The sequence below is a fragment of the Algibacter agarivorans genome (genome assembly GCF_039543245.1).
In the GTDB taxonomy this organism is placed as follows: Bacteria; Bacteroidota; Bacteroidia; order Flavobacteriales; family Flavobacteriaceae; genus Algibacter_G; species Algibacter_G agarivorans.
Genome location: NZ_BAABJJ010000030.1, coordinates 57672 through 115342 on the forward strand (window position 1 = coordinate 57672; position 57671 = coordinate 115342).

Here is a 57671-nt window from a genome sequence, read left to right on the forward strand (position 1 = left end):
AGCCAATAGTTTTGTACAAGTCATGCAAAAAATGGATGTAGAATTCGTGATTACGAATCCTGAAGGCTATGATTTAAACTCTGAAATTACTGGAAATACACCAATTTTTCACGATCAAAAGGAAGCCTTTAAGGATGCCGATTTTGTATATACCAAAAATTGGAGTTCTTATGAAGACTATGGGAAAGTAATAAACACGGATCCAAATTGGATGATTACCAAAGACAAAATAGGAGATGCTAAATTCATGCACTGCTTACCTGTTAGAAGAAATGTAGTTGTTGAAGATGCGGTTTTAGATACAGATAGTTCGTTAGTTATAGAACAAGCTAATAACAGAACGTATGCAGCACAATTGGTGCTTAAAAAGATATTAGAAGATTTAAACTAATCTAAAAAGTTCCCTCTCCTTCGGAGAGGGCGGAGGGAGAGGGAAATGAAAGAAAAACTATCCATAGTAAAAATAGGCGGAAACATCATTGAGGATGAAGCGTCTTTAAGTGCGTTTCTAAAATTATTTTCTAATTTAGAAGGCAAGAAAATTTTGGTGCATGGCGGTGGAAAACGTGCAACTCATATCGCTTCCAAATTGGGTGTAGAATCTAAAATGATAAATGGCAGACGTATTACAGATGCTGAAACCTTAGAAGTCATTACTATGGTTTATGGTGGATTGGTTAATAAAAATGTAGTTGCAAAATTACAGGCTTTAAACACAAATGCTATTGGATTAACAGGTGCAGATATTAATAGTATTAAATCTGATAAACGGCCAGTTAAAGACATTGATTTCGGTTTTGTTGGTGATGTAAAAGAAGTGGCTCATAACTCAATTGATAAATTAATTCAAGCCGATTTTACACCTGTTTTTTGTGCCATAACTCATGATGGTAATGGGCAATTGTTAAACACGAATGCAGATACTATAACCTCTCAAGTAGCTGTTGGGATGAGCAAATTATACGAAACCTCTATCTATTATTGTTTCGAATTAAATGGTGTTTTAAGAGATATAAATGATAAGAATTCAGTGGTGAAACATATAGATTCAAAACTTTATAATGAACTACTGGAGCAAGGCATCATTGCAGATGGCATGCTTCCTAAATTAGAAAATTGTTTTGATGCATTGCGCCATGGCGTTAACAATATAAATATGGGAAACACGTCCATGTTGACCCAAGCTAACGATAATTTCACAACTATAACTTTATAATATGGTGATTCAAGATTTAACGAATGATGCGATATCGCTTTTAAAGAAGCTGATAGAAACACAATCTTTTTCTTCGGAAGAAGATGGTACGGCATCACATATTGAAGATTGGTTTACCCGATATAATATTGATTTTAAGAGAACAAAAAATAACGTTTGGGCAGTCAATAAATATTTTGATGATAGCAAACCAACGCTATTATTAAACTCACATCACGATACCGTAAAACCAAATTCAGCATATACCAAAGACCCTTTTAAAGCCATTGTGGAAGACGGGAAATTATTTGGTTTAGGGAGTAATGATGCTGGTGGTTGTTTGGTATCGCTAATAGCTACATTTACGTATTTTTATAATCAGGAAAACTTAAAATATAATTTAGTTGTTGTCGCTTCCGCGGAAGAAGAAAGCAGCGGACCAGATGGATTAAACAGTATGTTGTCTATCATTCCAAAAGTAGATGTTGCCATAGTTGGCGAGCCAACTTTGATGAATTTAGCAGTAGCCGAAAAAGGTTTGGTAGTGTTTGATGCCGTGATAGAAGGCACACCTAGTCATGCAGCACATCCAAACGATAATAACGCTATTTATAATAGTATTGAAGCCTTGCAATGGTTTCAAGATTTTAAGTTTAAAAAAGGCTCTAAGGCTTTGGGTGATGTTAAATTAACGGTAACTCAAATTAACGGGGGGTCACAGCATAATGTGGTGCCAGGTCATGTAGATTTGGTTATTGATGTTCGGGTAAATGATGCCTACAGTAATGCTGAAATTGCAAAAATTTTACAAAAAAAAGCACCAGTTACAAGTATTACACCACGTAGTTTACGTTTAAATTCATCATCAATTCCTGTGGAACATGATTTGGTAAAAGCCGGAATCGCTATGGGAAGAAGTACTTATGGGTCGCCAACATTATCAGACCAAGCGGTGTTGTCTTGTCCGAGTTTAAAATTAGGACCTGGAGATAGCACGCGTTCGCATTCAGCAAATGAATTTATTTATGTGAATGAAATTGAAGAAGGCATAAAAATTTATGTTGAATTGTTAAACAAAGTGATTGTGCAATAGTTTGTCATTCCTGCGAAGGCAGGAATCCACTAATAATAAATAGTAATAACTAAAAAATGAAAGTCGAGATTTCTGCTTTTGCAGAAATTTAATAAGATTCCCGCCAAAGTTTATCTTGAGCGATAGACGAATAGCGGAAACGAAAAAAAGTATAAAGCATGAAACTCTGGGACAAAGGCATATCAATCGATAAAAAAATAGAACAATTTACTGTTGGAAACGACCGAGAAATTGATATTCACATAGCAAAGTATGATGTTATAGCATCAAAAGCGCATGCTAAAATGCTACAAAAAATCGGGATTATTTCTGTTGAAGAATTAGTCGATTTGCTAAGAGGTTTAAAAACATTGGAAACGCAAATTGAAAACGGTACGTTTGTAATAGACGAACAGTTTGAAGATGTGCATTCTAAAATAGAGTTTGAACTGACTAAATCTTTGGGCGAGGTTGGAAAAAAAATCCATACGGCACGTTCTAGAAATGACCAAGTTTTGGTGGCTTGCCATTTATATTACAAAGACCATTTAGGGATTGTAAAAGACAAAACACAAACACTTTTTAATACACTTTTAGATTTAGCTGATAGATATAAAGATAAAGTATTGCCCGGTTATACGCACTTGCAAGTGGCGATGCCATCTTCTTTTGGGTTGTGGTTTTCTGCCTATGCAGAACTCATGATTGATGATGTATTTCTAATAGATGCTGCAATAAAAACCGTTGACCAAAATCCGTTAGGTTCTGCCGCAGGTTACGGAAGTTCGTTTCCTATTGATAGAGAATTAACAACTAAAGAAATGGACTTTGCTACGCTTAAATATAACGTTGTTGCCGCTCAAATGGGGCGTGGTAAAAACGAACGTACCATTGCTGCTGCTCTAGGTGGATTGAGTAATACTTTGGCTCGTTTTGCTATGGATGTCTGTTTATACATGAGTCAGAATTTTGGGTTTATTTCGTTTCCAGATGAATTGACAACAGGAAGTAGTATCATGCCTCATAAAAAGAACCCAGATGTGTTTGAACTCATTCGAGGGAAATGTAATAAAATACAGGCTTTACAAACAGAGATGATTTTAATAACCAATAATTTACCAAGTGGTTACCACAGAGATTTTCAATTGATAAAAGAAAATATGATTGCTGCTTTTGAAGAGATAAAAGATATTCTAGATATTTTCAATTACTCCATTCAGCAAATTATCGTTAAGGATGTCGATGTGAATAGCGATTTGTATAAATATTTATTTACCGTAGATAATATTAATACCCTTGTTGTAGAAGGGCTGAGTTTTAGAGAAGCGTATCAAAAAATTGGAGGACAAGTGCAAGATGGCACCTATGTTCCTGATACATCAAAACAGCATACACATGCTGGGAGTATTCATAATTTGTGTTTAGATAAGATTCGAGCTAAGTTTCCTGAGTAAGAATTTGTTTAAAACTTAATATGGATTCATTATGATAAGTTCTTAAATTATTTATTCTTGCACATATTATAACTAGAGGTACAAGTTATAGTTGCTTCATTGTTGAGTTTTAGTACAGTTGTTTTGAATAGTTTTAGTAAACTAAAACTATATCTTTATTGGCTAAATAGAATGCTGTTATTGGTATTTAAAAATAAAGCTTAAAAATTTTATGAAAAGAGAATGTTTATTATTGATGACTTGCATATTCGTGAGTCTCTTGTCGTGTGGGGGGAGTGATGATTCACCAAGTGAAGAAACTCCAATGCCTACTACTATTATTACTATATCTCCAGTGAAAACTACTGTTTTTTCAGAAATTACTACAGGGGGTAAAATTACCAAAGGAACAGACAACGCAACAATATCCGAAAAAGGTGTTTGTTGGAGCACAAGTTTAAATCCAAGTATTAATGATAATAAGTTGGTGTCAAATTCAAGTTCAAACGATTTTTTAATTACAATAGATGGATTGGTTGCAGACACTAGATATTATATAAGAGCTTATTTTATAGCTAGTAGTAAAACGGTATATGGTGATGAGCAAGAAATTACTACAGACAAACCTACAAGTCCTGTAGCTTTTCTGCCAAGTGCCGGAGCTAACAAAACTTGGACTATTCAAGCAAAATTTACAAATGAGTTTAATTACGAAGGAAAATCGACTTCTGAGTTTACTAATAATTGGGAAGACAAATTTTTTAATGGTTGGACTGGAGCTCGACCTACTTACTATTCAGCTAGTCAGTCAACCGTAACAGGTGGAGAAATGGTTTATAAAGCTACAATTGATAAAGTAAATGGAGAAGATGTGATAAGAACTGGCGTTGTTTCAAGTAAAGAAGCTGTGGGTTATCCAATGTATATGGAGGCTAGAGTTAAAATAAGTGAGTCTGTATTGGCCTCAGCTGTTTGGATGTTAAGTAGCGACTCAGCTCAAGAAATTGATAATTTAGAAGCTTACGGCGATAAAACGAATAATTATTTTTCACAACGCTTACATTTAAGTCATCATACATTCAAAAGAAGTGGAGGTAATATAATCGATGATTATCAGCCTTCTGGACAAGAAACTTATTATGCTGATGGTAAAGGTACAAAATGGGCAGACGATTATCATGATTATGGTGTACTTTGGTTAGACCCTTGGACATTAAAATATTATGTTGATGGAGAATTAGTACGTGAAACACCAACAAATCAAATAGATCCTCGAAATAATACTGATGGTACTGGTCTAAATAAAGATATGTATTTAATAATTAGTGCCGCTTCACAGCCTTGGAGAGAAAAAACGAATCCACCTCAAGTGGATGATTATTTCACAAATCCGTCGGTTTTAAGTGATTCTAGATCAACTATGCGCATAGATTATATACGTACATATAAACCTCAGTGAGTTTCGCGTTAGGTATTTCAATGAAAACTCGCTCCGTAAAGTCTCCTCTTTTCTTGAAAAGCCCCAAAAACTACGATAAAAGACAGGGGTTTAAGGCTTTGTCCTACATGTTAGATGGTTGAATGTTTATTTTATTTTTATTTCATCATTTTAGTTGTTTTAAAACTTTATATTTAGTCTTTAATTTTTAAAATATTTGAAACATGTTTTGGTTTCATGAGGATTTAGAGCGACTTGAAAATGAAATAAATGCATTGGAATTTAATCCAAAGTTAGTTTTTTATGGTAGTTCTACATTTACTTTGTGGAGTGAATTAACTACCGTTTATAAGGAGTTTAACTCTGTTAATTTAGGTTTTGGAGGCTCTACTTTAGCAGCATGTACCTGGTTTTTTGATCGTGTTTTTGAAAATATAAAAGAGGTAGATGCTATTGTTATTTATGCAGGCGATAATGACTTAGGAGAGGGGAGGCACCCAGAAGAAGTTGTTTTGTACTTAGAAAGCTTATTAGCTAAGATTAGATCAAAATATGGAAATGTAAAGTGTACATGTATTTCTATAAAACCAAGTATTTCTCGTAGGCACTTGTTGGAAAGTATTCATTATGCTAACAGCAAGATAAAAGAATTAATGTCTAAAGCCCCTAATTTTTATTATGTCAATATCTATGATGTGTTATTGGATGAAAAAGGAGAGCCTATTGCAAAATATTTTGAAGAAGATGGTTTGCATTTTAATGTTGAGGGTTACCGGTTATTGTTAGATATACTGAAAGTGCATCCTGAAATATTTCCTCAAAAAATAATTGAGAAAGTATAGTTGAAGAAAGCTGTTAAGACTAAATTGGGGTTTGATGAAAAGGGAGTATCATAAATGGTATAGCCATAATCTTGAAAGAGATATGGAACTTCTTATATTTGGCTACTCTGGTGCTAAAGTTCTGTTTTTTCCTCCACGAATGGGGCGGTTTTATGATTATGAAAACTGGAAAGTTATTGCTGCGCTTGAGCCAAAAATATCAAATGGCGATTTGCAGTTGTTTTGTGTGGATAGCATAGATTTAGAATCTTTTTATAATAGTTTTAAGCATCCAGGGTATCGTATTTATAGACATATTCAGTATGAAAAATATGTTCTTGAAGAAGTACTTCCGTTAGCTAATTTAATTAATCGAAACAAGAATATTATTTCGGCAGGGTGTAGTTTAGGTGCATATCATGCCGTAAATGTTGCTATGCGGCATCCACATTTATTTTGTAAGGTTGTTGGGATGAGTGGACGGTATGATCTTACAGAATCTAAAGGTTACTTTAATGATTTGTTAAGTGGTTTTCATAATGATTTTGTTTACTTTAATATGCCTAATCAGTTTTTAAAAAACATTGAAGACCCTGATTTGATTCAGAAATTAAATAAAATGGATATTATTTTAGCTATTGGAAAAGAAGATTCGTTTTTACAAAGTAATTATACTCTATCTAATATTTTAAATGAAAAAGGAATATCTCATCAGTTTTATGAATGGGATAAAGAAGCACATAAAGCTAGATATTGGAGGAAAATGGTAGGTCTATATTTTTAAATTAAAATAAAAAGGCCATTATTCACTAGAGCATAGACGCCCACTCCGTTAAGTCCTCCCGACTTTGAGGAACACAAGCTTTTTCAATTAAAAAAGCGCATCGGTTAAAATGCGCTTTTAAGAATCCCAATATTTTAATTTTGGTGACTAACTCAAATAATTAAATAATTGTGGACTGTCCTAAATGTATGTTTGTAAAGTTTAAGTTTGTTTCTTCTGGATTTTGTATAAAATCTTCTATAAAATCGCCCACTTTTGTCGTGCTAATGTTATCGTATTTAGTATTTAAATCGGGCGTTGTTATATGAAGTTTTAATGATTTATCAACACCTTCTCTAACAAGAGCGGCTTCATCATATAACCCAAAATAATCTAATAACATGCCTGCCGATAAAATAGATGCAATAGGGTTTGCAATGCCTTTGTTTGCTGCTTTGGTGTAAGCACCATGGATAGGTTCAAACATGGCATGCTTATCGCCAATTGATGCCGATGCTAATACCCCAATGGAGCCCACAATAACGCTAGCTTCTTCTGAAAGGATGTCACCAAACATGTTTTCGGTTAAAATAACATCAAACTGTCTTGGGTTAATAATAAGTTCCATGGCAGCATTGTCAATATACATATAGTTTAACCTAACATTTGGATATTGCGGTGCTATTTCTTGCACGACACGCCGCCAAAGACGAGAGCTTTCTAAAACATTAGCTTTGTCTACTAAAGTCAGCTTGCGCTTTCTAGATTGCGCTGCTTTAAACGCTAGATGAGCAATGCGTTCTATTTCAAACCGACTATATCTACAGGTGTCTGTGGCAGTATTGCCATCTTCGCTAAGATGTCTTTCTCCAAAATAAATACCACCTGTTAATTCTCTGTAAATAAGAATATTGGTGTCTTTAATTTGCTTTACTTTTAATGAAGATTTATTTAATAAATCTTCATAGGCAATTACGGGCCGTATGTTGGTGTATAATCCGAGTTCTTTGCGAATGCCTAAAAGCCCTTGTTCTGGACGTATTTTAGCATTAGGGTCGTTATCGTATTTTGTGTCTCCAATGGCTCCAAATAAAACGGCATCTGCTTTTTTACAGATGTTGATAGTTTCTTCCGGTAATGGGTTCCCCGTTTTATTAATGGCACTGGCACCAACTAATGCTTTCTTAAAAGTAAATATATGATTGAATTCCATAGCTATAGCTTTCAAAACCTTAACGGCTTGAGCGGTAACTTCTGGTCCTATGCCATCGCCAGGTAAAACGGCAATATTTAATTTCATTCAAATTGGTTTAATTTTCCTTAAAAGGAAAAAGGAATTATAAATTAAACGGATTAGGCTTAATTAATGAAATTTATTCGATTAAGAGGAAACAATTTCTTTGTATACCTTACTGTTCTCAATTATTTGGTGGATATCGTTATCATCAACTTCTTTTTTCTTATCGGCAAAATCTAAAAAGTTAGTATAAATTTCGTCTAATTGAAGTTTGGTTAATTCGTATCCCACATTTTTTGCTCTATATGCCAATGCGGCTCTACCGCTTCTTGCCGTTAATACAATAGCAGATTCTGTTACACCAACATCTTTTGGGTCTATAATTTCGTAAGTTTCACGATTTTTAATCACGCCATCTTGATGAATCCCAGAACTGTGTGCAAAGGCATTAGCTCCAACAATGGCTTTATTTGGTTGGGTGTAAATACCCATACTGTCAGAAACTAATTGGCTAATACCATAAAGCATTTCTGTTTGAATTCTAGTATCAAGATTTAAGTAAGGATGTTGTTTTAAAATCATAACCACTTCCTCTAAAGCCGTATTTCCTGCACGTTCTCCAATACCATTTATCGTACATTCTATTTGACGGGCGCCATTAATGACACCTTCAATAGAGTTTGCTGTAGCAAGCCCTAAATCGTTATGGCAGTGACAAGATAAAATAGCTTTGTCAATACCTTTTACGTTTTCTTTCAAGTACTTGATTTTTGCACCATATTCATGCGGAAGGCAGTAACCAGTTGTATCTGGAATGTTTAAAACAGTAGCTCCTGCTTTAATTACAGCTTCGCAGACTCGCGCTAAATATTCGTTATCGGTTCTGCCGGCATCCTCGGCATAAAACTCCACATCTTCAACAAAAGATTTTGCATAACTTACCGCTTTAACAGCACGTTCTATAATGGCTTCTTGAGTCGATTTGAATTTGAATTTTATATGAGAATCAGACGTTCCAATACCTGTATGGATTCTTGGTGTCTTAGCATATTTTAATGCTTCGGCAGCTACTTTTATATCATTTTCTACAGAACGGGTTAACCCGCAAACTGTTGCATGTTTTACAATTTTAGAAATGGCTTCAACCGATTTAAAATCACCGGGGCTTGATACTGGGAAGCCAGCTTCAATAATATCCACGCCTAAATTATCAAGCTGTTCAGCAATAATTAATTTCTGTTCAGTATTTAGCTTACAGCCAGGGACTTGCTCGCCATCTCTTAGCGTGGTATCAAAAATTTGGACTTTATTATCAGACATTTATTGAAATATATTTTCGTATTGTTACACGAATGTATATTTTGGTTTCTTAAATAGAGAATTCAACATATTGTTTTTACGATGTTTAACTTCGTAATTACTTAATTAAATAACTGACAATAAGATAGTTAATGCTATTTTTACACCTATGACAAGAGAGCAAAAAGATAATTTGTTTGTTTTGATAAAGTCGTTGTCTAAATCTGAAAAAAGACAATTTAAGCTTTATGTAGGAAGATTGGGGGTAAATGAAGACTCAAAATTCTTGATGCTTTTTAATATTCTTGATAAACTTTCAGTTTATGACGAAGCTATTATTCTGAAGAAAGGTATAGTAAAAAAACAGCAATTATCTAACCTGAAAGCACATTTATATAAGCAGATATTAATTAGTTTACGATTAAACCCTTCGCACCAAGATATCAGAATTCAGATACGTGAGCAGTTAGATTTTGCAACCATTCTATATCATAAAGGGCTTTATAAACAAAGTTTAAAAATTTTAGATAAAGCAAAAAATTTAGCTATTTCGCATGAAGAAAAAAATGTGGCTTACGAGATTGTTGAACTTGAGAAAGTAATTGAATCTCAGTATATTACACGAAGTCTTAGTAACAGGGCCGACGAACTTTCTATTCAAGCTAAAGAGTTAAGTCAGCATAATGTATTGGCTAGTAAACTTTCCAATTTGTCGCTTCAATTATATGGGCAGTTTTTAAAAACGGGTTATGTGAAAAATAAATCTGAAACAAAACGTATTACCCAGTATTTCAATGATAGACTTCCTAAATATGATATTAATGATTTAGGATTCAGAGAAAAATTATGGCTTTATAAAGCACATTTGTGGTATAGCTTTTTAACACAAGATTTTTTGGCTTGCTACAAATATGCTTCTAAGTGGGTAGATTTGTTTTATAAAAACAAAGACATGATTGTTTTAAATCCAGTCTTTTTTTTAAGAGGAAATCATTATTTGTTAGAAGCGTTATTTTATTTAAAGCAGTATGAAAAGTTTAAGGAAGCCTTATTTAAATTTGAAGAAATAACCAAAGAAAAATGGTTCCCTTTTGATGATAATATTGATGGATTAGCCTTCTTGTATATTTACAATAACAAGTTTAATTTACATTTTATTGAAGGTAGTTTTGATGAAGGTTTACCTTTGATTGATGAGGTCTTAGAGCGTTTAAAGAATTATAAAGACCGTATAGACGAGCATCATATTATGGTGTTTTACTACAAGATAGCCAGTATGTATTTTGGTGCAGGCGAAAACAAAAAATGTATTTATTTTTTAGAAAAAATAATCAGCAACAAATCATTACAAATGCGCGAAGATTTGTTGTGTTTTTCTAGAATATTGAACCTTGTAGCGCATTATGAGGCTGGGTTAGATTATAACTTGGATGTTTTAATTAGAAGTACCTATAAGTTTTTGATTAAAATGGAGGACTTATATGAAGTGCAAAAGGAATTCATTAAATTTTTAAGAGGGTTGGGTGATATTTATCCTCACGAAGTAAAAGGTGAATTTATAAAACTTCATAAGAAATTGAAGGAGTTTGAAGATGACCCTTACCAAAGTCGTGCTTTCTTATATTTAGATATTATTTCTTGGTTAGAGTCCAAAATCCAGAATAAACCTATTGGATTGATTATTAGAAAAAAGTTTCAAGATAATATAGCGCGAAAATAAGTTTTTCTGAAATTTTCATCAAAAAATTTGGATATTAACTTTTTCTGAACGAATATTTGCATCACAAAGTTCAAACACGTATTGAAATGTTATCAAGAAAGGCGGAGGGATTAGACCCGTTGAAGCCTTAGCAACCCTTTACTTGTAAAGAAGGTGCTAAATTCTACTTAAACTACTAAATGTATTTAGTGTTTTAGATAGATAACCCAACGAAATTGCTGTATGTAGTTTCTAAAATCTTTTTAACATTTTTCTATAAAGTACGCTTCGAAAGGAGTGATTTATTATTAACCAACAGCCTTTTTTATCTCTCCTTTGGTGAGGTCGGAAATATTGAATATATTTCCAAATAAGGTCTAAAAAATTAGAAAAATGAGTGATCAAAAATTAGCAACAAACGCATTACATGCAGGGCATGACGTAACAGCAAATGGTGGAGCAAGGGCAGTGCCTATTTATCAAACAACATCTTATGTGTTTAATAACTCAGACCATGCAGCAAACCTGTTTTCTTTACAAGAATTAGGGTTTATTTATACAAGATTAAATAATCCAACCAATCAAATTTTACAAGATCGTCTTGCGGCCGTAGAAGGTGGTATAGGAGCCGTGGTATTTGCTTCAGGAACGGCAGCAATATCAACTGGATTACTAACTTTATTAAAATCGGGAGATCACATTGTCGCTTCAAGTAGTTTGTACGGAGGTACTTATAATTTGTTGAGTGTAACTTTACCAAGATTTGGCATTACAACAACATTTGTAGATGCTTCAAACCCTGATAATTTCAAGGATGCGGTGCAAGATAATACTAGAGCGTTCTTTGTAGAATCTTTAGGGAATCCTAAACTAGACGTTTTAGATTTAGAAGCGATTGCTGAACATTCCAAAGCAGCAGAAGTGCCTTTTATTGTTGATAATACAGTAGCAACTCCAGTATTATTAAACCCAATTAAGCATGGCGCAAACATTGTAATACACTCATTAACCAAATATATTGGCGGACAAGGAACATCTCTTGGTGGTGCTATTATAGACGCAGGAACGTTTAACTGGGCAAACGGAAAATTTCCTGAATTTACTGAGCCATCAGCAGGGTATCACGGATTAAAATATCATGAAGTTTTAGGAGCGGCATCTTATACTTTTAAATTGATTTTAGAAGGATTAAGAGATTTTGGTGGCGCTATAAGTCCAACAAACGCATTTAATATCATTCAAGGTTTAGAAACGTTGCCAGTTAGAATCAAGCAACATAGTGAAAATGCATTAGAAATAGCTAAATGGTTAGAAGCGCAAGACGAAATAGCTTGGGTAAACTATCCTGGTTTAGAAAGTAGTAAATACAAAGCTTTAGCGGATAAGTATTTACCTAAAGGACAAAGTGGTATCGTAACTTTTGGTCATAAAGGTGGTTTTGATGCGGCTAAAAAAATAGCTGATAATACCAAGTTGTTTTCGTTGTTGGCAAATATTGGTGATACAAAATCTCTAATTATCCACCCCGGAAGTACAACGCATCAGCAGTTGGACGAAGCAGAACAAGAATCGGCAGGTGTATCTGGTGATTTAATTCGTTTGTCTGTTGGTATTGAAGATATTGACGATTTAAAAGCAGATTTAAAAGCGGCTTTTGAAACGATATAATTAAATATAAACAAAAACAACAATTGAAGCATCCATTGCAACATATTAACATTGAATATTTTACTACACAAAGTAAAGTGTCTGTCCCTGAAATTAAGTTAAGCTATCAGGTTTTTGGTAAATCGCTAGGAAGTGCGCCTATTGTTTTGGTAAACCATGCTCTTACAGGTAATAGTAATGTTGCAGGAAAAGATGGTTGGTGGGAAGATTTGGTAGGCAACAACAAAGTAATTGATACTAAGCTTTATACTGTTTTAGCTTTCAATATCCCAGGTAATGGTTTTGATGGATTTGTAATTGATAACTACAAAGATTTTGTTGCTAGAGATATTGCCAATTTGTTTTTAATTGGTTTAAAAGCCTTAAAAATAGAAAAGTTATTTGCTGCTATTGGAGGCTCATTAGGTGGAGGCATTGCATGGGAAATGGCCGTTTTAAAACCAGATTTTACAGCCCATTTAATAGTGGTTGCAACCGACTGGAAATCTACCGATTGGTTGATTGCCAATTGTCAAATTCAAGAGCAGTTTTTATTAAATTCTAAGCATCCAGTACATGATGCCAGAATGCACGCTATGTTATGTTACAGAACACCAGAATCTTTTAAAGAGCGTTTTCAGCGTTCTAAAAATGAGGATTTAGAGATTTTTAATGTGGAAAGTTGGTTGCTGCATCACGGTAAAAAGTTGCAAGAACGTTTTCAGTTGTCGGCTTACAAATTGATGAATCAGCTTTTAAAAACCATTGATGTAACAAAAAATCGAAAAGCAGATTTAAATGTTCTAGAAAATATTGAAGCTAATATTCATATTGTAGGTGTCGATTCTGATTTGTTTTTTACTGCGGAAGAAAACAGGCAGACACATAAACAATTAGCGGTAACACATGCGAATGTAACTTACAACGAAATTAATTCGGTACATGGGCATGACGCATTTTTAATGGAGTACGAGCAGTTGGAAAAAATTATAGAAGGCATTTTTGTGCCAGATTCTAAAAAGAGAAAAATGAAAGTATTAAAGTTTGGAGGGAAGTCTTTAGCCAATGGAGAAGGGTTGAATAAAGTGATTTCAATCATTGAAAATAAAGTGCAGGCAGGCGAGAAAATTACAGTAGTAGTTTCAGCACGCGGTAATGCAACTGATGAACTTGATGCTATTTTAAACATGTCTCATAAAGGGGTGGATTATAAGGCGCAGTTAGAAGCCTTTAAAGATTATCAAAGAGAGCCGCTTAAAACGATTGATTTTTCAGAAGAATTTTCAATTTTAGATAAGCTGTTTGAAGGGGTTAGTTTATTACGTGATTACAGTAAGAAAACCAAAGATGAAATTTTGGCGCAAGGCGAATTATTGTCTGTTAAAATGGTTTCAGAATTACTGAATCAAAAGCAAATTAAAGCGCAAGCTACGGATGCTAGGCAACTCATTAAAACCGATGGCGTATTTGGTAATGCACAACCTATTTCGCAAGTTTCTAAAGACAATATCAAACAATATTTCAAACAGAATAATAGTGATACCATAAATGTCGTTACAGGTTTTATTGCATCAAATTCTAATAATGAAACAACAACGTTAGGTAGAAATGGAAGCAATTATACGGCTGCATTGTTGGCTAATTATTTAGATGCGGAAGAGTTGCAAAATTATACGCATGTTAGCGGTATTTATACCGCAAACCCAGATTTGGTTGAGGATGCGCAAAAAATTAGAGAATTATCATTTAGCGAAGCTAATGAATTAGCCAATTTTGGAACCACCGTTTTACACGCAAAAACCATTATCCCTTTAGTAGAAAAAAACATTAACCTTCGTATTTTAAATACCTTTAATTCAGATGATGAAGGCACATTAATTACGGCAAAACCAAGTTCAAAAGAAGTGACCTCGTTATCCGTTTTAGATAATGTAGCGTTATTGAATTTAGAAGGGCGAGGGTTATTAGGAAAAATAGGTGTAGACGCAAGAATTTTTAGAGCACTAAGCGACCATGGAATAAGTGTAAGCATTATTTCCCAAGGCTCATCAGAGCGAGGTATAGGATTAATTATTGATGCCGATCAAGCAACTCAAGCGGTTATTGCTTTAGAGCGTGAGTTTGAAAGTGATTTTTACTCGCAGGACGTTAATAAAATTGCAGTGGTTGATGATGTTGCAGTCATATCGATTATTGGTATTGAATTGAGTTCATTTCATAAACCATTTAATGCGCTTATAAAAAATCAAATAACGCCGTTGTTGTTCAATAATACAGTAACAGGTAGAAACGTGAGTTTAGTAGTTAAAAAGAGTCAGCTTCATAAAGCAATGAATGTGATTCATGGCGAGGTTTTTGGAATTTCCAAAAAAATAAACATCGCTATTTTTGGTCACGGCGGTGTTGGTAGCGCTTTGATTAATCAAATTTTAAAATCGAAAAACGATATTGAAAAACGAAAAGGGGTTAATCTTAATGTATTCGCCATAGCCAATTCTAAACAATTGCTTTTAAGCAAAAAAGGAGCGGGTACAAATTGGGAAGATGCTATAAAAACAGCTTCAAAGGAAAGTTCAATTGAAGATGTTATTGCTTTCGCGAAAGCGCATCATTTAGAAAATTTAATTGCCGTTGATAATACAGCGAGTTCAAGTTTCTATCAAAACTATGTGCCGTTAGTTGAAGCAGGATTTGATTTAGTGTCGTCAAACAAAGTAGCCAATACCGTGTCGCATGATTTTTATAAAGAGTTGCGCGTTCAATTAAAAGAAAATAATAAGCAATATTTGTATGAAACAACGGTTGGTGCAGGGTTACCATTAATCGATACCATTAAATTATTGCACGAGTCTGGTGAGAATATCACAAGAATCCGTGGGGTGTTTTCAGGTACGTTGAGTTATTTGTTCAATAGTTTTTCAATTGAAAATAAACCGTTTAGCGACATTATTCAAGAAACTATTGATAAAGGGTTTACAGAACCAGATCCAAGAGAGGATTTTTCAGGAAATGATGTGGCAAGAAAGCTGTTAATTCTTGCTAGAGAGTTAGATTTGCAAAATGAATTTGAAGATGTTTCAGTTCAAAATTTAATTCCTGAAGCCTATCAAAATATTTCTGTGGATGAGTTCTTAAAACAGTTATATGTTTTAGATAACCAATATCAGAAAATAAAAGATGACCAAAAAGAGGGACATGTTTTAAGATATGTAGGAGATTTATCGGGTGATTTATCACAAGACAAAGGGAATTTAGAAGTTAAATTAGTATCCATTCCAGAAGATAGTACCTTAGGACATGTAAAAGGTTCTGATGCTATTTTCGAAATATTTACAGAAAGTTATGGCGAACAGCCAATAGTAATCCAAGGCGCAGGCGCAGGAGCAGAAGTGACAGCACGTGGTGTTTTTGGTGATATTTTGAGGTTGTCTAAGCATATCAATTAAATTTTCATTCCCGAGAAGGCGGGAATCTGTAATATTTCTGAATGTTATATCTCCTGTAAGGTTTCAAAAACCTTTTAGGTATAGTAGAAAAAACAAACTATTAAGACCTACAAGGTTTTCAAAACCTCACAGGTCAAATCACATAAAGATGAGCAAAAAACAATTCGAAACAGAAGCCATTCGTACCCAATTAGAACGTACTGAATCTTTAGAACATACAAGCCCATTATACTTAACGTCAAGTTTTGTGTTTGAAGATGCTGAAGATATGCGTGCGTCGTTCACAGAAGAAAAAGAACGTAATATTTATAGCCGTTTCACAAACCCTAATACCACAGAGTTTGTAGATAAGGTTTGTAAAATGGAAGGTGCAGAGGCTGGATATGCTTTTGCAACGGGGATGTCTGCTATTTTTTCAACCTTTGCAGCTTTATTAGAAAGTGGAGATCATATAGTTTCAGCACGTTCCGTATTTGGTTCAACACATACTATGTTTACTAAGTATTTACCAAAATGGAATATTGAGACTAGTTATTTCAATATTAATGAACCGGAAACTATTGAAAGTTTCATCACTCCAAAAACAAAAATATTATATGCAGAATCGCCAACAAACCCAGCGATTGATATTATAGATTTAGAGTTGTTAGGAGATATTGCCAAAAAGTATAACTTAATTTTAATCATTGATAACTGTTTTGCAACACCATATTTGCAACAACCTATAAAGTATGGTGCGCATTTGGTCATTCATTCTGCAACTAAATTAATGGATGGTCAGGGTCGTGTTTTAGGCGGTGTAACCGTTGGTAATGCCGATTTAATTCGTGAAATTTATTTATTTGCTAGGAATACAGGGCCTGCATTATCACCATTTAATGCATGGACCTTATCAAAAAGTTTAGAAACACTTGCTGTTAGAGTAGACAGGCATTGCGAGAATGCATTAAAAGTAGCTGAATTTTTAGAAAATCACCCAAAAGTGAATTGGGTAAAATACCCGTTTTTAAAATCGCATCCACAATATGAAGTTGCTAAAAAGCAAATGAAACTTGGAGGTAATATTGTTGCTTTTGAGGTTAAAGGTGGTATTGAGTCAGGGCGAAGTTTTTTAAATGCCATAAAAATGTGTTCGTTATCTGCAAATTTAGGAGATACTAGAACTATTGTAACACATCCGGCATCAACAACACACCATAGTTTAGGAGAAGAAAGCAGACTAGCAGTTAATATTACAGATGGTTTGGTTAGAGTTTCTGTTGGTTTGGAGCATGTAGATGATGTTATCCAGGATTTGAAGCAAGCTTTAAATTAAGTATATTCGCAATATGCTATCCAAAAAAACAAAATACGGACTAAAAGCACTCACTTATATTGCAAGAAGCGAAGGCGATATGCCTGTTCAAGTTGCTGTAATAGCTAAGAGTGAACAAATTCCTCAGAAGTTTTTAGAGAGCATTCTTCTAACCTTAAGGAAATCTGGAATTTTAGGTTCAAAAAAAGGAAAGCATGGCGGTTATTATTTACGACATGAACCTTCAGAAATTAAAATGACCGATGTGATGCGTGTTTTGGAAGGCCCCATTGCCATGGTGCCTTGTGTTAGTTTAAATTATTATGAGAAATGTGACGATTGCCCAGATGAGCATCTGTGTAGTGTCAATAAACTCATGTTGCAAGTTCGTGATAGTACACTTAAAGTGTTTAGAAATACGACTTTAGCAGATTTATCTAGTACTAACGAATAAAGAATTCCCAAAATATTTCCAATTTTAAAATAATTTTCTGCACTTAATCCTTAAAATATTTCATTATTCTAAAAAATGGTTAATACTATTTGTAGTGTAAAAAAAAGTGTTATTTTTGCATTCCCTACTAAATTGATAGGGTTAATATAATTCAACGACAAATGATTGGACAAATGTTATTAAAAGGAAAAGAGAAAACAACATATAAAGAAGATAGTACGAAGGAAAAACCGCTAAGAAGTGTAGTGAAATCACTTAGTTGGAGAACTATCGGTACGCTTGATACAATATTGATTTCTTGGTTAATAACAGGGAAATTAGATTTAGCATTTTCAATTGGTGGTATTGAATTAGTTACCAAAATGGTATTATACTTTTTCCATGAAAGAGTTTGGAATTCTATTAAATGGGGAAAATAAATAGATAAAAATGTTTACAGAAAATCAAATAAAGGAATTAAACGAAGCATTAAAAGAGGCTTCACCTGCTGACATTATAAAAAAAGCATTCGAGCTTAATAATAAAGCAGTTGTTACTACCAACTTCAGACCTTATGAAGCAGCTATTTTGCATGCAGTTAATAAAGTAGAAGCTAACATTCCTGTAGTTTGGTGTGATACAGGTTACAATACGCCGCAAACATACAAGCATGCAGAGCAAGTTATAAAAGATTTAAACTTAAATGTGTCTTTGTATGTGCCAAAACAAACAGCATCTCATAGAGATGTGGTTATGGGAATTCCAAGTATAGATGCTCCTGAACATGCTTTATTTACAGAACAAGTAAAGTTGGAGCCTTTCAAACGCGCTATGGATGAGCACAATCCAAGCGTATGGTTTACAAACTTGCGTCAAGGGCAAACCGCATTCAGAAATAGCATCGGAATTTTTAGTGTAAGTAAAGCTGGTGTTTTAAAAGTGAGTCCATTCTACTATTGGTCTGATGAAAAATTAGATACGTATTTAGAAGAGAATAACTTACCAAACGAGTTTAAATATTTCGATCCAACAAAAGCATTAGAAAATAGAGAGTGTGGTTTACACGCTTAAAAATAAGATTATGAAGAAAGACACATCAAATATCAATTCATTAGAAAACGAAGCGATATACATCATGAGAGAAGTAGCAGCACAGTTTGAAAAACCAGTGTTGTTGTTTTCAGGAGGAAAAGATTCTATTACTTTGGTTAGATTAGCTGTTAAAGCATTCTATCCAGCAAAAGTGCCATTTCCTTTAATGCATATTGATACAGGGCATAACTTCCCAGAAACGATTGAATTTAGAGACCGTTTATGTAAAGAATTAGGTTTGGAATTAATCGTTAGAAACGTACAAGACTCTATTGATGAAGGTAAAGTTAAGGAAGAGTCTGGACGCTATGCAAGTAGAAATATGTTGCAAACCACAACACTTTTAGATGCTTTAGAAGAGTTTAAGTTTGATGCTGCAATTGGTGGCGCTCGTCGTGATGAAGAAAAAGCAAGAGCAAAAGAGCGTATTTTTTCTGTTCGTGATGATTTTGGTCAATGGGATGAAAAAAACCAGCGTCCAGAATTGTTTGATATGTTGAATGGTGATATAGACCATGGTCAAAATGTTCGTGTATTCCCCATTTCAAACTGGACAGAATTAGATGTTTGGTCTTATATAGAAAAAGAGAATATTGAAATTCCATCAATTTATTTCGCGCATAAACGTAAAGTCTTTTTAAGAGATGGCATGATTTGGTCTGCTGAAGATGAAGTGGTTTATAGAGATGATAACGAAGAAGTCTTAGAAAAAATGGTGCGTTTTAGAACCGTAGGCGATATGAGTTGTACGGCAGCAGTATTATCAGACGCCGTATCTATTTCTAAAGTAGTAGAAGAGATTAGAGATTCAACTATTTCAGAGCGTGGTGCACGTATAGACGATAAACGTTCAGAAGCTGCGATGGAGAAACGTAAACAACAAGGATATTTCTAAGCCCCCCTAGCCCCCAAAAGGGGGAACTAGCAAGTTTGCGGAAACTAAATTCTGCGAGGTTTTAAAAACTTTGTAGGTATGATAAGAAAAAGAGTAAAACAATTTTAAAATATAACCCGTAAAGAACTCCCTCTCCTTTGGAGAGGGTTGGGGAGAGGAATGGAAGTATTAAAAATAGCAACAGCAGGAAGTGTAGATGATGGGAAAAGTACGTTGATAGGGCGTATTCTTTACGATACAAAATCATTAACTACAGATAAGTTAGAAGCGATAGAAAAAACAAGTAAGCAACGTGGTTATGATTATTTGGATTTTTCATTAGCAACAGATGGTTTGGTTGCTGAAAGAGAACAAGGAATTACCATTGATGTCGCTCATATCTATTTTTCAACTAAAAAGAAAAGTTACATTATAGCTGATACTCCAGGTCACGTAGAATATACACGTAACATGGTTACGGGAGCGTCAACTTCTCAAGCATCTATCATTTTAATTGATGCTAGAAAAGGTGTGATTGAGCAAACCAATCGTCACTTCTTCATCAATAATTTATTGAGGATTAAAGATGTTGTGGTTGCCATTAACAAAATGGACTTGGTTGATTATTCAGAAGAAGTTTATAACAAAATTAAAGCTGATTTTTCTGAATTGATGAGCAAAAGAGATTATCAAGACCAAAAAATCACATTCATTCCAGTTAGTGCTTTAAAAGGTGATAACGTTGTTAATAAAACGGATAAGATGTCTTGGTATAAAGGTGAAGCTTTATTAGAACATTTAGAGCAATTGGATAAAGCTGATATTTTTAATGCGGGTACACCACGTTTTCCAGTTCAGTATGTTATTCGTCCAAAAACTGAAGATTTTCATGATTATAGAGGCTATGCAGGAAAAGTGTATGGTGGCGATTTAAGTGTAGGAGATGATATTATTGTATTACCATCAAAAACAAGATCAAAAATTAAGGATATTTATTTCTATGATGAAAAGTATGAAACGGCTTCAAGACGTTCATCGGTAACCATTACTTTAGAAAACGATATTAATGTAAGTCGTGGCGATATGATTGTTAAAGAAAACGATTTGCCAACTATAGATAAACAATTTACTGCTAATGTGTGTTGGATGGATTCAGATCAATTAACTGCTGGAGGAAAGTACATCGTGCAGCATGGTATTAATAAAGTATTGGCAAAAGTAGATAGAATTAATCATAAAATTAATCCAGATTATTCAGGTTTTGAAAAGGACGTAACTGGTTTAAAAATCAATGATATTGCTTCAGTAACATTCAAGTTAAATAAACCTATTTTTTACGATCAGTTTAAAAATCATAGAACAAATGGTTCTTTCATTTTGATTGATCCACAATCAAATAATACGGTTGGAGCAGGTTTTATTCAATAAAAAGAAGAAGATGAAAAGTTTCGAAACAGAAATAGAAAATCCGATAGTCCAAAAAGACATTATAGAATTAGCCAATAAGATTGAGCTTTTTCATAACGGTAAAATCGACGAAGAAAAATTTAGAAGTCTTCGTTTAGCACGTGGAGTTTACGGTCAGCGTCAAGAAGGCGTGCAAATGATTCGTATTAAAGTGCCTTACGGGAAGTTAAAAAGTAATCAATTGCGCAGAATCGCAGCAGTTTCTGATGAATACTCTCGTGGTCGTTTGCATATTACAACACGTCAAGATATTCAAATTCACTATGTGGATTTAGATAGGACTCCAGAACTTTGGGCAGAATTAGAAAAGGATGAGGTTACCGTACGTGAAGCTTGTGGAAATGTAGTAAGAAATGTAACAGCTTCTGAAACAGCAGGTATTGATATAGACGAACCTTTTGATGTATCGCCTTATGCGGATGCATTGTATAAATTCTTTTTACGTAACCCAATCTGTCAAGAAATGGGACGTAAATTTAAGGTGTCTTTTTCCTCTACTGATGAAGATACAGGATTGTCTTACTTACACGATATTGGTTATATCGCTAAAGTACAAGAAGGTGTTCGTGGGTTCAAAGTCATGGTCGCTGGTGGACTTGGGTCTCAACCACGTCATGCAGATGTGTTATACGATTTTGTTGAAACTGATAAAATCATTCCAATCATGGAAGGTGTTTTAAGAGTTTTTGATCGTTATGGCGAACGTAAAAGTCGTGCTAAAGCGCGTATGAAATTTTTATTAAAAGATATAGGCTTAGATGCTTTTAAAGCATTAATTGCTGAAGAACAAAAAGCAATTGCCTTAAAAAGTGTTGCTATTGATGCAGACACTTATGTGGCTTCAAAACCAGTTTCGGTTGAAACGCCACAAGTAGAGATTAAAGATCAAGCGGCTTTTGATTTATGGAAATCAACTAATATTATTCCTCAAAAACAGGAAGGCTATGTTGCCATAGGAATTAAAGTTTTGTTAGGAGACTTTTATACAGATAAAGCGCGTTTATTAGCTAATTTGGTTGATAAATATGGCGCTGGAGAAGTACGCTTAACATTACGTCAAAATATAGTTATTCCTTTTGTTAAGGAAGATTTAGTGCCATTTTTCTATACAGAATTAGAGCAATTAGGTTTCGTAGAAGCAGGTTACAATAAAGCTGTTGATATTACAGCATGTCCAGGTACAGATACTTGTAATTTAGGTATTGCTAGTAGTACAGGTATTGCTGATGAATTAGAGCGAGTTATCAAATCAGAATATCCACAATATTTAAAGAATGAAGATCTTGTTATTAAGATTAGTGGTTGTATGAATGCTTGTGGACAACACAATATGGCAAATATTGGGTTCCAAGGAATGTCAGTTCGTACACCAGATAAATTAGTAGCCCCAGCGTTACAAGTTTTATTAGGTGGAGGGAATTTAGGAGATGGGAATGCTGCCTTTGCTGATAAAGTTGTAAAAGTACCAAGTAAAAGAGGTCCTGAAGCTTTGCGCAGAATTTTAAACGATTTTGAAGCGAATGCTAACGGAAAGCAATTTGTTGAGTATTATAAAGAAAATGGAGAAAAATACTTCTACGATTTCTTAAACGATTTACAAGACGTTACTAATTTAACTCAAGAAGATTTTATTGATTGGGGTGAAGAAGAAAAGTACGTTAAAGAAATTGGAATTGGAGAATGTGCTGGTGTTGTTATAGATTTAATTGCCACTTTATTTCTAGAAAGTGAAGAAAAAATTGAAAATGCTAAGACTTCTTTTGAAGATAAAGTATACTCTAGTGCCATTTATTACGCTTACACATCTTTAGTTAATTCTGCGAAAGCGTTATTGTTAGCAGAGAATAAAAAGACAAATACACACGCTGGAATTGTTTCTCAGTTTGATGAATTTTTTACAGAAGGTGGGAAAATTAATTTAGGGACTTCATTCTCAGAATTGATTTATCAAATTAATAAAAATGCACCAACTAAAGATTTTGCTGCAAATTATATTGATAGTGCAAATAAGTTTTTAGCAGCAGTTAGAAATTACAGAGAAAAAGAAACAGCAGTGCTTAACAATAAAGCGGTTTAAAGAATAAGAATGAGTTTAAAAACCCCAAAGTTAACGGTTGTAGGCGCAGGTCCTGGCGATGTCGATTTAATTACGCTTAAAGCAATTAAAGCAATTAAATCTGCCGATGTTGTTCTTTACGATGCGCTTATTAACGAAGCATTATTAGAATATGCGTCCAAAGATGCAGAACTAATATTTGTTGGAAAACGTAAGGGGTGTTATGTATTTCAGCAGGAACAAATCAATGAGTTAATTGTTGCTAAAGCCAAAGAAAAAGGACATGTAGTACGATTAAAAGGAGGGGATCCATTTGTATTTGGTCGCGGTGGTGAGGAGATTGATTATGTAAGGCAATTTGGTCTAGAAACTTATGTTGTTCCCGGGATATCATCAGCTTTAGCTGTGCCGGCATATCAAGGTGTTCCATTAACAAAACGAGGAGTGTCAGAGAGTTTTTGGGTCGTTACAGCAACAACAAAAGACCATGCGTTATCAAATGATGTCACTTTAGCAGCTAAGTCAACCGCAACCGTTGTTATTTTAATGGGCATGCATAAACTGGCTGATATTGTGAAAGTTTTTTATGCAGAAAATAAGCGAAACACACCTGTAGCCATCATTCAAAATGGAACGAGAGATAATGAAAATGTAGGTATAGGAACCATTCGTAATATCCAACAGGTTGTAAAAGAAAAGCAATTATCATCTCCGGCAATAATAGTTATTGGTGATGTAGTAAAAGAACGGGTTCAATTATCTTCTGTGTTAAAAGAAGCCAATCAAAATCTGTAAGATGCTAATTGAAGACGATAAAATAAAAAATTCTAGTCCTGTTCCTTCTTTAGGAGCAGATGAGGATCGGAATAATTTATATCCTATTTTTTTAAAGGCAAAAAACTTAAACGTGCTTATTGTAGGTGGTGGTTTTGTAGCCGAAGAAAAATTAACGTTTCTTTTAAAATCGAGTCCAGATGCGCATGTAACCATGGTGTCGCCTATGTTTAGAAAAGGGACTATTGAATTAGCAAGAAAAGGCGATGTTGTTTTAATAAAAGATAAATACAAAAAAAAGTATTTAAAAGGAAAGCATATTGTGGTGGCAACGACTGATGTTCCTGAAGTTAACGTTAAGGTTTATAAGCGTTGCAGAAAAAAAAGCATTTTAGTAAATGTTGCCGATAACCCTCCATATTGCGATTTTTATATGGGAGGTATCGTAACTAAAGGACATGTAAAAGTGGCGATTTCAACAAATGGAAAGTCACCAACAACAGCTAAACGTTTACGTCAGTTTTTTGAGGATGTCATTCCAGAAAATGTAGATGATTTAGTGAAGAATTTAAACGAATACAGAAAAACAATAAAAGGTGATTTCGAAGAAAAAGTGGAAACACTAAATGAATTCACAAAAGGATTAATTGAAAAAAAATAAGGTATTAAAAGAATAGCAGAAATGATTAAAACAGATATACTTATAATAGGAGCAGGTCCAACAGGGTTATTCACTGTATTTGAAGCAGGTTTATTGAAATTGAAATGTCATTTAATTGACGCATTACCACAAGCAGGTGGGCAATGTTCTGAGATTTACCCAAAAAAACCGATTTATGATATTCCTGGTTTTCCGGAAATTTTAGCTGGAGACTTAACTAGGAATTTATTGGAACAAGGCAAGCAATTTGAACCAGGGTTTACGCTTGGAGAACGTGCTGAAACCATTGAAAAACAAGACGACGGCTCGTTTATTGTTACCACTAATAAAGGTACGCAGCATCAAGCTCCAGTAGTTGCTATTGCAGGCGGTTTAGGGTCTTTTGAGCCTAGAAAACCAGCTATTGAAGGGATTGCTGATTATGAAGATAAAGGGGTTGAATATATTATTAAAGATCCTGAGTTTTACAGAGGTAAAAGAGTAGTTATTTCTGGTGGAGGGGATTCTGCATTAGATTGGAGTATCTTTTTGACCGATATAGCTTCAGAAGTGACTTTAATTCACAGAAGAAATGAATTTAGAGGCGCTTTAGATTCTGTTGAAAAAGTAGCAGAATTAACCAAGCTTGGTAAAATAAATTTAGTAACGCCAGCAGAGGTTAAAGAATTGCATGGTGATGGTAAAATTGAAGCGGTTAGTTATGTGAGAGATGGGGAAACTATTAAAAAAGAAACGGATCATTTTATTCCATTATTCGGTTTGTCGCCTAAATTAGGGCCTATAGGAAATTGGGGATTAGAAATCGTGAAGAACGCTATAAAAGTGGATAATTCATTAAATTACCAAACGAACATTCCAGGTGTTTTTGCTATTGGAGATGTGAATACCTATCCAGAGAAATTGAAATTAATTCTTTGTGGTTTCCATGAGGCAACTTTAATGTGTCAAGCCGCATATAGAATTATCAATCCAGGAAAAAAATATGTTTTAAAATATACAACGGTTAGTGGAATTGATGGTTTTGACGGATCACGTAAAGAAGCGCCAAAGGCAGTTGTTCAAGCAATAAATTAATTTGAAAGGTCTGCTAAGTTTTTAATATCTTACGGGTCTTAAAAACAAATATATTTTCTAATCCTACAAGGTTTTTAAAATCTTGTAGGTATTTTTATTTAAAAGATGAAAAGTTATAACGTTTGCCTTAAAGATACAGCAAAAACATTCACGAAAAGATTGTTTTATTCCTTGTTTGATTGTGAACAAGAAGAAGTTCATGAGGAGTATTTAGAAAAAACATTTCTTAAAATACTGTCTAAATTAGAGATAGAAAATGGTAGCGGCATTTGGGCAACATTTAAAACAGAACTTCCAGAGATTAGAAGAAAACTGGATTTAGATGCTATTGCATTTGAGAAAAATGACCCAGCCTCGCATTCTTTAGCTGAAATTTACATGGCTTATCCTGGTTTTTATGCCATTTCAATTTACCGATTGAGTCATGCCCTATATAAGCTTGGAGTTCATATTTTACCAAGAATGATGAGTGAGTATATTCATGGTATTACAGGAGTTGATATTCATCCTGGAGCAACCATTGGCGAGTCGTTTTATATCGATCATGGTACAGGGATTGTAATTGGCCAAACGTCTATTATCGGTAAAGATGTTAAGATTTATCAAGGGGTAACTTTAGGCGGTATTTCGGTATCTAAAAGTTTGGCATCCACAAAAAGACACCCAACTATAGAGGACAATGTATGCATTTACGCTAATGCCACTGTTTTGGGAGGAGACATCGTCATAGGAGCAAATAGTATAATTGGTGCTAACGTTTGGATTACGGAATCTGTTCCTGAAAACTCATTAGTAACCTATCAAACTGAAATTAAAATAAGACCAAGAAAAAATGGAATTCGAAAATAGTATTATTGGTCAGATAGGCAATACACCATTGGTTGAAGCAACTCATCTTATTTCAAAAAAGGGAGTAAGATTGTTTCTAAAATTAGAAGGTAATAATCCTGGAGGAAGTGTTAAAGACAGGCCTGCGTTCAACATGATTAATGAAGCCTTAAAAAGAGGTGATATAAAAATAGGAGGCACTTTAGTTGAAGCTACTAGCGGAAATACAGGCATTGCTTTAGCTTTTATCGCAAAACTATTGGGATTGAAGATGGTATTAATCATGCCTGAGAATTCTACTGAAGAACGCGTTAAAACGATGAGGGCTTATGGCGCTGAGGTGATTTTGACACCTGCTGATGTTGGTATTGAAGGTTCAAGAGATTTAGCTTTTAAGCTCAGAGATGAAAAAGGCTACACGTTGTTAAATCAGTTTGAAAATCATGATAATTGGAAAGCGCATTATAAAACTACTGGTCCAGAAATTTGGGAAGCAACTAAAGGAAATGTGACTCATTTTGTGTCTGCCATGGGAACAACTGGAACTATAACCGGAGTTTCAACATATTTAAAAGAGAAGAACCCAGCTATCACTATTGTTGGAGCACAACCTGCAGATGGTGCAAGAATTCCTGGGATTAGAAAATGGTCACCAGAGTATGTGCCAAAATTTTTCGAGCCTAAAAAGGTTGATATCGTAGTAGATGTTTCAGAAGAAGATGCCAAAAGAACAACCATAAAATTAGCCAAAGAAGAAGGTGTTTTTGCTGGAATGAGTAGTGGCGGTTCTGTCTATTGTGCTTTAAAAATCGCAGAACAAATTGAAGAAGGTGTCATTGTAGCCATAATTTGCGATAGAGGTGATAGGTATTTGTCGTCAACATTGTTTGAGTAAGGGTACAATTTTTATAAAATAAGTGTGAATAAAGGAATATAGTTAGTACTTTTGTTCGCGAGTTCATTAACGTACTAGTGTTATCAAGAAAGGTAGAGGGATTAGACCCGTTGAAACCTTGGCAACCCTTTATCTTGTAAAGAAGGTGCTAAATTCTACTAGTATGAAAGTATTGGAAAGATAACGAAAAGTAATCCTTAGCTTTTCTTGATGACATGCAGCTAATAAAGATCAAATGTCAAATATACAACAAGCATTAAAAGAACGAATTTTAGTTTTAGATGGCGCCATGGGTACCATGTTACAAGCTTACAAATTCACAGAAGAAGATTTTAGAGGCGATCGCTTTAAAGATTACCCAACACCATTACAGGGTAATAACGACTTGTTGTCTATTACACAGCCTGAAGCCATTAAAACCATTCATGGAAAATACTTTGAAGCAGGTGCAGATATTGTTGAAACCAATACGTTTTCAGGAACCACAATTGCTATGGCAGACTACCAAATGGAAGATTTGGTCTATGAACTCAACTATCAATCTGCTAAAATCGCTAAAGAAGTTGCTGATGAATTCACTGCTAAAGAACCACATAAACCACGTTTTGTTGCAGGTTCTATAGGGCCAACAAACAGAACGGCTAGTATGTCGCCAGATGTAAATGACCCAGGATATAGAGCGGTGACTTTTGATGAATTACGAATAGCATACAAACAGCAAGTTGAAGCTTTAGTTGATGGTGGTGTAGATTTACTATTAGTTGAAACGGTTTTCGATACGCTTAATGCGAAAGCAGCATTATTTGCTATTGAAGAAGTAAAAGATGAAAGAAGTATAGATATTCCAGTTATGTTAAGCGGAACGATTACAGATGCTTCAGGTAGAACCTTGTCTGGACAAACTGCTGAAGCGTTTTTAATTTCAGTATCACATATTCCTTTATTATCTGTTGGATTCAATTGTGCTTTAGGGGCAAATTTATTACAACCGCATTTAGAGGCGATTGCTTCTAAAACTGATTTTGCAATTTCAGCACATCCTAATGCAGGTTTACCAAATGCTTTTGGAGAATATGATGAATCGCCAGAAGAAATGGGTGAACAAATTGAAGAATATTTAAAAAAGGATTTAATCAATATTATTGGTGGTTGTTGCGGAACATCACCAGAACATATTAGAGAAATTGCAAACATAGCGGCAAAATACAAACCACGTGAAGCTGTCGCCTTGAGCACAGTCAAAGGGTCTCGTTAAGTAAAGATATGATTTTAGAAGTAGCCACATTAAATATAAAAGAAGGTCTTTCTCCAGATTTTGAAACTAGTTTTCAAAAAGCAGAAAAAATTATATCTTCAATGAAAGGTTACATCTCACATCAACTTAAAAAATGTATTGAGCAAGACGATAAATATATATTATTAGTGAATTGGGAAACGATTGAAGATCATGAAATCGGATTTCGTAAGTCAGATGAATACCAAGAATGGAAAGCGTTATTGCACCATTTTTATGACCCATTTCCAACAGTAGAGCATTATAAGTAATGAAAATAAAACAAACAAAATACATGAAATTGTCTGGTTTAGAACCTTTGGTTTTGAACGAAAACAGCAATTTTATAAATGTTGGAGAACGTACTAATGTTGCTGGTTCTCGCAAATTTTTACGATTAATTAAAGAAGAAAAATTTGATGAGGCTTTAGACATTGCTCGTCATCAAGTAGATGGTGGAGCACAAATTATCGATATTAATTTTGATGATGGATTGATTGATGGTAAAGAAGCGATGATTCGTTTCCTTAATTTGATTGCTGCCGAACCTGATATTTGTCGTGTGCCAATCATGATTGATAGTTCAAAATGGGAAATCATTGAAGCTGGTCTTCAAGTGGTACAAGGTAAATGTGTTGTGAATTCTATTTCACTTAAAGAAGGTAAAGACAAGTTTATTTGGGAAGCTAAGCAAATAAAACGCTATGGAGCTGCTGTTATTGTCATGGCTTTCGATGAGGATGGACAAGCTGATAATTATGAAAGACGTATAGAAATTGCAAAACGCTCCTATGATGTTTTGGTTAACAAAGTTGGTTTTCCTTCAGAAGATATCATTTTCGATTTAAATGTTTTTCCTGTTGCAACAGGCATGGAAGAGCACCGCAAAAATGCGATTGACTTTATTGAAGCAACACGTTGGGTTCGTCAAAATCTAGAGAATGTTTCAGTAAGTGGAGGAGTGAGTAATGTGTCTTTTTCTTTTAGAGGTAATAATGGCGTTCGTGAGGCGATGCATTCGGTGTTTTTATATCATGCCATTCAAGCAGGTATGAATATGGGCATTGTAAATCCTGCACTTTTAGAGATTTATGATGATATACCAAAAGATTTATTAGAACATGTTGAAGATGTTATTTTAGATAGAAGAGACGATGCTACTGAGCGCTTACTCGATTTTGCAGAAACCGTTAAAGGTTCGAAAGTAGAAAAAGGATTGGATTTATCATGGAGAGAAAATCCATTGCAAGATAGAATTACACATGCTTTAGTAAAAGGGATTGATGCTTTTATTATTGAAGATATAGAGCAAGCTAGACAAGCAGCAGATAAACCTATTGAAGTTATTGAAGGTAATTTGATGATTGGAATGAACGTAGTCGGGGATTTATTTGGCGCTGGTAAAATGTTCTTACCACAAGTAGTAAAATCTGCCCGTGTGATGAAAAAAGCGGTTGGTTATTTAAATCCGTTTATTGAAGCTGAAAAAGGCGATAAACAAGAGCCTGTTGGTAAAATATTAATGGCAACTGTAAAAGGCGATGTGCATGATATTGGTAAAAATATTGTGAGTGTGGTCTTGGCATGTAATAATTACGAAATAGTTGATTTGGGGGTTATGGTACCACCTGAAAAAATTATTGATACAGCTATAAAAGAACGTGTTGATGCTATTGGGTTGTCTGGATTAATCACACCATCGCTTGATGAAATGGTGTATTTAGCAAAGGAAATGCAGCGTCAGAATTTTGAATTGCCATTACTAATTGGTGGCGCAACAACCTCTAAAGCGCACACTGCGGTTAAGATTGATACGCAGTATAAAAACGCTGTGGTTCATGTAAATGATGCCTCAAGAGCGGTAACGGTTGTAGGTGATTTGTTGAATAAGAAAACATCTCATGAGTATGTTGCTAAAATGAAGACGGATTATGATGAATTCCGAACCAAGTTTTTAAAACGCGGTAAAGAGAAATCTTATATATCGATTAATGAAGCACGAGATAGAAAATATAAAATTGATTGGGAAACTTCTGAAATTGTAAAACCTAAGGAATTGGGTGTTCAGATCTTAAAGCAGTTAAGTCTAAAAGAATTAGTACCGTTTATAGATTGGAGTCCGTTTTTTAGAAGTTGGGATTTACATGGTAAATTTCCAGATATTTTAACGGATGATGTTGTTGGCGAACAGGCCACAACGATGTATGAAGAAGCGCAACAGATGGTTCAAGATATTATTGCAAAACAATTATTGAAGCCTAAAGCCGTTTTTGGTTTGTTTGAAGCAAACTCGATTAATGAAGATGATATTTCTGTTCAGAAAAAAGGTAAGGAAATTGTTGTTTTTAGAACGTTACGTCAGCAATTAAAAAAACGTGAAGGGGTTCCTAACCATGCTTTAGCAGATTTTATTGCACCAAAAGATTCTGGTAAGACAGATTATATGGGCGCATTTTGTGTTGGAATATTTGGAGCGCAAGAATTAGCCGATAGTTATAGGGATAAAGAGGATGACTATAATGCGATAATGGCGCAAGCTATTGCGGATAGATTTGCAGAAGCTTTTGCTGAATATTTACACAAACAAGTAAGAACCAAACATTGGGGCTATGCTGCAAATGAAGATTTATCTAACAACGATTTAATTAAAGAAAGTTATAAAGGCATTCGTCCAGCACCAGGTTATCCTGCTTGTCCAGACCATTTAGAAAAAGAAACCATTTGGGAATTGCTTGAGGTTGAAAAATTAATAGGCGTAAAATTAACCGAAAGTTTAGCGATGTGGCCAGCTGCAGCCGTTTCGGGTTATTATTTTGGAAACCCTGAAGCTAAATATTTTGGTTTGGGTAAAATTACAGATGACCAAGTAACAGACTATGCCACCAGAAAAGGGATAGCAAAAGATAAAGCTAGAAAGTGGTTGCATCCTACTTTAGCTGAATAAAAATCCCTCCTAACCTCGCCGAAAGTGAGGAATGGATTGTGGATAGAAAAACGTTGAGACCTTTCATGTTTTTAAAAAACATGAAAGGTCTGGAAAAAAAGAGTTGAGTAAGAGTTCCCCTCCTTCGGAGGGGCTAGGTGTGGGTTTTTCGCGTTAGGGATTGCAGTGGAAAGCCCACAGCCCGACGAAGGAGGTGCGAGGACTTGTAACGGAAAGCGCGACCCTTGTGGTAACGCCCAGAAAAATAGCTTAAAAGAAATCATTCGTGTTCCGATAGTTATCGGAATCGGGGCTAAGAAAAAATAAAAATAATATTGATGAGATTCCCGCCTTCACGGGAATGACAAAAGATAACTGATGAAAGTAACAGATCACATAAAAAACGCCAAAGGGAAAACGTTGTTTTCTTTTGAAGTGATACCACCTCAAAAAGGTAAAAATATTCAGGATTTATATAATAATATAGATCCGTTGATGGAGTTTAAACCGCCTTTTATTGATGTGACGACGTCTAGGGAGGAATATGTGTATATTGATAAAGGTAATGGACTTTTAGATAAGCGAATTACTCGAATGAGACCGGGTACCGTTGGGATTTGTGCATCTATTATGCATAAATATAATGTGGATGCTATTCCGCATTTGTTGTGTGGTGGATTTACTAAAGAAGAGACTGAATATGTATTGGTAGATTGTCATTATTTAGGGTTAGATAATGTCATGGCACTTAGAGGAGACTCAATGAAGGATGAAGCTTATTTTAAGCCTGTAAAGGGAGGGAATGCATTTGCTAGTGAATTGGTATCTCAAATTGCTCAACTTAACAGAGGTCAATATTTGCATGATGACGTTGTGGTTGAGCATAATTCTGATTTTTGTATTGGTGTTGCAGGTTACCCTGAAAAACATATGGAAGCACCATCATTAGTAACTGATTTAAGACGTCTTAAAGAAAAGGTGGATGCTGGAGCTGATTATGTGGTGACTCAAATGTTTTTTGATAATAAAAAATATTTTGAATTTGTTGATAAGGCTAGAGAAATGGGTATTAACGTGCCTATTATTCCTGGAATTAAACCTATTGCGGTAAAACGTCATTTACAATTACTGCCACAGGTATTCAAAATTGATTTGCCGCAAGATTTAATTGATGCTGTTGAAGGCTGTAAGGATAATAAGGCTGTTAGACAAGCAGGTATTGAATTTGCTATTCAGCAATCAAAAGAATTAAAAGCGGCAGGCGTACCTGTATTGCATTATTATTCCATGGGCAAAAGTGATAATATAAAAGCTATTGCATCGGCGTTATTTTAATAATTAAATTATTTATGCGCCAATTATTTTTATGTGTTTTTTGTTTAGCTTTTAGTTTTTCTTTTTCTCAAGATAAGACGCATACGTCGTATATTGATGTTAACTACTTTCGAGGGAATATTGCACTTCACAACAATGAAATTCTCCATTTGATTAAAGGACATCCTGAAGGTGTTATTTTAGGTTGGAATAAAAAAACATACGGTTTTGAAGACTGGGAACAGCGGTTTAATTATCCAGATTATGGGTTTTCGTTGGCCTATCAAAACATGAAGAATGATGTTTTAGGGAACAATATGTCGCTTTATGCACATTACAATTTTTACTTTTTAAAACGAAATTTGATGTTCCGTATTGGGCAAGGCATGGCCTATAATACCAATCCGTATCACAGAGAAACTAACTTTAAAAATGTAGCTTTTGGTTCCAAGTTTGGAAGTAGTACCTATGTGATGTTGAATTATAAAAAGGAGCGTGTTTTTGATGATTTTGGTTTACAAGCAGGGTTTTCATTGATTCATTATTCTAATGCGAATGTGAAATCGCCAAACAATGGTACTAACTCTATAACATTTAATGTAGGAGTTAATTATAGTTTGAATGATGAGAATTTGGTATACCAAAAAACCTTAGATAAAAAGGCGGATCAAGCTTTTTCTGAACCTATTAAATACAATTTAGTTTTTAGAACGGGAATTAATGAAAGTGATATTGCAGGCAGCGGGCAGTACGCCATGTACGTGCTATCTGCTTATGCTGATAAACGGATTAATAAATCTAGTGCATTGCAATTGGGTACAGATGTTTTCTTTTCAAATTTTTTAAAAGAACTTATTTACTATAAAAGTGTCTCGTTTCCTGAAGAAAATGTATTGGGCAATGAGGATCATAAACGTGTTGGTGTTTTTGCAGGACATGAATTATTTATTAATAAAACGTCGTTAGTAACACAACTTGGATATTATGTATATTATCCTTTTGATTTTGAAGGAAAAGTCTATGTGCGTATTGGTTTGAAACGTTATTTTTTCAAAAAATTGTTTGGCGCATTAACACTTAAAGCGCACGGTGCTAGAGCTGAAGGTGTTGAATTTGGATTGGGTGTACGATTATGAAAAAACTAGTTTATATTTTATTATTCTTTTTAATTATCGGGTGCGATAGTGAAGATGCTGGTGATTGTTTTCAAAAGGCAGGAAGCATTATACAACAGGAGGCAACGCTTTCTAGTTTTGATAAAATTTTGGTAAATCGAGATATTGAGTTAATTATTAAAGAGGGTGCAACTCAAAGTGTAATTATTGAAACAGGAAAGAATTTAATTAATGACGTTATTGCTGAAGTTGTTGATAGCAGATTAACGTTAACGGATAATAATGCGTGTAACTATGTTAGAGATTATGGCATTACTAAAGTATATATTACATCACCTAATATTACTGAAATAAGAAGTTCTACACAATATGAGATAAGTTCTGATGGTGTTTTAAGTTATCCTAGTTTAACTGTTTTGTCTGAAGATTTTAGTGCTCCTGAAGCTTTTAATGTTGGGGATTTTAGATTGCAAATAGATAATATTAATTTCACTTTGGTATTTAATAATCTATCGGTAGGTTACATTTCTGGACAAACCGATAATTTGAATATTACATTTGCCGCAGGCACTTCTCGATTTGAAGGGCGACATTTAATAGCCCAAAAAGTTAGGGTGTCAAATAGAAGTTCAAACGATATGATTGTAAATCCACAACAGGAAATTACAGGGATAATTCGAGGCATTGGCAATGTAATTTCTGTAAAAGTGCCACCCATAATTGATGTTGAAGAGGTTTATAAAGGCCGATTAATTTTTGAATAGTTTTTAGTTCTATTTTTTTTATTATCTTAATAAAATTAAAACCAACCAAAAATGAAAAAGCAATTAATCTTCAAAAAAACATTATTATTATTATTTACATTTTGTGCTTTAATTTTTTCTTGTCAAAGTGATAATGAAGAAGATGTTAAAGAAACACCTGACTTAATCACAGGTGTTTTCTTAGATAGTACAGTAGAAAATTTAAGTTATGCAACAGCCACACAGTCTGGTACTACAAATTCAAAAGGAGAATTTAAATATGTTGAAGGAGAAACAGTAACATTTTCTATAGGTAGTTTGACCTTTCCTCCTGTTACAGCTGCCGAAATTATAACACCCATGTATTTGGCAAATACTACTGAGGTTAAAAATAATACAGCTACTAATGTTGCCAGATTACTCCAAACTTTGGATGCTGATGGAAACCCCGAAAATGGAATAGTAATACCAAGTCAAGCAGCTAGTTTTGCTAAAGCAATTAATTTTTCAGTTGATTCTGATGCATTTGAAAACAATCCAGATGTTATTAACCTAATTTCCAATTCAGGTTCAACAAATACTAGTTTAATCTCGGTAGTAGAAACTCGAGCTCATCTTACGCAAACCATGAATTTGAATTTAGGCTCCGATATTGTTGGTGCATGGCAGCTTGGTGATAGTACTCTTTTTTTGTTTTTACCTGATAATCGATACTTTGGTATCCAATGGATAGAGGAGAATAATAATATTGGTTATGAAAGAGGAACTTATACTATAAACGGTAGTACTGTTTCTTTTACTACAATTGAAAATAATGATGGAGAAGCTTTAATTTGTGATCAAACAAATTCAACATGTTCTAATGTGAAATTTGATTTCGCGTTAAGTGGGAATAAATTAGTGTTTACGCCGTCTGGAGGATCTGCGGTTGAATTATCACCAATATTTAATGAGTCGCCATTTAATAGTTCAACACTTATCGGTGCATGGGAAAGTGGGTTGAATGGTGATGTTATTTTTATGTTTTTGCCTGATAATCGGTATTTTGGATTACAATGGACTGAAGAGAATAATTTTATTGGATTTGAAAGAGGTACATATGTTTATTCTAATAATGTTGCAACGTTTCAAACCCTTCAAAATAATGATGGAGAAGCGCTTGTTTGTCACGAATCAAAAGGAGTGTTATGTTCAGATGAAGTAGTGAGCGTTTTCGTTAGTGGCAATATTTTATCAGGGCAACAAGGTGTTGACTCAAATTCTTTTATAAGAATTTATTGACTCTTTAACCAATAGTCTTAGGTAATACCAAGGACATAGCCTGTTTAGCTATTTCCAACTCCTCATTGGTTGGAATAACCAATACCTTTACTTTTGAATCTTCAGTACTTATAACGGTCAACTTATCTGGTCTTACCTGATTTTTCTCTGAGTCGAGGGTAATGCCCAGATAATCTAGATCTTCACAAACTCGTCGTCTCATTTCGGGAGAATTCTCGCCAATACCTGCTGTAAAAACTATGGCATCAAGGCCGTTTAAAACAGCCGCATAACTTCCAATGTATTTTTTAATACGATATGCATTCATTTGTAAAGCAAGTTGACAATCTTTATTTCCTTTTTCGGCTTCAGCTTGAATATCTCTTAAATCACTGAATCCTGTTAAACCTAACATCCCACTTTTCTTTTGAAGAATATTGTTGATTTCTTTAAAGCTATAATTAAATTTTTCAGCTAAATGAAATATAATGGACTGGTCAATATCTCCAGAACGTGTGCCCATGATGAGTCCGTTTACTGGTGAAAAACCAAGGGTATGGTCTATACTTTTTCCATCTTTAATAGCAGTCATGCTACATCCATTGCCTAAATGAATAGTGATGATTTTTGAGTGTTCTTTACCAAGAAATTCAATAGCTTTTTCTGAAACGAATTTATGACTGGTGCCATGAAAGCCATACAAACGAATATGGTGTTTTTCTAAAAATTCATTTGGAATAGCATATTTATAAGCATGCTCAGGGATAGATTGATGAAAAGCGGTATCGAAAACAGCAACCTGTTTAGCGTTTGGAAAGATGGCTTCCGCAACTTCAATACCTTCTAAATTTGCGGGGTTGTGCAAAGGCGCTAATGATGATAGTGCTTTTATTTTTTCTTTAACAGCTTCGGTTATTTCAGTGGTGTTACTAAAATGTTTACCACCATGAACCACACGATGACCCACAATATCAATCGCATCTGCAGATTTGATAATGCCCTTTTCTTTATCTAATAATTGCTTTGATAATAATTCCAACCCTACTTTATGGTTCGGTATGGACTCAACAACTTCAATAGTGTTTTTATCGGTTTTGAATTTGAATTTGGCGTCATCAAACCCTATACGCTCAATTAAACCAGAACAAAGAATCGTTTCTTCTGGCATTGAAAACAATTGAAATTTCAAGGAAGAACTTCCTGAATTTAAAACTAGTATTTGCATATTTTAAAGGTCTTGGGCTTGTATTGCGGTTATGATTACTGTACTGTAAATATCATCGGCAGTACAGCCTCTACTTAAATCGTTAACGGGTTTGTTAAGTCCTTGTAACATTGGGCCAATGGCTAAAGCTCCAGTTTCACGTTGCACCGCTTTGTAGGTGTTGTTTCCTGTATTTAAATCAGGGAAAATTAAAACACTGGCTTGTCCTGCAACCTCAGAATCAGGTAATTTACTTTTGCCAATGCGCATATCAACCGCGGCATCATATTGTATAGGGCCTTCAATTTTTAAATCTGGTGCTTGTGCTTTTGCAATTTCAGTTGCTTTTCTAACACGTTCAACATCTTCACCTTTACCAGAAGCGCCAGAAGAATAAGATAACATGGCTACTTTAGGTTCAACACCAAAATCTTTAGCGGTTTTGGCAGATGAAATGGCAATTTCGGCTAACTGTTCTGCATTAGGGTTTGGGTTTATGGCGCAATCTCCAAAAATGGAAACGCGATCCTCTAAACACATAAAGAAAATTGACGATACAATATTAACTCCCGGTTTCGTTTTTATAAATTGTAAAGCAGGGCGTAAGGTATGCGCTGTAGTATGTACAGCACCAGAAACCATACCGTCTGCATGCCCTTTGTGAATCATCATGGTGGCAAAATACGATACGTCTATCATCGTGTCTTTAGCCATGTCTAAGTTTACACCTTTATGCTTTCTTAGTTCATAAAATGTATTTGCATAATCCTCAAAGTGCGGTGATTCAATTGGGTTAACAACATTAATATCATTAATATCTAAAGAAATATCAAAGTGCTCAATGCGTTCTTTGATTTTTTCTTTTTCACCAATTAAAGTTAAATCCACCACATGTGCATCAATCAATCTTGCAGCAGCTTTTAGAACTCTTTCGTCATAACCTTCAGGGAGCACAATATGCTTTTTATTGTTTAAGGCACGTTGCAATAAATTGTATTGAAACATTCTGGGGGTAAATATTTCTGACTCAAAAGTGATTAAATCGTTGGCTAGTTTATCCGTGTCAACATGCATTTCAAAGGTTGCAATCGAGGTTTCAATTTTTTCAATGTTTTCAGCATAAATTCTAGACTTAATTTTACCAATATCATTGGCAACTGAGAAGGTTCCACCTTTAACACTAACTATTGGAACGATGCTTGATAGTCCTTCAATAAGTTTTAAAATGGATTCTTCAGGCATTAACCCGCCAGTTAAAATAATTCCAGATATTTTTGGGTAGTTTTTGGATATATTGGCTTGAAGCGCACCTAAAATAATGTCTGCCCTATCTCCTGCGGTAATTACTAAACAATCGTCTCTTAATTGGTTAAGATAATTACGGAGTTGCATGGTGGCCACATTAAAGCTGTCAACTTGGTTGTTAAGCATGTCTGAGCCAAAAAGAATGTTTCCCTTCAGTTTTTTTATAATTTCCTTAACGGTAGGGCTTGCTAAACTGCTTATTTTAGGAATTACAGTAATATCTGTGCCGCTTTTTATGCGAGTCTTTAAAAGTGATTTTAAATTTGATGCCTCATTAGGGTTAATTTTATTGGTCATTATAGATAGCACATCTACTTCTTCTTTGAAAGCATCATGCGCCAATTGGACATTGTCTGCAACTTCGGATAGCGATTTTCCGTCACCCTGAGAAACAATAATAGCTGGGATTCCTAAGTTTTTAGAAATCAGTAGATTGATATCTAACTCAAGACTAGAATTCTCATGTGAAAAATCAGTGCCTTCAACTAAAACAAAATCAAAACGATCTTCAAGGTATTTGTATTTCTTGATAATTTCATCAATAACATCACCAGACTTTCCTTTGTTATATAAGTCCAAAACCTCACTTCTCGTATAAGCAAAGGTTTTTTTATAATTAATGTCGATTTCAAAATAGGAAACCACCGTATTAATGTGGTTATCCATTTCGCCTGTTTTGGTGTCTTCAATAATGGGTCTAAAATACCCTACTTTGGCGGTTTTCCCCAAAAGCATGCGCATCAGCCCTAGAACAACAACAGATTTGCCACTATTTGGTTCTATTGTTGCTACGTAAATTCCTTTACTCATAATGATGTTTCTCTAGAAGTGCAAAGATAGTTTATTGCATGTTTTTAAACGATAGATATCTATTCATTTCTATTTTAAATTACGACAAAATTACTGTCTTATATTTAAGCTAAAGATGATTTTTGTCATACAATTGCCTCAATTGAATAATTTTATATTGCCACATTCTACCCATAAATATGGTGCGATTTTTTATATTTATAGTCATAAAATAATTTAGTTGATGGATTTAAGCAATGATAAATTGATTTTTTTCATAGGAAGTTATACCGAAATGTTGACTCCTAATTTCGGGGGCTCTGGAAAAGGTGTTTCTACGGTGTCACTAAATCTAAATTCTGGAGTTATTGAGTTTTTAAATGCTTACATGGTAAGAAATCCCGCTTACCTTACAGCAAATAATGGGTATTTGTATGCTGTGACCGAGGTGGAAGATATCAACGCTCCAAAAGTTAGCTCCTTTAAGATTTTGGATGATTTTTCTTTGAAATTTGTTAATGAACAACCTCTGGATGGAAGCTTGCCTTGTCATATCAATACAGTAAATAATAATTTATTGGTAGCCTGTTACGGTTCTGGAAACTTGGTATTTTTTCCGTTAGGGGCAAAGGGGACTATTTTAGGTTGTAGTCATAATTTTGTGCATAAAGGAAAGAGTATAAATAAAGATCGACAAGAAGCACCACATGCGCACCAAGCAGTAGTGCATCCCGATGGTGAGCGTGTATTCGTGACAGATTTAGGGATTGATAAAATCAAGGTTTATAGATTAAAAGAGGGGATTTTAGAAGGCTTGCCAGAAAAGGATATATCAATTCCAAAAGGAAATGGTCCGAGACATATGGTTTTTAATACTGAAGGAAATTTATGTTACGTAATGAATGAATTAACGGGAAAAATAGCTATTTTAAAGTACAAGGAAGATAAGTTTTACTTTGAAAAATTATATGATGCATTACCTGCTTCTTTTACAGGTGTTCCAAGTGGTTCTGCCATAAGAATTCACCCGAATGGAGCATACCTTTATGCCGCAAATAGAACGGTTGACGTAATTACTATTTTTGAAATTAAAAATGAGGAACTACATATGTTGGCCTACCAATTAACTAACGGAAAAACATTAAGGGAATTTAATATAACACCCGATGGTAATTGGCTTATAGCTTGTTTACAAGACTCAAACGAAGTGATTAATTATGCTATTACAGCATCAGGATTGTTGGAAGAAAAAAGCAGAACTAATAGTATTGTTTCTCCAGTTTGTGTATGTTTTTTATAAATAGACTCAATAAAAAAAAGCCCACCTATTACTTTCGTAACAGGCGAGCTTTAATGAATATTGCTTAGTTTATTTTAAATGTAAAAGCATGATTTCCTACTTTTTGTTTCGGAAGGGAAATATGAAGTCCATCGTTCTTTATTTCAAAGTTTAGATCTCCTTCATGACCTAGAAGTTGTATGGATGTAATGTCTCTTTTTAAATATTCATTCCCTTTTTTAAGGGTTCTAATTACTTTTTCACCTTCATTTGGCCAATCTAGAACAATAGCATAAAGTGTTTCACCTTTAGTTGTGAAACGCACATCTTTTGATGTGTTATCTGCATTTTTTTCTTCGCTTAAATGCCCTTCTACGATTTCTGCATCACCTTCACCATATACTTCAAAAGTACGTGTACCATATATAGCTTCACCGTTTACTTTTAACCATTCTCCTATTTCTAAAAGACGCTCTTTTACAGGTTCTGGAATTGTGCCGTCGGCTCTAGGTGTAATGTTTAATAACACTGCGCCATTTTTACTTACTACATCCACCAAAAAGTCAATGAGCCTATTTGTAGATTTGTAGCGTGGGTCGCTAATATGGCTCCATGCTTTCCAATCAATTGAATCATCGGTAAGCCATGGGAAAGGTTGCTTTTCTTTCATTCTGGAACGCTCTAAATCTAACACAGCAGATCCTTTTGCAAAGTCGTAAAATTTATAGGTTGCCACAACATCTTGGTTGTTCATTTCACCATGGTTATAATAATAATTCAAGAATTCCTTTCTGTAATCCTCACCAATAACATCCATTTTATTATCAAACCACACCAAATCTGGATTGTATTTGTTAATTATTTCCTTAAGGCGAGCCAGCCATTCTTCATTAAATTCCTTATCGGCTAAAGGGTAATATTTATCAACACCAGCATCAAGGTCATGTACATCTCTAGGATAGATAAAATCCCCTTTTTTCATTTTTGGTCCGTATAGTCCAGCATATTCTGGGTAAGAGGCATCTGTGGTTTCATCCCAAGTTGGATACCAAGCTAAAAGCCAATGACGGTGGAAAGTGGCGATAAATTTCATATCTCGTTTACGAATTTCTTTAGAAAGTTCGCCCATAATATCGCGTTTGGGCCCCATGTCCTTAGCGTCCCATTTAGTTAAATCACTATTCCACATCGCAAAACCATCGGCGTGTTCAGAAACTGGGCCAGCAAATTTAGCACCTGCTTTTTGGAATAAATCTGCCCATTCAGCTGCATCGAACTTTTCTGCAGTAAACATTGGTATAAAATCTTTATATCCAAATTGATCTAAAGTGCCATATGTTTTTACATGGTGCTCATAGTATTTACTTGGTTTACCATTTTTAGCTTCTGGATTATCCGCGTTTACATACATCCAGTGGGAGTACCATTCGTTTTCATATGCTGGAACGGAATATGGCCCCCAATGGCAATAAATTCCAAATTTGGCATCTAAAAACCACTTTGGGGTTTCGTGTTGTTTTAAAGACTCCCAGTCTGCTTCATAGGTGATTTGAGCATTGGTATCGTTGTCTTTCTTTTGTTTTGTTTTGGTATTGCACGATATAAAAAATATGGCGGATAATAGTGCTAAAAATGGTTTCATGTTATAGTTTTATAATTATTCAATATGTGTTCTCTTTTTTGCTAATAAAATATGGTCGCAAACCAACACTAGTTCATCTTTTTGGTTAAAGATTTCGACGTGTTCGTTTACATGACCTAACTCTGGTCGTTTAGATTCTTTTTTCTCACTAATGGAAACTACAACTCTAATAGTATCTCCAATATGAACTGGCTTTACAAATCGTAGTCTATCGTATCCTTTAGAAAATGCTTCAGGGTTAATTTCAGTTGCAGTCATTCCAATACCTACTGCAAAAGTTAATGTTCCGTGTGCAATACGTTGTTTGAAAGGTTGAGTTGCACACCATTCTGCATCCATATGATGGGGGAAATAATCTCCTGTATGGCCTGCGTGAACTACAAAATCTGTTTCTGTAATGGTTCTGCCTAAGGTTTCTCTTTTATGACCTAATTGGTAGTCTTCGTAAAATTGAGATTTAATATGCATAATTATATTTGAAGTGTTTTTATTCGTAATTTAAATAAATGGTTCTTTTTTGAAGGTAATGATCTATTCCATAAATTCCATCTTCTCCAGCATTACCTGATGTTTTATGTCCAGAATGGTAGCCTTGGATATTACCAATAATTTGCTGGTTGATAAATATGGTACCCACTTCCATAGTGTCAATTGCTCTTTGGTGGATTCTATAATCGTTTGAGTATAAATATGCAGAAAGTCCTTCTTCTCTATCATTTGCAAGTGCAACGGCTTCTTCAAATCCTGAGACCCTTACAATTGGCATAACTGGAGCAAATAATTCCTGACTAATTGTAGCGTGGTCTCCTTTTACATTGCCTAAAATTGTAGGAGCGTACCAATTTCCTTTTTCAAAAAAAGCACCTTCTGGTCTACCACCTCCTAAAAGTAATTCTGCACCTTGTGCTACATTTTGTTTTACCAAATCATTTACGCGTTCTAACCCAAATTTACTTACGTTTGGACCCATATTTACAGCTGCGTCAAAAGGGTCTCCAACCTTGATTTGCTGAGTTCTTTTTACCACTTTTTCGGTGAATTCATCGGCTATTTTATCATCAACAAATACCATTTCATTACAAATACAAACTTGTCCACAATTGGCATATCTGGAAATAACGGCAGCGTCAACAGCTTTATCGATATCGGCATCATTACAAACAATAAACGGTGCTTTTCCACCCAATTCTAAAATTAAACCTGTAATGTTTTCGGCGGTGGCTCTGTACATTGCTCTACCCGCTCTTGTGCTACCTGTTAATGAAATTAATTTGGTTATCGGACTTTCAACTAATAATGAAGCCGCTTCTGCACTTTTAGTCGAAACCATATTTATAACACCCTTTGGAATACTTGATTCATCCACTAATCGGCAAAATTCTGAAGCGGTTATAGGAGTCAATTCATGCGGTTTTATAATCATGGTATTACCTGTAGCAAGTGCTGGTCCCACTTTTCGTCCAATAAGGGCTAGTGGATAATTAAAGGCACACAAGCCAACGGTTACACCATAAGGCACTTTGTGAATTGAAAGCCTTTTATTAGCTGCATCAGCTGGAAAAATAGCACCTTGTATTCGTCTAGCAGATTCTGCGGCATACGTCATGTAAGTAATGGTGTCATCCACTTCGCCTAAAGCCTCAGGGTAGGTTTTACCTTGTTCCATGACCAAAAGTTTAGCAAAATGTTTACGTTCTAGTTTTAACTTATTTGCAATTTCAATTATATATTGAGCTCGAGTATTTGCAGGAGTTAATGCCCAAGATTTTTGTGCTTTTTCTGATGTTTCCAAAGCATGTTGCACATCTTTTTTGGTACATGCTGTAACAGTAGCAAAAACCTCATTGTCAACAGGGTTTTCTACATTAATAACATCTCTTGTGGTATCATCTAGCCATTCACCGTTTATGTAACATGAATAGTGTTTTATTTCAGTATGTTTCATATTTATTTGTTTTTAGATGATTATTCGAAATTAGGTTTACGTTTTTCTAGAAAAGCTTGAAAGCCTTCTTTGGCATCAAATGTTTTATATAATTGGTCAACATTTGTTTTTTCTAAATTTAAGAAATCTATGAGATTCATACCAAAACCTTCTCTTATGGTTTTTTTTATGGCTGACATAGCTTTCTTAGGGCCATTTGATAATTTTTCAGCATAATTCAAAGCCATTTTTTCAGATTCATTTTCTTTAAATAATTTTGTAACAAGGCCATAGTTAAAAGCTTCTTCTGAAGAGAAAGTATCACCAGATACAAGCAACTCTAGTGCTCTAGAGTTACCAATAAGTTGTACAAGTTTTGGAATACCACCATTCCCTGGCATTAATCCAAGATTTACCTCTGGTAACCCCAACAAAAATTGCTTGTTTGATGCAATTCTTATATCGCATGCCATAGCTAATTCTAGGCCACCGCCTAATGTATGACCATTTAAAAATGCCACGATAATTTTAGAACTAGTAGCTATTTTTTCGGCTGTTTTATTCGCCATAACTACCATTTCTTTATTTTGCGCTGGTGTGTTTTGGCTAAACACTTTAATATCTGCGCCAGCACAAAAGAATTTTGGAATGGCACTTTTTATAAGCACTACAGCAATACCAGAATCTTTTTCAACCTCATCAAGAAGATCGATAAACTCTTTGAAAAAATGTACGTCGTAGCTGTTCGCAGGTGCTTTGTTTAGCGAAATAACACCTAGTCTATTTTCTTTTTTAAATTCAAACATAACTTAATTGTCAAACCCTCTTGCAATGGGCATTTTTTCATCAGCTTCATTATGTCCTTCTTCTGCTCCTAAACTGGGGTAGTATCTAAAATAATTTGCCCAACCATATTTTTGTTTAATTTCAAAGGCTTCTAACCCAATGGCTCTAAGTTCTTTTCTGTCCTTTTCCTTATCGGCTACAAGTAACATATAATCATTACTCGAAAGATTATTTTTCTTTTCGTCCGTTAAAGTAATTTCAGTAAAAAATCTATCTCCAATTTGCCCAGGAACTTTGCACGTTACTTCAACAAATTTTGCAGAACTATCACCTTTGATTTCAGAAATATCAAAGTTATCTTCCTTAATTACAGTTTTGTTGTTGTCTAGAAATTTAATAGTTGCTTTACAGTTGTTGAATGAATTATAATAATCGTTCACTACCCACAATTCACCTTTGAATTCTTCACCCGGTAACCAACGTCTGTCGTAATGTTTCATTGTGATTAACAAAGGTTGATATGCTTTTTTAACGTAATCAAAGGATAGTTTTTTCTCTTGATAATAGTCAACAATACCCCATTTCATATCTGGTGCAAACGTGATGTAGTGGCAAATACAAATAGCACTAGTTTTTGGTTTTCGAGTTCTAAAATGTTCTAATGCATATTGAAAAATAACACCTTGGGCTATTTGAGTAGCTTCTACAAATTTTTCAAAACCATCTCTACTTTGATCTCCTAAAACTTCAAAGTTTAAAGTTCTAAGCGCGTCAAAATCGGTCCAATGGTGCCCCCAACTTGGTCCAGGAGGCCAGATTTCATCCTCCGGAATAAACTTTTTAATACTATCAATATTTGGACATGATGAAATTGCTAATTCTGGAATAACGGCATAATCTAAACTTGGGAAATAATCTTCCATAACAAATTCACCTTCGCCATAAAATAAATCGTTCGCATGGAAACTTTCATTGGGTTTGAAACCTAAATTTAAACCAACTTCATCACTTAATGGAGAAGAAGGAATAAAATGCAACGGTGTGTATGGTTTTATAGCTTCACCTAATTCATTCACAAATTTAAGATTGTGCTCAGGGTCTGAAGCTGTCATAAATAATTCTTCTGAGCCTTCCAATAATACTAAACAAGGATGGTTTCGTTGTTCTTTAACAGATGTTATGGCTTCTGCAAAAACGGCGTCTTTAAAGGCTTGGTCTTTTGGTAACGATAGACTTGCTAAGGGCAATACATCTTGCCAAACAGTAATACCCGCCTCATTACATAATTGGTAGAATAACGGAATTTCCTCTGGATGCCAGCCAAAAATCCTTAAATTATTAAAGTTGGCTTCTTTGGCTAAACGAATCAATTCTATGTATTTACTTGGGTGCGCACGCCCCATAAAAATATCTGGTGGCCCTCCCCAAGTTCCGGAACGCATAAAATGGCGTTTGCCATTAATCATAACCGTCCATGGGTTTTCTACTTGGTCTTTGGTGAACCCTGGATTGTGAACCATTTTCACCTCTCTAATGCCAAAGGATGTATCGGTTGTATCCAGTAATTTATTATCTCCTTCAGTAATAGTTATCTTAGCATTATATAAACTTTGGTCTCCCAAATCCCATGGCCACCAGAGTTTAGCGTCATCAATATTTAAACTCAATTCAAATTGATTTATGCCTTTAGAAACCGAAACTGTTTTGTTTACTTCGTAGGTTTCTGAGCTAAAATTAGCGCCTTCAACAGCTATTTTTACTGTCACTTCTTTTTCTGAATCCTCATGGTTTTTGAGCTCTATTTCAAGATCAAGTTTTGCTGAATTTTCAGAAGTTATAGTTGGCTTTACATAAGTGTCTTCAATTGTAACTTTGCCAGTTGCTTCTAAATAAACAGGTTTCCAAATACCAGTAGGAGGTAGACTCACCCAATAGTCGCCATGCCATGCGGGTTTGCGGCCTGCGACTTGACTGTAGCGTCTAGGAGCTGGATGCAAACGAATCATAAGTACGTTAGTTCCAAAGCGTAGGTTTTCAAATCTAATGGTATTTGAAACATCGAATTTAAATTTTGAAAACATCCCTTCATGTGAACCTAAAAATGTTCCGTTCAGCCACACGTCACAACCAAAATCTACACCATCAAATACTAGTTGAATATGTTTGTCATACATCTCTTTTGGTACATCAAACTGTCGTTTGTACCACCATTCGTTTTCTGGTACCCATTTAGCTTTTAGGCTGTTTCGCCCAAAATGCGGGTCGTCCAGACGTCCAGCACGCCATAAATCAGTATATACATCTCCTGGTACTTTGGCAAAACTCCAGTTGAATGAGTCACCAGTAATGTCAAAATTTAATTCGTGGAAACCAATTTTAACCCCTTCTCCAGGTCGGATGCCTTCAAATTGCCAATTGTTTCCTGTTAAATCGAAAACAACTTTTTCGTTGGATTCAATGCCTCTTTTTGAAAGATATTCTCTTTCTTCTTGACTAATGTTTTTCACTTTATATTATGTTTAATTCACTAATAATTCTTCTAATATTTTTTAATTCTGAATACTATGCCCTTTTAAAATATAGATTTATGTTCATATTATCATTTCTTTTTCAAAGTGTTTTTATCAAACATTATAATTAGGAGAAACTCCACCATAATTATTTGATTCGTAAGCCGCTTCTACAATTGCCATGGAGTGAACTACGTCTTCAACACTTGTTGGTAATTCGTCTGTAGAGCCTTCAACATAGCGCATTAAAGACGCCATAGTACCTACAAATGCATCAGGAAACCATGAGCCTTCTAAATCTACCTCAATCCATTTTGGGTCTTCTCCTTTTTTCAAAATGCTATATTGAAATAGGTCAGGTTTCCCGTTAGGGTAATCTAGAAGCAGACCAATTCTTGCTTTAATCGCACCTTTAGTACCTTCCCATTTTACAAAACTTTCTTGATTTTTTTCTCCAAAGTTATGATCGTGATTGGTATTGATAATGGCACGCATAGCATCATTGTAATCCATAATTGTGGTTGTTCTAGTTGATGACATTGGCTTTCCGGGATTCTTCAACGTTTTTGAATATACTTTTTTAGGATTACCTAAAAACGAACGTATCAAATCTATATAATGAATACTGTGTTGCTGGATTTCTAATCGCGGATGATTCACCACATTTGGAAAATATTCCCAGGGTGTGTAAGTGGTTAAACGCACTTCAAAATCATATAATTCACCAATTAAACCTTCTTCAATTAAATATTTGGCTGCCATAACATAGGGAGCGAAACGCATTTGGCAATTAATGGCTGCTTTTAGTTTTTTTCTTCTACAAACCTCCAAAATTTCCAAGGTTTGCTCATAATTGTCACCCATTGGTTTTTGAATTAAAACCGCTGCTTCATCTGGTAATAATTCTAAGGTTGCTAAAAACTGATTTGGCATTAACGTTAAATCAAACACAGCGTTTTTAGGTGCTGCAGCAATCATGTCTTCAGTTGTGTTATAGACATTGGGTATGTTAAATGATGCTGCTAAATCTTCAGCTTTTTCCCGTGTTCTATTAGTAATGCCTTCAACAACAAATCCTGCTTTTTTGTACGCTGGTAAATGTGCGTCTCTAACAATACCACCAGCACCAATAATATAAATGGGGCGTTTTTCTTTTGGTAATTCAGGTTTGTAAACTAGTTCCATGGTTATTTATTTTCTATACAATCAATCTCTAATTGAGCAATGTCTAAAATGGATTTAATGTCTTTTGAAGTATTAATGACTTCTAAAACCAATTTATCTATAACAGTTGCAATTTCAGACCAGTTACTTTTTCTTGGGAGCGATCGTGTTTTTTTATGTAACGCTTCTAATTTATAATAATAGGGCACTTCTTTATTTACATCTTTATCATGCCATGTAGATTTTCGGCAACCGATAGCTCCTTCTAAAGTTAATAATTTATCGTTTTTTTCATTTACTGCAAATTTTATAAACTCGTAGGCTAGTTTTTTATGCTGACTACCGCTACCTATAACATACATCCAGTAAGCGTTTAGCGATGTTCCTTCTCCAGTAGGGCCAGATGGTACATTTGCAATATCTACTTTCCCTTTTACCTTAGAATCTTCTAAAAACTCACACATTGATGCAAAACCAAACCAGTTTACCATCATCGCTAAATTTCCATTTGCGAAAGCCATTCCAGATTTTACAGAATCAAAATCTCTTGAATCTGGATGAATTGCGTTTATGTTTTTCAAAGCTTTTCTATAAAATTCCATACCCTCGATAGCGGCTTCAGAGTTTAATTTTATTTTTTTGTTTTCATCGAAAAGCTCTCCGTTACGTGTCCATAATTGCAAACAAAAATCGAAAACGGTGTTGTGCGCGTCGGGATAAGCGGCAAATGTTGTTCCATATAAACCGTCTTTTGGTCTATTAAAAAATTCGGCAACTTCAATTAAGTTATCCCACGTTTTGGGAATTTCTAAAGGTTTTCCAAATTGTTTTTTGAAGGTTTCTTTTTCTGAAGGAGATTCAAATAAATCTTTTCTATAGATTAAACATTCAGGACCATCGTGAAATGGTAATCCCACTGTTTTTCCGTCAAATTCTTGCTTGTATAACAACGATCTAGACCAGCCATTTGGGAAATTCTGTGGTGCCTCTTTTTCAATGTAAGGTGTTAAATCTTCAATTGAATTTGAGGCATAAGCCTCAGTAATCCAATCGGTATTTATCAATGACACATCCCAAATGCCATTAGCTAATCCTTTTTCTTTTAGAATGGTATCATATAAGGGGTGCAAATCTAGAGGTACTGCTTCGAGTTCTAAATTACAACCAGTTTTTTCACAGAATAAATTCCAAATTTTAGCAATAGCACTTTCAAAGGCATCAAATTTTCTTACTGCTATTCTAAATTTGTTATGTGCCATTTTAGCTAATTAATTCTTTGACAATTGCTTCGGTGTTTTCACCAAGTTTTGGAGATCCTATAGGTGATTTTAAATATTCACCATCAATTTTTATAGGACATCGTGTCGTTTTATATTCAAAACCATCACTCATAGAAACTGTTTGAATCATGTCTAACACTTTAAAACCTTCTTCTGAAAATAAAGCATCCCAATCCATCACTTTTGCACACCAAATATCAGCAGGCTCTAATATAGACAACCATTTTTCAGTAGTATCCGTGCTTAAATGATCTGCTAAAACTTTCTTGATTGTATCTCTTTCAGTAAACCAAGACGCTACTTCGGTGTATTCTTTTAAAGGTTCACAGGTTAATAATTCTCCTAAAAACGGAATAGATCCCATGGCTAATACCATATACCCGTTTTTAGTCTTATAGATGCCATAAGGGGCTCCTAAATAAGCATGTGCGCTATTGTTTTTTGGGCGAACAGTTGGTTGGCCGCCATCATGATAGAATGTAGTGATAGATTCAAACTGAAAATCTAAAATAGATTCTAACATGCTTACTGAGATTTTGCTGCCTTCTCCTGTTTTAGATCGCTTAACTAAAGCTGCTAAAATGCCTTGCACCAAATGTGCACCTGATAAAATATCTACTAAAGCTAAACCAATAGGAGTAGGGCCATTACCGTCAGTACCGTTTAGCCAAGTAATTCCTGATAAGGATTGTGCTAGTAAATCTTGTCCTGGTTTAGATTTCCAAGGACCTTCGTTTCCATAACCTGAAATGCTGCCATAAACAATATTCGGATTAATTTTTTTGATAGTTTCGAAATCAAACCCTAAACGCTCAATAACACCAGGTCTAAAATTATGTACTAAAATATCAGCCTTAGCAATTAACTTTAAAACACGTTGTTTGTCAATATCGTTTTTTAAATCGGCTTGAAAACTTTCTTTATTTCTATTGATGGCTCTGAAAATTGAGGATTCGCCATTTAGATTTACATTCGAAACGTATAATTGTCTGCAAATATCACCTGTTATTGGTCGTTCAACTTTTATTACTCTTGCTCCCAAATCAGCTAGTCTTAATGTAGCTGATGGTGCTGATAAAAACTGACTTAAATCTATAACTAATATATCTTCTAATGGTTTCATTCTCTATTATAGATTGAATTCGTTAATGATGTCTTCAGTATGTTGCCCTACTCTTGGAGCTGGTTTGCTAGCGAAAATACGTTCGTCATTTACTCTAATAGGACACCTTATAGTGTGTACTACTTCGCCCGAAAGTAAAGGGAGTTTTTGATCCATTTGCAATACTTTATAAGCATCATGTTCTAATAAGGTTTTATAATCAAACACATCAGAACACCAAATACCTTCTGGTCTTAATAAATTTAGCCAATGTTTAGTAGTTTCCTTGATTAGAACCGCTCTTAAAATGTCCATGATTTCATCGCGTTTGGTGAACCATGAATCAGTGTCATAATAGTTCTCAATCTCCTCGCAATTGATAATTTTTCCTAGTTTTAGAAGCGAGCCCATGGCAAGAGCAATGTATTTATCTTTTGTTTTGTATATGCCATAAGGAGCACCTAAATAAGGATTTGCTGCACCTTGTTTTGCTCTTACGGGACGTTTGTTACCATCGTTGAGGTACGTTGTGATAACTTCAAATTGTAAATCTAAGGTTGATTCTAAGAGGCTAACTTCGACCAAAGCTCCTTTGTTAGTTTTTTCTCGTTTTACTAAACTAGCGAGTATGCCATGAGCTAAGTGTGTGCCTGTAATAATATCTGAAACCGCAGCGCCTACAGGTGTGGGGTCATCATCCTTATTGCCTGTTAAGTTAGTAAATCCAGACATGGCTTGGATTAATAAATCCTGGCCTGGTTTTGCTGCCCAAGGGCCTTCAGTTCCATAGCCAGTAACAGTGCCATATATCAATTTTGGATTGATGTTTTGAATGGTATTAAAGTCCAGTCCAATTTTTTCCATAACTCCAGGTCGGAAGTTATGGGTCATTACATCGGCTTGACTAATTAATTTTTTTACACGCTCTAAATCCTCTGGGTCTTTTAAATTGGCCGCATAAGAATCTTTATTTCTGTTCACAGTATGAAACACCAAACTGCTATCATCTAAAAATAAGTTTTTTAAAGCAATTTGTCTTCCAGCTTCACCAGTATTTGGTCTTTCTATTTTTATGACTCTTGCTCCTAAATCTGCAAGTTTTAAGCCAGCTGAAGGGCCAGCCATAAACTGTGCAAATTCTAGAACTAAAATGCCTTCTAATGGTCTCATCTATCTAAATTTCTAGTGATTTTTTGTATAATTCATTTAATTGAGAAAGCAATAATTGTTCGTTACCTCCATGCATCAAGTAGTTCCTAATTGGTGCGCCTGCTCTATCCTGAAAATACATATGTCCATTGTATCTAGGACGTAAAAATGAGCGATCTAAACCGGGTAATGTGTTTTTAAAGAAGTTTGCTGTTAAACTATTTGTATGATTGTCTGTCCATGCTTTTCTATGCCCTGGTTGTCCGCCATTATCAAAGAAAATGGTTTTTTGAATAGCTTCAGAACCCACATACTCAACATACTTCATTACGGTTTCAATGTCTTTTGTTTTAGCAGAAACTGCTAATCCTGTTCCACCTAAAGTTGAAATTGCTCCAACACCAATGATTTTAATCATATCATGAAAATGTAACAACTTTCTAGCATAACCTTTTCTGCTGTAATTGGAATAGCCGTAAGCCCAAGGACAATACGCATATTTGTCTGTAAGTGTCATCGCTTCATATACTTTAATTGGATTCCAATCAAAAATTTCTGGATCCATTTCAATAGCAAGTGCTCTTAATAGTTTTAGTGCTTCAACTCCAATTTTTTCACTAACTACATGGTCTTTAGATGTGCAAACTTCTTCTCCTAAATTACAGCACATCATATAAAAGTTCATTAATGTGTCTTGCGGAATCCCAGGCATAATTACTAAACCTTGTTTAGCAAGTGCTAATAAATCGTCATAAGTTTCTGGGAGTTTTAAACCTTTGTCATTTAGTATATCTGGTCTGCTAGACGCTACTGGTGTTGCAGCATCTACTGCCAAAGCCCATTGGTGTCCGTTTGAAGCATAACTTTCGTGTGAACGTCCTACTGTATTTTCTTCTAAATCTTTCATAAACGATTTTGGAAGGTATTCATCTAAAGGTAAGATAACGTTGTTTTTACCAGCGAATCCCGCCCATGGGTGGTCTATAATTAACAAATCGTAGCGTTCTGCTAGTTTGTCAATAGGTTCGTCTGCAAAAGCTTGCAACGAGCGTTTCTCCCAAGTTATTTCTACTCCAGGATTTAATTCCGAAAAGCGTTGTGCCGTGGCTACCATAGGTGTAAATCCTCTGCTATGGTTCCAGGTAATGCCTTTTAATTGTATGTTTTTTGTACTCATGTTATAATAAATTCAATTTAATGACCAATTGTGATTTCAGAACCTAGTTTACTGCCGTATGCCATAATTATAAACGATACTACCAATATTATTAAAGCGAAAACCAATGTGAAATATGTGCGTTTTGTTACTTGTTTCCATTCTTTCATAACAATACCAACAACATAGCTGAAGAAAATGAGCATAGACATATGTAGTACCCAACTAGCGAATTTATAAGCTCCCATTTGTACATGACCGATGCCGTAGAAAAAAAACTGTCCATACCATAAAGCGCCACTTAAAATAGACATGCCAAAATTAAGTATGAAGTTTTTCTTTCCAACACCTTTTACATCTACAAGCTCTTTTAAGGTGCCATTTTTTACTCCAGCAATTGTAAACCATATAAAGTTGGTGATAAAAGCACCACCTGTGGATAATATTAAGTTAGCGTTTCCTTCAAAATTTCCTGCACCGTATTCTCCTGCAATTTCGGCTACGGGAGCACCAACTTCCAGTGAAATACCAAATACAGCCGAAAGTACACCTGCTATAAGCGTTAGGGTTAATCCTTTTTCCATATTAAATGTTAAGGGTTCACCACCATTTGTACTATTGTTTTTTAAATCTTTTTCTTTTCTGTAACCTGCTACACCACAGATAATGATACCTATTAATGCCATAAACATACCGAAGAAAATAGTGTAACCACCAGGGCCATAGAATTTTTCTGCAAATTCACCATGCATTATTAAAGGCACAATGGTTCCCAGAATAGCCGATATACCAATGGAAATAGTGTAAGTTAGTGAGTATCCTATATGTTTAATTGCAAAGCCAAAGCACATACCTCCAAAACCATATATTGCACCAAGGAGAGTAGCGTTGATTAAAACTTCGGTTGAAGCATCACTAAAAACACTAAAGAGATTTGGTACAGTTAGAAACCCAATTAAAAAAGGAAAAATAAACCAAGCGAAAGATGCTTGTACAATCCAATAAGAGTCCCATGACCATTTTTTTACTTTTTGAAACGGGACATAACATGTGGATGCTGCAACACCTCCAATGGCGTGTATAAGTGTACCTAAAATTGGATTTGCCATAAATGGTTTTGGTTTAGTTGGTGTTGGTATAATTTTACATGCAAAAATATATTTTATATATGAAATATAAAAATTATAGTTCATTTTTATTAGATTTGTTGGAATTATATTTAAGATGAAAGAGAATCAGAAAACAAAATACAATACGCCAGCATTAGATAAAGGCTTAGATATAATTGAATATTTATCTAAAGAGGGGATTCCTCTGTCTCAAGTTGAAATAGCACAAGGTATAAATAGAACACCAAGTGAAATTTATAGAATGTTGGTTTGTCTAGAAGAAAGAGGTTACTTATTAAGGGGTGTAAATGCTGGAAAATATAGGTTATCATTAAAAATGTACAGTCTCTCTCATACTCATACGCCTTTTGATGAGTTAAAACGAGTTGCAAGATACCCTATGCAAACCCTTTCGGAGGTTACTAAGCAGTCTTGTCATTTAAGTATTATGAATAATGACCAGTTATTGGTGATTTCCCAAGAAAGAAGCCCAAGTGCTGTTTCTTTATCCATTGAAGAAGGTACTCATTTTCCGTTATCTAAAACGTCATCAGGCATTACTCTTTTATCTGTAATTTCTGAAGTGGATAGAAATACTATATTGTCGAGAGACATGTATTATAAAAATTGGAAGGTAAAAGAAAAAGAAGTTTTTATAAAAGAAATTGAAAAGGTGAAAAAAGAAGGATATAGAATGGCAAAAAGTAAGCTAACTAGTGGAATTACTGATTTAGCAATCCCTATTGGGGCTAATTCTGATTTAATTGCAGTTTTGGCAATATCGGTTTTTACTTCAAGTTTAAAAGAAGAAGTGGATGAAGATTTTTTGTTAAAATCATTAAAAACCGCACAGAGGGAAATTAATCAATTTATTGTAACCTAATTTAATATAAAAATTAACCGTTTGTTAACTCTCTAAACAAACTCTCCAAACTCGCATTTTTTTGGTTTAATTGAAGAATCTTCAACTGATTATCATGTGCAAAATCAAAAACATGGGAGCGCATATCTTGAGAAGTTTTAAAAATAATTTCATAAACAAAATCATAAGTATTTACCACGTTTGTAACATTAGGAAGCTTAAGAAGGAAAGCATCTTCTACCCGATAATCAAACTCTACAATTACCACTTGTTCTTTTTCGTCTCTTAAGTCTTTCAGTTTTTTATCCGCTACAATTTCTCCTTTATTAATAATAATAACACGTTCGCACATAGCTTCAACCTCTTGCATAATATGTGTAGAAAGAAAAACAGTTTTAGTTTTTCCAATAGATTTTATGAGGTTTCGAATATCAATTAATTGATTTGGATCTAAACCTGTAGTAGGTTCATCTAAAATTAAAACTTCAGGGTCGTGCAATAGGGCGTTTGCTAAACCAACTCGTTGGCGGTATCCTTTTGATAATTGACCAATTTTCTTGTGAGCTTCAGGTGTTAGTCCTGTTAATTCAATAACTTCATTTATTCGTTGTTTGCTTACGCCGTAGATGCTAGCGTTAAATGCTAAATACTCTTTAACATATTGTTCTAAATATAATGGATTATGCTCTGGTAAGTAACCAACACTTTGTTGTACTTCTTTTGAATTGGTGTCTACATCATAACCATTTACTTTAGCTTGTCCTTCATTGGGATTTAAGTACGTGGTTAAAATTTTCATCATGGTTGATTTTCCAGCTCCATTTGGACCTAAAAAACCAACAATTTCTGGTTTGTCAACTTTAAAGGATATCTTGTTTAAGGCTTTTTGATTGCCATAAAATTTTGAAACCCCTTCTACTTCAATAGACATATCTAAAATAATTTGTTCAAAAATAAATGATTAACTAACGTAAAGGTAGATTTACTAGAAAATCTTTAAAACTTTTCAGAAAAGTAAAAAAAAGGTTTTGTAGTATATTGATTTATTAAATAATTAATTACTTTAGCCACTCAATTATTACGATGACAGTACATTATACATATTTTAACAATTGGTTTTATTTCTTTTTTAGCAAAAGAAGCGAGGCGTTGTGTGTATAATTTAAAACATAAATTAACATTATAAGTCTCGATGAAAATCGAGACTTTTTTTTGTTTAGCGGTTAATACATTGAATTTGAACCATGAAAAAATTGAATTAAAAACTAAATTTTGATAAAAACAGTAGCCATACAAGGTGTAAAAGGGTCATTTCACCATATAGTATCACAAGAGTTTTTTAATAAACCAGTTGATGTTATTGAGTGTATGACGTTTGATGGTGTTGTAGATTCTTTAACTACCGAGGCATGTGATGCTGCAATTATGGCTTTAGAGAATTCTATTGCAGGTTCTATAATTCCTAATTATGCATTGATTGATACCTATGGTTTGCACGTTGTTGGCGAACATTATTTGGATATTCAGCATAATTTAATGGCATTGCCAAACCAAAGTATTGCTGATATTAACGAAGTGTATTCGCACCCTATGGCATTATTGCAGTGTAAGGAGTTTTTCAAATTACACCCACATATCAAATTAGTTGAAGATAAAGATACTGCTGAAGTAGCGCAGCGTATTCAAGAAAAGACGTTAACTGGAATTGGAGCTATTGCAAGTGTTACTGCTGCTGAAATTTTTGAGTTAGATATTTTGGCGCATAGTATACAAACGATAAAGCATAATGAAACCCGTTTTGTAATTGTAAAGCGGACCAATTCTGAAGTGCCAGAACTTGAAATAAATAAAGCATCAATTAAGTTTGAAGCCAACCATAAACGAGGAAGTCTAGCCACTATTTTAAACGTGATGAGCGATTGTAAATTGAATTTAACAAAAATCCAATCGTTACCAATTGTTGAAACACCATGGAAGTATGCCTTTTTTGTTGATGTTACTTTTGAGAATTACCTAGATTTTAAAAAAGCAAAGTCTATTATAGATATTATGGGTGAAGAATTTAAAGTGTTAGGAGAATATAAAAATGCAAAGCTATGATTGAGGCAGCTAACAGATTGCAAACGGTTGAAGAATACTACTTTTCAAAAAAATTAAGAGAAGTGAATTTGCTTATAGCAAGTGGCAAGCCTGTTATTAATTTAGGTATTGGTAGCCCAGATATGCAACCTCCAAAAAAGGTGCTGTCGGCTATTTCTGCAAGTTTTGAAAATCCTATTGCTCA

Annotated in this window: 49 protein-coding genes and 2 riboswitches (2 of these 51 cut by a window edge); of the genes, 33 read left to right on the top strand and 16 right to left on the bottom strand. The window is 34.5% G+C overall.

Annotated features, from left to right (window positions below; genetic code table 11):
- The 7 genes from ABD935_RS10390 to ABD935_RS10420 form a co-directional block, all read left to right on the top strand.
- Window positions 1-391 carry the final stretch of an N-acetylornithine carbamoyltransferase gene (locus tag ABD935_RS10390; RefSeq protein ID WP_345191959.1) on the top strand. 551 nt of this gene lie to the left of the window's left edge, so only the last 391 of its 942 coding nucleotides appear in the window; its start codon lies off the left edge, out of view; its stop codon occupies window positions 389-391.
- 45 nt (window positions 392-436) lie between these two features.
- Window positions 437-1216, top strand: a complete 780-nt coding sequence (gene argB, locus ABD935_RS10395; RefSeq protein ID WP_345191961.1) for an acetylglutamate kinase — start codon at window positions 437-439, stop codon at window positions 1214-1216.
- A gap of 1 nt (window position 1217) precedes the next feature.
- The gene (locus ABD935_RS10400; RefSeq protein ID WP_345191962.1) at window positions 1218-2288 is read left to right on the top strand and encodes a M20 family metallo-hydrolase; all 1071 of its coding nucleotides are present in this window, start codon (window positions 1218-1220) and stop codon (window positions 2286-2288) included.
- Between the two features lie 158 nt (window positions 2289-2446).
- Window positions 2447-3721, top strand: a complete 1275-nt coding sequence (gene argH / locus ABD935_RS10405; RefSeq protein ID WP_345191964.1) for an argininosuccinate lyase — start codon at window positions 2447-2449, stop codon at window positions 3719-3721.
- 235 nt (window positions 3722-3956) lie between these two features.
- Entirely contained in the window at window positions 3957-5159 is a 1203-nt protein-coding gene (locus ABD935_RS10410) for a LamG domain-containing protein (RefSeq protein WP_345191965.1), read from the top strand.
- A gap of 203 nt (window positions 5160-5362) precedes the next feature.
- Window positions 5363-5980 carry a GDSL-type esterase/lipase family protein gene (locus ABD935_RS10415; RefSeq protein ID WP_345191966.1) on the top strand — a complete coding sequence of 206 codons (618 nt, stop codon included), beginning with the start codon at window positions 5363-5365 and terminating at the stop codon, window positions 5978-5980.
- A gap of 34 nt (window positions 5981-6014) precedes the next feature.
- On the top strand, window positions 6015-6743 hold the full coding sequence (locus ABD935_RS10420) for an esterase family protein (RefSeq protein WP_345191967.1): 729 nt from the start codon (window positions 6015-6017) through the stop codon (window positions 6741-6743).
- Between the two features lie 160 nt (window positions 6744-6903).
- On the opposite strand, the gene leuB is transcribed toward ABD935_RS10420, so the two are convergent.
- Together leuB and ABD935_RS10430 are read right to left on the bottom strand one after the other, a co-directional pair.
- Window positions 6904-8022, bottom strand: a complete 1119-nt coding sequence (leuB, locus tag ABD935_RS10425; protein WP_345191968.1) for a 3-isopropylmalate dehydrogenase — start codon at window positions 8020-8022, stop codon at window positions 6904-6906.
- Window positions 8023-8103: 81 nt separating this feature from the next.
- On the bottom strand, window positions 8104-9279 hold the full coding sequence (locus ABD935_RS10430; RefSeq protein ID WP_345191969.1) for a 2-isopropylmalate synthase: 1176 nt from the start codon (window positions 9277-9279) through the stop codon (window positions 8104-8106).
- A gap of 148 nt (window positions 9280-9427) precedes the next feature.
- On the opposite strand from ABD935_RS10430, the gene ABD935_RS10435 reads away from it, so the two are divergent.
- The 22 genes from ABD935_RS10435 to ABD935_RS10540 all read left to right on the top strand — a co-directional run bounded on the left by ABD935_RS10435 (window position 9428) and on the right by ABD935_RS10540 (window position 36147).
- A complete protein-coding gene (locus ABD935_RS10435; RefSeq protein ID WP_345191970.1) occupies window positions 9428-10978 on the top strand; it encodes a hypothetical protein in 1551 nt (516 codons plus the stop codon).
- 86 nt (window positions 10979-11064) lie between these two features.
- A riboswitch (SAM riboswitch) is annotated at window positions 11065-11186 on the top strand.
- A 164-nt stretch (window positions 11187-11350) separates the two neighbouring features.
- Complete coding sequence (locus ABD935_RS10440; protein WP_345191971.1) at window positions 11351-12625, top strand: O-acetylhomoserine aminocarboxypropyltransferase/cysteine synthase family protein; 1275 nt, start codon at window positions 11351-11353, stop codon at window positions 12623-12625.
- Between the two features lie 23 nt (window positions 12626-12648).
- Window positions 12649-16050 carry a bifunctional aspartate kinase/homoserine dehydrogenase I gene (gene thrA, locus ABD935_RS10445; protein ID WP_345191972.1) on the top strand — a complete coding sequence of 1134 codons (3402 nt, stop codon included), beginning with the start codon at window positions 12649-12651 and terminating at the stop codon, window positions 16048-16050.
- A gap of 148 nt (window positions 16051-16198) precedes the next feature.
- Window positions 16199-17365 (top strand): trans-sulfuration enzyme family protein, encoded by a 1167-nt coding sequence (locus ABD935_RS10450; protein WP_345191973.1) that lies wholly within the window; start codon window positions 16199-16201, stop codon window positions 17363-17365.
- A gap of 13 nt (window positions 17366-17378) precedes the next feature.
- The gene (locus tag ABD935_RS10455; RefSeq protein WP_345191975.1) at window positions 17379-17798 is read left to right on the top strand and encodes an RrF2 family transcriptional regulator; all 420 of its coding nucleotides are present in this window, start codon (window positions 17379-17381) and stop codon (window positions 17796-17798) included.
- Window positions 17799-17959: 161 nt separating this feature from the next.
- The gene (locus tag ABD935_RS10460; RefSeq protein WP_345191977.1) at window positions 17960-18217 is read left to right on the top strand and encodes a DUF2061 domain-containing protein; all 258 of its coding nucleotides are present in this window, start codon (window positions 17960-17962) and stop codon (window positions 18215-18217) included.
- Between the two features lie 10 nt (window positions 18218-18227).
- A complete protein-coding gene (locus ABD935_RS10465; protein WP_345191978.1) occupies window positions 18228-18848 on the top strand; it encodes a phosphoadenosine phosphosulfate reductase domain-containing protein in 621 nt (206 codons plus the stop codon).
- Between the two features lie 10 nt (window positions 18849-18858).
- Complete coding sequence (cysD, locus tag ABD935_RS10470; protein ID WP_345191979.1) at window positions 18859-19764, top strand: sulfate adenylyltransferase subunit CysD; 906 nt, start codon at window positions 18859-18861, stop codon at window positions 19762-19764.
- 159 nt (window positions 19765-19923) lie between these two features.
- The gene (locus tag ABD935_RS10475) at window positions 19924-21171 is read left to right on the top strand and encodes a sulfate adenylyltransferase subunit 1 (protein ID WP_345191980.1); all 1248 of its coding nucleotides are present in this window, start codon (window positions 19924-19926) and stop codon (window positions 21169-21171) included.
- A 10-nt stretch (window positions 21172-21181) separates the two neighbouring features.
- Window positions 21182-23287, top strand: coding sequence for a HEPN domain-containing protein (locus ABD935_RS10480; RefSeq protein ID WP_345191981.1), 2106 nt, complete (start codon window positions 21182-21184; stop codon window positions 23285-23287).
- Window positions 23288-23296: 9 nt separating this feature from the next.
- Complete coding sequence (cobA, locus tag ABD935_RS10485; protein ID WP_345191982.1) at window positions 23297-24061, top strand: uroporphyrinogen-III C-methyltransferase; 765 nt, start codon at window positions 23297-23299, stop codon at window positions 24059-24061.
- Window position 24062: 1 nt separating this feature from the next.
- Window positions 24063-24701 (top strand): precorrin-2 dehydrogenase/sirohydrochlorin ferrochelatase family protein, encoded by a 639-nt coding sequence (locus ABD935_RS10490; RefSeq protein ID WP_345191983.1) that lies wholly within the window; start codon window positions 24063-24065, stop codon window positions 24699-24701.
- A gap of 21 nt (window positions 24702-24722) precedes the next feature.
- Entirely contained in the window at window positions 24723-25775 is a 1053-nt protein-coding gene (locus tag ABD935_RS10495; protein WP_345191984.1) for an NAD(P)/FAD-dependent oxidoreductase, read from the top strand.
- Window positions 25776-25880: 105 nt separating this feature from the next.
- Window positions 25881-26624, top strand: coding sequence for a serine O-acetyltransferase EpsC (epsC, locus tag ABD935_RS10500; protein ID WP_345191985.1), 744 nt, complete (start codon window positions 25881-25883; stop codon window positions 26622-26624).
- Entirely contained in the window at window positions 26608-27498 is an 891-nt protein-coding gene (gene cysM, locus ABD935_RS10505) for a cysteine synthase CysM (RefSeq protein ID WP_345191986.1), read from the top strand. The genes epsC and cysM overlap by 17 nt, the downstream gene beginning before the upstream one ends.
- A gap of 77 nt (window positions 27499-27575) precedes the next feature.
- A riboswitch (SAM riboswitch) is annotated at window positions 27576-27685 on the top strand.
- A 48-nt stretch (window positions 27686-27733) separates the two neighbouring features.
- Window positions 27734-28753 (top strand): homocysteine S-methyltransferase family protein, encoded by a 1020-nt coding sequence (locus ABD935_RS10510; RefSeq protein ID WP_345191987.1) that lies wholly within the window; start codon window positions 27734-27736, stop codon window positions 28751-28753.
- A gap of 8 nt (window positions 28754-28761) precedes the next feature.
- Window positions 28762-29043: an antibiotic biosynthesis monooxygenase family protein gene (locus tag ABD935_RS10515; protein ID WP_345191988.1), complete on the top strand. Its 282-nt coding sequence runs from the start codon at window positions 28762-28764 to the stop codon at window positions 29041-29043.
- On the top strand, window positions 29043-31715 hold the full coding sequence (gene metH, locus ABD935_RS10520) for a methionine synthase (protein ID WP_345191989.1): 2673 nt from the start codon (window positions 29043-29045) through the stop codon (window positions 31713-31715). The genes ABD935_RS10515 and metH overlap by 1 nt, the downstream gene beginning before the upstream one ends.
- Before the next feature lie 357 nt (window positions 31716-32072).
- Window positions 32073-33029: a methylenetetrahydrofolate reductase [NAD(P)H] gene (gene metF, locus ABD935_RS10525; RefSeq protein ID WP_345191990.1), complete on the top strand. Its 957-nt coding sequence runs from the start codon at window positions 32073-32075 to the stop codon at window positions 33027-33029.
- 14 nt (window positions 33030-33043) lie between these two features.
- Window positions 33044-34144, top strand: a complete 1101-nt coding sequence (locus tag ABD935_RS10530) for an acyloxyacyl hydrolase (protein WP_345191991.1) — start codon at window positions 33044-33046, stop codon at window positions 34142-34144.
- Window positions 34141-34887, top strand: a complete 747-nt coding sequence (locus tag ABD935_RS10535) for a head GIN domain-containing protein (RefSeq protein WP_345191992.1) — start codon at window positions 34141-34143, stop codon at window positions 34885-34887. Before ABD935_RS10530 ends, ABD935_RS10535 begins: the two co-directional genes overlap by 4 nt.
- Before the next feature lie 51 nt (window positions 34888-34938).
- Entirely contained in the window at window positions 34939-36147 is a 1209-nt protein-coding gene (locus tag ABD935_RS10540; protein ID WP_345191993.1) for a hypothetical protein, read from the top strand.
- A gap of 4 nt (window positions 36148-36151) precedes the next feature.
- On the opposite strand, the gene ABD935_RS10545 is transcribed toward ABD935_RS10540, so the two are convergent.
- A complete protein-coding gene (locus tag ABD935_RS10545) occupies window positions 36152-37351 on the bottom strand; it encodes an acetate/propionate family kinase (protein WP_345191994.1) in 1200 nt (399 codons plus the stop codon).
- A gap of 3 nt (window positions 37352-37354) precedes the next feature.
- Complete coding sequence (gene pta / locus ABD935_RS10550) at window positions 37355-39445, bottom strand: phosphate acetyltransferase (RefSeq protein WP_345191995.1); 2091 nt, start codon at window positions 39443-39445, stop codon at window positions 37355-37357.
- Between the two features lie 223 nt (window positions 39446-39668).
- Here pta and ABD935_RS10555 point away from each other — a divergent pair, with 223 nt between their 5' ends.
- The gene (locus tag ABD935_RS10555; protein ID WP_345191996.1) at window positions 39669-40724 is read left to right on the top strand and encodes a lactonase family protein; all 1056 of its coding nucleotides are present in this window, start codon (window positions 39669-39671) and stop codon (window positions 40722-40724) included.
- A gap of 64 nt (window positions 40725-40788) precedes the next feature.
- Here the strand turns inward: ABD935_RS10555 and ABD935_RS10560 are convergent, their stop codons facing one another.
- The 11 genes from ABD935_RS10560 to ABD935_RS10610 form a co-directional block, all read right to left on the bottom strand.
- On the bottom strand, window positions 40789-42345 hold the full coding sequence (locus ABD935_RS10560; RefSeq protein ID WP_345191997.1) for an alpha-L-fucosidase: 1557 nt from the start codon (window positions 42343-42345) through the stop codon (window positions 40789-40791).
- Between the two features lie 15 nt (window positions 42346-42360).
- Entirely contained in the window at window positions 42361-42813 is a 453-nt protein-coding gene (locus tag ABD935_RS10565) for a MaoC family dehydratase (RefSeq protein ID WP_345191998.1), read from the bottom strand.
- A 19-nt stretch (window positions 42814-42832) separates the two neighbouring features.
- On the bottom strand, window positions 42833-44290 hold the full coding sequence (locus tag ABD935_RS10570) for an aldehyde dehydrogenase family protein (RefSeq protein WP_345191999.1): 1458 nt from the start codon (window positions 44288-44290) through the stop codon (window positions 42833-42835).
- Between the two features lie 20 nt (window positions 44291-44310).
- Window positions 44311-45075 (bottom strand): enoyl-CoA hydratase/isomerase family protein, encoded by a 765-nt coding sequence (locus tag ABD935_RS10575; protein WP_345192000.1) that lies wholly within the window; start codon window positions 45073-45075, stop codon window positions 44311-44313.
- Between the two features lie 3 nt (window positions 45076-45078).
- On the bottom strand, window positions 45079-47562 hold the full coding sequence (locus ABD935_RS10580; protein WP_345192001.1) for a glycoside hydrolase family 2 protein: 2484 nt from the start codon (window positions 47560-47562) through the stop codon (window positions 45079-45081).
- Between the two features lie 117 nt (window positions 47563-47679).
- The gene (locus ABD935_RS10585; RefSeq protein ID WP_345192002.1) at window positions 47680-48750 is read right to left on the bottom strand and encodes a Gfo/Idh/MocA family protein; all 1071 of its coding nucleotides are present in this window, start codon (window positions 48748-48750) and stop codon (window positions 47680-47682) included.
- 2 nt (window positions 48751-48752) lie between these two features.
- A complete protein-coding gene (locus ABD935_RS10590) occupies window positions 48753-49988 on the bottom strand; it encodes an ABC transporter substrate-binding protein (RefSeq protein ID WP_345192003.1) in 1236 nt (411 codons plus the stop codon).
- 1 nt (window position 49989) lies between these two features.
- Window positions 49990-51132: a CaiB/BaiF CoA transferase family protein gene (locus ABD935_RS10595; protein ID WP_345192004.1), complete on the bottom strand. Its 1143-nt coding sequence runs from the start codon at window positions 51130-51132 to the stop codon at window positions 49990-49992.
- Window positions 51133-51138: 6 nt separating this feature from the next.
- A complete protein-coding gene (locus ABD935_RS10600; protein ID WP_345192005.1) occupies window positions 51139-52281 on the bottom strand; it encodes a CaiB/BaiF CoA transferase family protein in 1143 nt (380 codons plus the stop codon).
- 4 nt (window positions 52282-52285) lie between these two features.
- Entirely contained in the window at window positions 52286-53437 is a 1152-nt protein-coding gene (locus ABD935_RS10605; RefSeq protein ID WP_345192006.1) for an ABC transporter substrate-binding protein, read from the bottom strand.
- Window positions 53438-53454: 17 nt separating this feature from the next.
- Window positions 53455-54609 carry an L-rhamnose/proton symporter RhaT gene (locus ABD935_RS10610; protein WP_345192007.1) on the bottom strand — a complete coding sequence of 385 codons (1155 nt, stop codon included), beginning with the start codon at window positions 54607-54609 and terminating at the stop codon, window positions 53455-53457.
- A gap of 31 nt (window positions 54610-54640) precedes the next feature.
- Here ABD935_RS10610 and ABD935_RS10615 point away from each other — a divergent pair, with 31 nt between their 5' ends.
- A complete protein-coding gene (locus ABD935_RS10615; protein WP_345192008.1) occupies window positions 54641-55408 on the top strand; it encodes an IclR family transcriptional regulator in 768 nt (255 codons plus the stop codon).
- A 13-nt stretch (window positions 55409-55421) separates the two neighbouring features.
- Here the strand turns inward: ABD935_RS10615 and gldA are convergent, their stop codons facing one another.
- Complete coding sequence (gene gldA, locus ABD935_RS10620; protein WP_345192009.1) at window positions 55422-56318, bottom strand: gliding motility-associated ABC transporter ATP-binding subunit GldA; 897 nt, start codon at window positions 56316-56318, stop codon at window positions 55422-55424.
- 341 nt (window positions 56319-56659) lie between these two features.
- On the opposite strand from gldA, the gene ABD935_RS10625 reads away from it, so the two are divergent.
- Both ABD935_RS10625 and ABD935_RS10630 read left to right on the top strand, forming a co-directional pair.
- Window positions 56660-57487: a prephenate dehydratase gene (locus ABD935_RS10625; protein WP_345192010.1), complete on the top strand. Its 828-nt coding sequence runs from the start codon at window positions 56660-56662 to the stop codon at window positions 57485-57487.
- Window positions 57484-57671 carry the start of a pyridoxal phosphate-dependent aminotransferase gene (locus ABD935_RS10630; protein WP_345192011.1) on the top strand. 958 nt of this gene lie beyond the right edge of the window, so the window shows 188 of its 1146 coding nt (coding positions 1-188); its start codon is at window positions 57484-57486; its stop codon lies beyond the right edge, outside the window. The genes ABD935_RS10625 and ABD935_RS10630 overlap by 4 nt, the downstream gene beginning before the upstream one ends.

Bases quoted from the DNA above. Each gene is read 5' to 3' on its own strand.
- argB (WP_345191961.1), top strand. From the start codon at position 437: ATGAAAGAAAAACTATCCATAGTAAAAATAGGCGGAAACATCATTGAG.
- ABD935_RS10400 (WP_345191962.1), top strand. From the start codon at position 1,218: ATGGTGATTCAAGATTTAACGAATGATGCGATATCGCTTTTAAAGAAG.
- argH (WP_345191964.1), top strand. From the start codon at position 2,447: ATGAAACTCTGGGACAAAGGCATATCAATCGATAAAAAAATAGAACAA.
- ABD935_RS10410 (WP_345191965.1), top strand. From the start codon at position 3,957: ATGACTTGCATATTCGTGAGTCTCTTGTCGTGTGGGGGGAGTGATGAT.
- ABD935_RS10415 (WP_345191966.1), top strand. From the start codon at position 5,363: ATGTTTTGGTTTCATGAGGATTTAGAGCGACTTGAAAATGAAATAAAT.
- ABD935_RS10420 (WP_345191967.1), top strand. From the start codon at position 6,015: ATGAAAAGGGAGTATCATAAATGGTATAGCCATAATCTTGAAAGAGAT.
- leuB (WP_345191968.1), bottom strand. From the start codon at position 8,022: ATGAAATTAAATATTGCCGTTTTACCTGGCGATGGCATAGGACCAGAA.
- ABD935_RS10430 (WP_345191969.1), bottom strand. From the start codon at position 9,279: ATGTCTGATAATAAAGTCCAAATTTTTGATACCACGCTAAGAGATGGC.
- ABD935_RS10435 (WP_345191970.1), top strand. From the start codon at position 9,428: ATGACAAGAGAGCAAAAAGATAATTTGTTTGTTTTGATAAAGTCGTTG.
- ABD935_RS10440 (WP_345191971.1), top strand. From the start codon at position 11,351: ATGAGTGATCAAAAATTAGCAACAAACGCATTACATGCAGGGCATGAC.
- ABD935_RS10450 (WP_345191973.1), top strand. From the start codon at position 16,199: ATGAGCAAAAAACAATTCGAAACAGAAGCCATTCGTACCCAATTAGAA.
- ABD935_RS10455 (WP_345191975.1), top strand. From the start codon at position 17,379: ATGCTATCCAAAAAAACAAAATACGGACTAAAAGCACTCACTTATATT.
- ABD935_RS10460 (WP_345191977.1), top strand. From the start codon at position 17,960: ATGATTGGACAAATGTTATTAAAAGGAAAAGAGAAAACAACATATAAA.
- ABD935_RS10465 (WP_345191978.1), top strand. From the start codon at position 18,228: ATGTTTACAGAAAATCAAATAAAGGAATTAAACGAAGCATTAAAAGAG.
- cysD (WP_345191979.1), top strand. From the start codon at position 18,859: ATGAAGAAAGACACATCAAATATCAATTCATTAGAAAACGAAGCGATA.
- ABD935_RS10475 (WP_345191980.1), top strand. From the start codon at position 19,924: ATGGAAGTATTAAAAATAGCAACAGCAGGAAGTGTAGATGATGGGAAA.
- ABD935_RS10480 (WP_345191981.1), top strand. From the start codon at position 21,182: ATGAAAAGTTTCGAAACAGAAATAGAAAATCCGATAGTCCAAAAAGAC.
- cobA (WP_345191982.1), top strand. From the start codon at position 23,297: ATGAGTTTAAAAACCCCAAAGTTAACGGTTGTAGGCGCAGGTCCTGGC.
- ABD935_RS10490 (WP_345191983.1), top strand. From the start codon at position 24,063: ATGCTAATTGAAGACGATAAAATAAAAAATTCTAGTCCTGTTCCTTCT.
- ABD935_RS10495 (WP_345191984.1), top strand. From the start codon at position 24,723: ATGATTAAAACAGATATACTTATAATAGGAGCAGGTCCAACAGGGTTA.
- epsC (WP_345191985.1), top strand. From the start codon at position 25,881: ATGAAAAGTTATAACGTTTGCCTTAAAGATACAGCAAAAACATTCACG.
- cysM (WP_345191986.1), top strand. From the start codon at position 26,608: ATGGAATTCGAAAATAGTATTATTGGTCAGATAGGCAATACACCATTG.
- ABD935_RS10510 (WP_345191987.1), top strand. From the start codon at position 27,734: ATGTCAAATATACAACAAGCATTAAAAGAACGAATTTTAGTTTTAGAT.
- ABD935_RS10515 (WP_345191988.1), top strand. From the start codon at position 28,762: ATGATTTTAGAAGTAGCCACATTAAATATAAAAGAAGGTCTTTCTCCA.
- metH (WP_345191989.1), top strand. From the start codon at position 29,043: ATGAAAATAAAACAAACAAAATACATGAAATTGTCTGGTTTAGAACCT.
- metF (WP_345191990.1), top strand. From the start codon at position 32,073: ATGAAAGTAACAGATCACATAAAAAACGCCAAAGGGAAAACGTTGTTT.
- ABD935_RS10530 (WP_345191991.1), top strand. From the start codon at position 33,044: ATGCGCCAATTATTTTTATGTGTTTTTTGTTTAGCTTTTAGTTTTTCT.
- ABD935_RS10535 (WP_345191992.1), top strand. From the start codon at position 34,141: ATGAAAAAACTAGTTTATATTTTATTATTCTTTTTAATTATCGGGTGC.
- ABD935_RS10540 (WP_345191993.1), top strand. From the start codon at position 34,939: ATGAAAAAGCAATTAATCTTCAAAAAAACATTATTATTATTATTTACA.
- ABD935_RS10545 (WP_345191994.1), bottom strand. From the start codon at position 37,351: ATGCAAATACTAGTTTTAAATTCAGGAAGTTCTTCCTTGAAATTTCAA.
- pta (WP_345191995.1), bottom strand. From the start codon at position 39,445: ATGAGTAAAGGAATTTACGTAGCAACAATAGAACCAAATAGTGGCAAA.
- ABD935_RS10555 (WP_345191996.1), top strand. From the start codon at position 39,669: ATGGATTTAAGCAATGATAAATTGATTTTTTTCATAGGAAGTTATACC.
- ABD935_RS10560 (WP_345191997.1), bottom strand. From the start codon at position 42,345: ATGAAACCATTTTTAGCACTATTATCCGCCATATTTTTTATATCGTGC.
- ABD935_RS10565 (WP_345191998.1), bottom strand. From the start codon at position 42,813: ATGCATATTAAATCTCAATTTTACGAAGACTACCAATTAGGTCATAAA.
- ABD935_RS10570 (WP_345191999.1), bottom strand. From the start codon at position 44,290: ATGAAACATACTGAAATAAAACACTATTCATGTTACATAAACGGTGAA.
- ABD935_RS10575 (WP_345192000.1), bottom strand. From the start codon at position 45,075: ATGTTTGAATTTAAAAAAGAAAATAGACTAGGTGTTATTTCGCTAAAC.
- ABD935_RS10585 (WP_345192002.1), bottom strand. From the start codon at position 48,750: ATGGAACTAGTTTACAAACCTGAATTACCAAAAGAAAAACGCCCCATT.
- ABD935_RS10590 (WP_345192003.1), bottom strand. From the start codon at position 49,988: ATGGCACATAACAAATTTAGAATAGCAGTAAGAAAATTTGATGCCTTT.
- ABD935_RS10595 (WP_345192004.1), bottom strand. From the start codon at position 51,132: ATGAAACCATTAGAAGATATATTAGTTATAGATTTAAGTCAGTTTTTA.
- ABD935_RS10600 (WP_345192005.1), bottom strand. From the start codon at position 52,281: ATGAGACCATTAGAAGGCATTTTAGTTCTAGAATTTGCACAGTTTATG.
- ABD935_RS10605 (WP_345192006.1), bottom strand. From the start codon at position 53,437: ATGAGTACAAAAAACATACAATTAAAAGGCATTACCTGGAACCATAGC.
- ABD935_RS10610 (WP_345192007.1), bottom strand. From the start codon at position 54,609: ATGAACTATAATTTTTATATTTCATATATAAAATATATTTTTGCATGT.
- ABD935_RS10615 (WP_345192008.1), top strand. From the start codon at position 54,641: ATGAAAGAGAATCAGAAAACAAAATACAATACGCCAGCATTAGATAAA.
- gldA (WP_345192009.1), bottom strand. From the start codon at position 56,318: ATGTCTATTGAAGTAGAAGGGGTTTCAAAATTTTATGGCAATCAAAAA.